1 protein-coding gene (cut by a window edge) is annotated in these 47,500 nt (G+C 0.0%); it reads left to right on the top strand.

Annotation, left to right across the window (positions count from 1 at the left end; all coding sequences use genetic code 11):
* On the top strand, positions 1-47,500 hold part of the coding region annotated (locus G6O69_RS42680) for a hypothetical protein (RefSeq protein ID WP_176397402.1) (this coding region is incomplete at its 5' end). 4,259 nt of the annotated region lie beyond the right edge of the window; 47,500 of 51,759 annotated nt are visible.

Below are 47,500 nucleotides of genomic sequence, written 5' to 3' on the forward strand. Positions count from 1 at the left end.
AAAAAAAAAAAAAAAAAAAAAAAAAAAAAAAAAAAAAAAAAAAAAAAAAAAAAAGAAAAAAAAAAAAAAAAAAAAAAAAAAAAAAAAAAAAAAAAAAAAAAAAAAAAAAAAAAAAAAAAAAAAAAAAAAAAAAAAAAAAAAAAAAAAAAAAAAAAAAAAAAAAAAAAAAAAAAAAAAAAAAAAAGAAAAAAAAAAAAAAAAAAAAAAAAAAAAAAAAAAAAAAAAAAAAAAAAAAAAAAAAAAAAAAAAAAAAAAAAAAAAAAAAAAAAAAAAAAAAAAAAAAAAAAAAAAAAAAAAAAAAAAAAAAAAAAAAAAAAAAAAAAAAAAAAAAAAAAAAAAAAAAAAAAAAAAAAAAAAAAAAAAAAAAAAAAAAAAAAAAAAAAAAAAAAAAAAAAAAAAAAAAAAAAAAAAAAAAAAAAAAAAAAAAAAAAAAAAAAAAAAAAAAAAAAAAAAAAAAAAAAAAAAAAAAAAAAAAAAAAAAAAAAAAAAAAAAAAAAAAAAAAAAAAAAAAAAAAAAAAAAAAAAAAAAAAAAAAAAAAAAAAAAAAAAAAAAAAAAAAAAAAAAAAAAAAAAAAAAAAAAAAAAAAAAAAAAAAAAAAAAAAAAAAAAAAAAAAAAAAAAAAAAAAAAAAAAAAAAAAAAAAAAAAAAAAAAAAAAAAAAAAAAAAAAAAAAAAAAAAAAAAAAAAAAAAAAAAAAAAAAAAAAAAAAAAAAAAAAAAAAAAAAAAAAAAAAAAAAAAAAAAAAAAAAAAAAAAAAAAAAAAAAAAAAAAAAAAAAAAAAAAAAAAAAAAAAAAAAAAAAAAAAAAAAAAAAAAAAAAAAAAAAAAAAAAAAAAAAAAAAAAAAAAAAAAAAAAAAAAAAAAAAAAAAAAAAAAAAAGAAAAAAAAAAAAAAAAAAAAAAAAAAAAAAAAAAAAAAAAAAAAAAAAAAAAAAAAAAAAAAAAAAAAAAAAAAAAAAAAAAAAAAAAAAAAAAAAAAAAAAAAAAAAAAAAAAAAAAAAAAAAAAAAAAAAAAAAAAAAAAAAAAAAAAAAAAAAAAAAAAAAAAAAAAAAAAAAAAAAAAAAAAAAAAAAAAAAAAAAAAAAAAAAAAAAAAAAAAAAAAAAAAAAAAAAAAAAAAAAAAAAAAAAAAAAAAAAAAAAAAAAAAAAAAAAAAAAAAAAAAAAAAAAAAAAAAAAAAAAAAAAAAAAAAAAAAAAAAAAAAAAAAAAAAAAAAAAAAAAAAAAAAAAAAAAAAAAAAAAAAAAAAAAAAAAAAAAAAAAAAAAAAAAAAAAAAAAAAAAAAAAAAAAAAAAAAAAAAAAAAAAAAAAAAAAAAAAAAAAAAAAAAAAAAAAAAAAAAAAAAAAAAAAAAAAAAAAAAAAAAAAAAAAAAAAAAAAAAAAAAAAAAAAAAAAAAAAAAAAAAAAAAAAAAAAAAAAAAAAAAAAAAAAAAAAAAAAAAAAAAAAAAAAAAAAAAAAAAAAAAAAAAAAAAAAAAAAAAAAAAAAAAAAAAAAAAAAAAAAAAAAAAAAAAAAAAAAAAAAAAAAAAAAAAAAAAAAAAAAAAAAAAAAAAAAAAAAAAAAAAAAAAAAAAAAAAAAAAAAAAAAAAAAAAAAAAAAAAAAAAAAAAAAAAAAAAAAAAAAAAAAAAAAAAAAAAAAAAAAAAAAAAAAAAAAAAAAAAAAAAAAAAAAAAAAAAAAAAAAAAAAAAAAAAAAAAAAAAAAAAAAAAAAAAAAAAAAAAAAAAAAAAAAAAAAAAAAAAAAAAAAAAAAAAAAAAAAAAAAAAAAAAAAAAAAAAAAAAAAAAAAAAAAAAAAAAAAAAAAAAAAAAAAAAAAAAAAAAAAAAAAAAAAAAAAAAAAAAAAAAAAAAAAAAAAAAAAAAAAAAAAAAAAAAAAAAAAAAAAAAAAAAAAAAAAAAAAAAAAAAAAAAAAAAAAAAAAAAAAAAAAAAAAAAAAAAAAAAAAAAAAAAAAAAGAAAAAAAAAAAAAAAAAAAAAAAAAAAAAAAAAAAAAAAAAAAAAAAAAAAAAAAAAAAAAAAAAAAAAAAAAAAAAAAAAAAAAAAAAAAAAAAAAAAAAAAAAAAAAAAAAAAAAAAAAAAAAAAAAAAAAAAAAAAAAAAAAAAAAAAAAAAAAAAAAAAAAAAAAAAAAAAAAAAAAAAAAAAAAAAAAAAAAAAAAAAAAAAAAAAAAAAAAAAAAAAAAAAAAAAAAAAAAAAAAAAAAAAAAAAAAAAAAAAAAAAAAAAAAAAAAAAAAAAAAAAAAAAAAAAAAAAAAAAAAAAAAAAAAAAAAAAAAAAAAAAAAAAAAAAAAAAAAAAAAAAAAAAAAAAAAAAAAAAAAAAAAAAAAAAAAAAAAAAAAAAAAAAAAAAAAAAAAAAAAAAAAAAAAAAAAAAAAAAAAAAAAAAAAAAAAAAAAAAAAAAAAAAAAAAAAAAAAAAAAAAAAAAAAAAAAAAAAAAAAAAAAAAAAAAAAAAAAAAAAAAAAAAAAAAAAAAAAAAAAAAAAAAAAAAAAAAAAAAAAAAAAAAAAAAAAAAAAAAAAAAAAAAAAAAGAAAAAAAAAAAAAAAAAAAAAAAAAAAAAAAAAAAAAAAAAAAAAAAAAAAAAAAAAAAAAAAAAAAAAAAAAAAAAAAAAAAAAAAAAAAAAAAAAAAAAAAAAAAAAAAAAAAAAAAAAAAAAAAAAAAAAAAAAAAAAAAAAAAAAAAAAAAAAAAAAAAAAAAAAAAAAAAAAAAAAAAAAAAAAAAAAAAAAAAAAAAAAAAAAAAAAAAAAAAAAAAAAAAAAAAAAAAAAAAAAAAAAAAAAAAAAAAAAAAAAAAAAAAAAAAAAAAAAAAAAAAAAAAAAAAAAAAAAAAAAAAAAAAAAAAAAAGAAAAAAAAAAAAAAAAAAAAAAAAAAAAAAAAAAAAAAAAAAAAAAAAAAAAAAAAAAAAAAAAAAAAAAAAAAAAAAAAAAAAAAAAAAAAAAAAAAAAAAAAAAAAAAAAAAAAAAAAAAAAAAAAAAAAAAAAAAAAAAAAAAAAAAAAAAAAAAAAAAAAAAAAAAAAAAAAAAAAAAAAAAAAAAAAAAAAAAAAAAAAAAAAAAAAAAAAAAAAAAAAAAAAAAAAAAAAAAAAAAAAAAAAAAAAAAAAAAAAAAAAAAAAAAAAAAAAAAAAAAAAAAAAAAAAAAAAAAAAAAAAAAAAAAAAAAAAAAAAAAAAAAAAAAAAAAAAAAAAAAAAAAAAAAAAAAAAAAAAAAAAAAAAAAAAAAAAAAAAAAAAAAAAAAAAAAAAAAAAAAAAAAAAAAAAAAAAAAAAAAAAAAAAAAAAAAAAAAAAAAAAAAAAAAAAAAAAAAAAAAAAAAAAAAAAAAAAAAAAAAAAAAAAAAAAAAAAAAAAAAAAAAAAAAAAAAAAAAAAAAAAAAAAAAAAAAAAAAAAAAAAAAAAAAAAAAAAAAAAAAAAAAAAAAAAAAAAAAAAAAAAAAAAAAAAAAAAAAAAAAAAAAAAAAAAAAAAAAAAAAAAAAAAAAAAAAAAAAAAAAAAAAAAAAAAAAAAAAAAAAAAAAAAAAAAAAAAAAAAAAAAAAAAAAAAAAAAAAAAAAAAAAAAAAAAAAAAAAAAAAAAAAAAAAAAAAAAAAAAAAAAAAAAAAAAAAAAAAAAAAAAAAAAAAAAAAAAAAAAAAAAAAAAAAAAAAAAAAAAAAAAAAAAAAAAAAAAAAAAAAAAAAAAAAAAAAAAAAAAAAAAAAAAAAAAAAAAAAAAAAAAAAAAAAAAAAAAAAAAAAAAAAAAAAAAAAAAAAAAAAAAAAAAAAAAAAAAAAAAAAAAAAAAAAAAAAAAAAAAAAAAAAAAAAAAAAAAAAAAAAAAAAAAAAAAAAAAAAAAAAAAAAAAAAAAAAAAAAAAAAAAAAAAAAAAAAAAAAAAAAAAAAAAAAAAAAAAAAAAAAAAAAAAAAAAAAAAAAAAAAAAAAAAAAAAAAAAAAAAAAAAAAAAAAAAAAAAAAAAAAAAAAAAAAAAAAAAAAAAAAAAAAAAAAAAAAAAAAAAAAAAAAAAAAAAAAAAAAAAAAAAAAAAAAAAAAAAAAAAAAAAAAAAAAAAAAAAAAAAAAAAAAAAAAAAAAAAAAAAAAAAAAAAAAAAAAAAAAAAAAAAAAAAAAAAAAAAAAAAAAAAAAAAAAAAAAAAAAAAAAAAAAAAAAAAAAAAAAAAAAAAAAAAAAAAAAAAAAAAAAAAAAAAAAAAAAAAAAAAAAAAAAAAAAAAAAAAAAAAAAAAAAAAAAAAAAAAAAAAAAAAAAAAAAAAAAAAAAAAAAAAAAAAAAAGAAAAAAAAAAAAAAAAAAAAAAAAAAAAAAAAAAAAAAAAAAAAAAAAAAAAAAAAAAAAAAAAAAAAAAAAAAAAAAAAAAAAAAAAAAAAAAAAAAAAAAAAAAAAAAAAAAAAAAAAAAAAAAAAAAAAAAAAAAAAAAAAAAAAAAAAAAAAAAAAAAAAAAAAAAAAAAAAAAAAAAAAAAAAAAAAAAAAAAAAAAAAAAAAAAAAAAAAAAAAAAAAAAAAAAAAAAAAAAAAAAAAAAAAAAAAAAAAAAAAAAAAAAAAAAAAAAAAAAAAAAAAAAAAAAAAAAAAAAAAAAAAAAAAAAAAAAAAAAAAAAAAAAAAAAAAAAAAAAAAAAAAAAAAAAAAAAAAAAAAAAAAAAAAAAAAAAAAAAAAAAAAAAAAAAAAAAAAAAAAAAAAAAAAAAAAAAAAAAAAAAAAAAAAAAAAAAAAAAAAAAAAAAAAAAAAAAAAAAAAAAAAAAAAAAAAAAAAAAAAAAAAAAAAAAAAAAAAAAAAAAAAAAAAAAAAAAAAAAAAAAAAAAAAAAAAAAAAAAAAAAAAAAAAAAAAAAAAAAAAAAAAAAAAAAAAAAAAAAAAAAAAAAAAAAAAAAAAAAAAAAAAAAAAAAAAAAAAAAAAAAAAAAAAAAAAAAAAAAAAAAAAAAAAAAAAAAAAAAAAAAAAAAAAAAAAAAAAAAAAAAAAAAAAAAAAAAAAAAAAAAAAAAAAAAAAAAAAAAAAAAAAAAAAAAAAAAAAAAAAAAAAAAAAAAAAAAAAAAAAAAAAAAAAAAAAAAAAAAAAAAAAAAAAAAAAAAAAAAAAAAAAAAAAAAAAAAAAAAAAAAAAAAAAAAAAAAAAAAAAAAAAAAAAAAAAAAAAAAAAAAAAAAAAAAAAAAAAAAAAAAAAAAAAAAAAAAAAAAAAAAAAAAAAAAAAAAAAAAAAAAAAAAAAAAAAAAAAAAAAAAAAAAAAAAAAAATAAAAAAAAAAAAAAAAAAAAAAAAAAAAAAAAAAAAAAAAAAAAAAAAAAAAAAAAAAAAAAAAAAAAAAAAAAAAAAAAAAAAAAAAAAAAAAAAAAAAAAAAAAAAAAAAAAAAAAAAAAAAAAAAAAAAAAAAAAAAAAAAAAAAAAAAAAAAAAAAAAAAAAAAAAAAAAAAAAAAAAAAAAAAAAAAAAAAAAGAAAAAAAAAAAAAAAAAAAAAAAAAAAAAAAAAAAAAAAAAAAAAAAAAAAAAAAAAAAAAAAAAAAAAAAAAAAAAAAAAAAAAAAAAAAAAAAAAAAAAAAAAAAAAAAAAAAAAAAAAAAAAAAAAAAAAAAAAAAAAAAAAAAAAAAAAAAAAAAAAAAAAAAAAAAAAAAAAAAAAAAAAAAAAAAAAAAAAAAAAAAAAAAAAAAAAAAAAAAAAAAAAAAAAAAAAAAAAAAAAAAAAAAAAAAAAAAAAAAAAAAAAAAAAAAAAAAAAAAAAAAAAAAAAAAAAAAAAAAAAAAAAAAAAAAAAAAAAAAAAAAAAAAAAAAAAAAAAAAAAAAAAAAAAAAAAAAAAAAAAAAAAAAAAAAAAAAAAAAAAAAAAAAAAAAAAAAAAAAAAAAAAAAAAAAAAAAAAAAAAAAAAAAAAAAAAAAAAAAAAAAAAAAAAAAAAAAAAAAAAAAAAAAAAAAAAAAAAAAAAAAAAAAAAAAAAAAAAAAAAAAAAAAAAAAAAAAAAAAAAAAAAAAAAAAAAAAAAAAAAAAAAAAAAAAAAAAAAAAAAAAAAAAAAAAAAAAAAAAAAAAAAAAAAAAAAAAAAAAAAAAAAAAAAAAAAAAAAAAAAAAAAAAAAAAAAAAAAAAAAAAAAAAAAAAAAAAAAAAAAAAAAAAAAAAAAAAAAAAAAAAAAAAAAAAAAAAAAAAAAAAAAAAAAAAAAAAAAAAAAAAAAAAAAAAAAAAAAAAAAAAAAAAAAAAAAAAAAAAAAAAAAAAAAAAAAAAAAAAAAAAAAAAAAAAAAAAAAAAAAAAAAAAAAAAAAAAAAAAAAAAAAAAAAAAAAAAAAAAAAAAAAAAAAAAAAAAAAAAAAAAAAAAAAAAAAAAAAAAAAAAAAAAAAAAAAAAAAAAAAAAAAAAAAAAAAAAAAAAAAAAAAAAAAAAAAAAAAAAAAAAAAAAAAAAAAAAAAAAAAAAAAAAAAAAAAAAAAAAAAAAAAAAAAAAAAAAAAAAAAAAAAAAAAAAAAAAAAAAAAAAAAAAAAAAAAAAAAAAAAAAAAAAAAAAAAAAAAAAAAAAAAAAAAAAAAAAAAAAAAAAAAAAAAAAAAAAAAAAAAAAAAAAAAAAAAAAAAAAAAAAAAAAAAAAAAAAAAAAAAAAAAAAAAAAAAAAAAAAAAAAAAAAAAAAAAAAAAAAAAAAAAAAAAAAAAAAAAAAAAAAAAAAAAAAAAAAAAAAAAAAAAAAAAAAAAAAAAAAAAAAAAAAAAAAAAAAAAAAAAAAAAAAAAAAAAAAAAAAAAAAAAAAAAAAAAAAAAAAAAAAAAAAAAAAAAAAAAAAAAAAAAAAAAAAAAAAAAAAAAAAAAAAAAAAAAAAAAAAAAAAAAAAAAAAAAAAAAAAAAAAAAAAAAAAAAAAAAAAAAAAAAAAAAAAAAAAAAAAAAAAAAAAAAAAAAAAAAAAAAAAAAAAAAAAAAAAAAAAAAAAAAAAAAAAAAAAAAAAAAAAAAAAAAAAAAAAAAAAAAAAAAAAAAAAAAAAAAAAAAAAAAAAAAAAAAAAAAAAAAAAAAAAAAAAAAAAAAAAAAAAAAAAAAAAAAAAAAAAAAAAAAAAAAAAAAAAAAAAAAAAAAAAAAAAAAAAAAAAAAAAAAAAAAAAAAAAAAAAAAAAAAAAAAAAAAAAAAAAAAAAAAAAAAAAAAAAAAAAAAAAAAAAAAAAAAAAAAAAAAAAAAAAAAAAAAAAAAAAAAAAAAAAAAAAAAAAAAAAAAAAAAAAAAAAAAAAAAAAAAAAAAAAAAAAAAAAAAAAAAAAAAAAAAAAAAAAAAAAAAAAAAAAAAAAAAAAAAAAAAAAAAAAAAAAAAAAAAAAAAAAAAAAAAAAAAAAAAAAAAAAAAAAAAAAAAAAAAAAAAAAAAAAAAAAAAAAAAAAAAAAAAAAAAAAAAAAAAAAAAAAAAAAAAAAAAAAAAAAAAAAAAAAAAAAAAAAAAAAAAAAAAAAAAAAAAAAAAAAAAAAAAAAAAAAAAAAAAAAAAAAAAAAAAAAAAAAAAAGAAAAAAAAAAAAAAAAAAAAAAAAAAAAAAAAAAAAAAAAAAAAAAAAAAAAAAAAAAAAAAAAAAAAAAAAAAAAAAAAAAAAAAAAAAAAAAAAAAAAAAAAAAAAAAAAAAAAAAAGAAAAAAAAAAAAAAAAAAAAAAAAAAAAAAAAAAAAAAAAAAAAAAAAAAAAAAAAAAAAAAAAAAAAAAAAAAAAAAAAAAAAAAAAAAAAAAAAAAAAAAAAAAAAAAAAAAAAAAAAAAAAAAAAAAAAAAAAAAAAAAAAAAAAAAAAAAAAAAAAAAAAAAAAAAAAAAAAAAAAAAAAAAAAAAAAAAAAAAAAAAAAAAAAAAAAAAAAAAAAAAAAAAAAAAAAAAAAAAAAAAAAAAAAAAAAAAAAAAAAAAAAAAAAAAAAAAAAAAAAAAAAAAAAAAAAAAAAAAAAAAAAAAAAAAAAAAAAAAAAAAAAAAAAAAAAAAAAAAAAAAAAAAAAAAAAAAAAAAAAAAAAAAAAAAAAAAAAAAAAAAAAAAAAAAAAAAAAAAAAAAAAAAAAAAAAAAAAAAAAAAAAAAAAAAAAAAAAAAAAAAAAAAAAAAAAAAAAAAAAAAAAAAAAAAAAAAAAAAAAAAAAAAAAAAAAAAAAAAAAAAAAAAAAAAAAAAAAAAAAAAAAAAAAAAAAAAAAAAAAAAAAAAAAAAAAAAAAAAAAAAAAAAAAAAAAAAAAAAAAAAAAAAAAAAAAAAAAAAAAAAAAAAAAAAAAAAAAAAAAAAAAAAAAAAAAAAAAAAAAAAAAAAAAAAAAAAAAAAAAAAAAAAAAAAAAAAAAAAAAAAAAAAAAAAAAAAAAAAAAAAAAAAAAAAAAAAAAAAAAAAAAAAAAAAAAAAAAAAAAAAAAAAAAAAAAAAAAAAAAAAAAAAAAAAAAAAAAAAAAAAAAAAAAAAAAAAAAAAAAAAAAAAAAAAAAAAAAAAAAAAAAAAAAAAAAAAAAAAAAAAAAAAAAAAAAAAAAAAAAAAAAAAAAAAAAAAAAAAAAAAAAAAAAAAAAAAAAAAAAAAAAAAAAAAAAAAAAAAAAAAAAAAAAAAAAAAAAAAAAAAAAAAAAAAAAAAAAAAAAAAAAAAAAAAAAAAAAAAAAAAAAAAAAAAAAAAAAAAAAAAAAAAAAAAAAAAAAAAAAAAAAAAAAAAAAAAAAAAAAAAAAAAAAAAAAAAAAAAAAAAAAAAAAAAAAAAAAAAAAAAAAAAAAAAAAAAAAAAAAAAAAAAAAAAAAAAAAAAAAAAAAAAAAAAAAAAAAAAAAAAAAAAAAAAAAAAAAAAAAAAAAAAAAAAAAAAAAAAAAAAAAAAAAAAAAAAAAAAAAAAAAAAAAAAAAAAAAAAAAAAAAAAAAAAAAAAAAAAAAAAAAAAAAAAAAAAAAAAAAAAAAAAAAAAAAAAAAAAAAAAAAAAAAAAAAAAAAAAAAAAAAAAAAAAAAAAAAAAAAAAAAAAAAAAAAAAAAAAAAAAAAAAAAAAAAAAAAAAAAAAAAAAAAAAAAAAAAAAAAAAAAAAAAAAAAAAAAAAAAAAAAAAAAAAAAAAAAAAAAAAAAAAAAAAAAAAAAAAAAAAAAAAAAAAAAAAAAAAAAAAAAAAAAAAAAAAAAAAAAAAAAAAAAAAAAAAAAAAAAAAAAAAAAAAAAAAAAAAAAAAAAAAAAAAAAAAAAAAAAAAAAAAAAAAAAAAAAAAAAAAAAAAAAAAAAAAAAAAAAAAAAAAAAAAAAAAAAAAAAAAAAAAAAAAAAAAAAAAAAAAAAAAAAAAAAAAAAAAAAAAAAAAAAAAAAAAAAAAAAAAAAAAAAAAAAAAAAAAAAAAAAAAAAAAAAAAAAAAAAAAAAAAAAAAAAAAAAAAAAAAAAAAAAAAAAAAAAAAAAAAAAAAAAAAAAAAAAAAAAAAAAAAAAAAAAAAAAAAAAAAAAAAAAAAAAAAAAAAAAAAAAAAAAAAAAAAAAAAAAAAAAAAAAAAAAAAAAAAAAAAAAAAAAAAAAAAAAAAAAAAAAAAAAAAAAAAAAAAAAAAAAAAAAAAAAAAAAAAAAAAAAAAAAAAAAAAAAAAAAAAAAAAAAAAAAAAAAAAAAAAAAAAAAAAAAAAAAAAAAAAAAAAAAAAAAAAAAAAAAAAAAAAAAAAAAAAAAAAAAAAAAAAAAAAAAAAAAAAAAAAAAAAAAAAAAAAAAAAAAAAAAAAAAAAAAAAAAAAAAAAAAAAAAAAAAAAAAAAAAAAAAAAAAAAAAAAAAAAAAAAAAAAAAAAAAAAAAAAAAAAAAAAAAAAAAAAAAAAAAAAAAAAAAAAAAAAAAAAAAAAAAAAAAAAAAAAAAAAAAAAAAAAAAAAAAAAAAAAAAAAAAAAAAAAAAAAAAAAAAAAAAAAAAAAAAAAAAAAAAAAAAAAAAAAAAAAAAAAAAAAAAAAAAAAAAAAAAAAAAAAAAAAAAAAAAAAAAAAAAAAAAAAAAAAAAAAAAAAAAAAAAAAAAAAAAAAAAAAAAAAAAAAAAAAAAAAAAAAAAAAAAAAAAAAAAAAAAAAAAAAAAAAAAAAAAAAAAAAAAAAAAAAAAAAAAAAAAAAAAAAAAAAAAAAAAAAAAAAAAAAAAAAAAAAAAAAAAAAAAAAAAAAAAAAAAAAAAAAAAAAAAAAAAAAAAAAAAAAAAAAAAAAAAAAAAAAAAAAAAAAAAAAAAAAAAAAAAAAAAAAAAAAAAAAAAAAAAAAAAAAAAAAAAAAAAAAAAAAAAAAAAAAAAAAAAAAAAAAAAAAAAAAAAAAAAAAAAAAAAAAAAAAAAAAAAAAAAAAAAAAAAAAAAAAAAAAAAAAAAAAAAAAAAAAAAAAAAAAAAAAAAAAAAAAAAAAAAAAAAAAAAAAAAAAAAAAAAAAAAAAAAAAAAAAAAAAAAAAAAAAAAAAAAAAAAAAAAAAAAAAAAAAAAAAAAAAAAAAAAAAAAAAAAAAAAAAAAAAAAAAAAAAAAAAAAAAAAAAAAAAAAAAAAAAAAAAAAAAAAAAAAAAAAAAAAAAAAAAAAAAAAAAAAAAAAAAAAAAAAAAAAAAAAAAAAAAAAAAAAAAAAAAAAAAAAAAAAAAAAAAAAAAAAAAAAAAAAAAAAAAAAAAAAAAAAAAAAAAAAAAAAAAAAAAAAAAAAAAAAAAAAAAAAAAAAAAAAAAAAAAAAAAAAAAAAAAAAAAAAAAAAAAAAAAAAAAAAAAAAAAAAAAAAAAAAAAAAAAAAAAAAAAAAAAAAAAAAAAAAAAAAAAAAAAAAAAAAAAAAAAAAAAAAAAAAAAAAAAAAAAAAAAAAAAAAAAAAAAAAAAAAAAAAAAAAAAAAAAAAAAAAAAAAAAAAAAAAAAAAAAAAAAAAAAAAAAAAAAAAAAAAAAAAAAAAAAAAAAAAAAAAAAAAAAAAAAAAAAAAAAAAAAAAAAAAAAAAAAAAAAAAAAAAAAAAAAAAAAAAAAAAAAAAAAAAAAAAAAAAAAAAAAAAAAAAAAAAAAAAAAAAAAAAAAAAAAAAAAAAAAAAAAAAAAAAAAAAAAAAAAAAAAAAAAAAAAAAAAAAAAAAAAAAAAAAAAAAAAAAAAAAAAAAAAAAAAAAAAAAAAAAAAAAAAAAAAAAAAAAAAAAAAAAAAAAAAAAAAAAAAAAAAAAAAAAAAAAAAAAAAAAAAAAAAAAAAAAAAAAAAAAAAAAAAAAAAAAAAAAAAAAAAAAAAAAAAAAAAAAAAAAAAAAAAAAAAAAAAAAAAAAAAAAAAAAAAAAAAAAAAAAAAAAAAAAAAAAAAAAAAAAAAAAAAAAAAAAAAAAAAAAAAAAAAAAAAAAAAAAAAAAAAAAAAAAAAAAAAAAAAAAAAAAAAAAAAAAAAAAAAAAAAAAAAAAAAAAAAAAAAAAAAAAAAAAAAAAAAAAAAAAAAAAAAAAAAAAAAAAAAAAAAAAAAAAAAAAAAAAAAAAAAAAAAAAAAAAAAAAAAAAAAAAAAAAAAAAAAAAAAAAAAAAAAAAAAAAAAAAAAAAAAAAAAAAAAAAAAAAAAAAAAAAAAAAAAAAAAAAAAAAAAAAAAAAAAAAAAAAAAAAAAAAAAAAAAAAAAAAAAAAAAAAAAAAAAAAAAAAAAAAAAAAAAAAAAAAAAAAAAAAAAAAAAAAAAAAAAAAAAAAAAAAAAAAAAAAAAAAAAAAAAAAAAAAAAAAAAAAAAAAAAAAAAAAAAAAAAAAAAAAAAAAAAAAAAAAAAAAAAAAAAAAAAAAAAAAAAAAAAAAAAAAAAAAAAAAAAAAAAAAAAAAAAAAAAAAAAAAAAAAAAAAAAAAAAAAAAAAAAAAAAAAAAAAAAAAAAAAAAAAAAAAAAAAAAAAAAAAAAAAAAAAAAAAAAAAAAAAAAAAAAAAAAAAAAAAAAAAAAAAAAAAAAAAAAAAAAAAAAAAAAAAAAAAAAAAAAAAAAAAAAAAAAAAAAAAAAAAAAAAAAAAAAAAAAAAAAAAAAAAAAAAAAAAAAAAAAAAAAAAAAAAAAAAAAAAAAAAAAAAAAAAAAAAAAAAAAAAAAAAAAAAAAAAAAAAAAAAAAAAAAAAAAAAAAAAAAAAAAAAAAAAAAAAAAAAAAAAAAAAAAAAAAAAAAAAAAAAAAAAAAAAAAAAAAAAAAAAAAAAAAAAAAAAAAAAAAAAAAAAAAAAAAAAAAAAAAAAAAAAAAAAAAAAAAAAAAAAAAAAAAAAAAAAAAAAAAAAAAAAAAAAAAAAAAAAAAAAAAAAAAAAAAAAAAAAAAAAAAAAAAAAAAAAAAAAAAAAAAAAAAAAAAAAAAAAAAAAAAAAAAAAAAAAAAAAAAAAAAAAAAAAAAAAAAAAAAAAAAAAAAAAAAAAAAAAAAAAAAAAAAAAAAAAAAAAAAAAAAAAAAAAAAAAAAAAAAAAAAAAAAAAAAAAAAAAAAAAAAAAAAAAAAAAAAAAAAAAAAAAAAAAAAAAAAAAAAAAAAAAAAAAAAAAAAAAAAAAAAAAAAAAAAAAAAAAAAAAAAAAAAAAAAAAAAAAAAAAAAAAAAAAAAAAAAAAAAAAAAAAAAAAAAAAAAAAAAAAAAAAAAAAAAAAAAAAAAAAAAAAAAAAAAAAAAAAAAAAAAAAAAAAAAAAAAAAAAAAAAAAAAAAAAAAAAAAAAAAAAAAAAAAAAAAAAAAAAAAAAAAAAAAAAAAAAAAAAAAAAAAAAAAAAAAAAAAAAAAAAAAAAAAAAAAAAAAAAAAAAAAAAAAAAAAAAAAAAAAAAAAAAAAAAAAAAAAAAAAAAAAAAAAAAAAAAAAAAAAAAAAAAAAAAAAAAAAAAAAAAAAAAAAAAAAAAAAAAAAAAAAAAAAAAAAAAAAAAAAAAAAAAAAAAAAAAAAAAAAAAAAAAAAAAAAAAAAAAAAAAAAAAAAAAAAAAAAAAAAAAAAAAAAAAAAAAAAAAAAAAAAAAAAAAAAAAAAAAAAAAAAAAAAAAAAAAAAAAAAAAAAAAAAAAAAAAAAAAAAAAAAAAAAAAAAAAAAAAAAAAAAAAAAAAAAAAAAAAAAAAAAAAAAAAAAAAAAAAAAAAAAAAAAAAAAAAAAAAAAAAAAAAAAAAAAAAAAAAAAAAAAAAAAAAAAAAAAAAAAAAAAAAAAAAAAAAAAAAAAGAAAAAAAAAAAAAAAAAAAAAAAAAAAAAAAAAAAAAAAAAAAAAAAAAAAAAAAAAAAAAAAAAAAAAAAAAAAAAAAAAAAAAAAAAAAAAAAAAAAAAAAAAAAAAAAAAAAAAAAAAAAAAAAAAAAAAAAAAAAAAAAAAAAAAAAAAAAAAAAAAAAAAAAAAAAAAAAAAAAAAAAAAAAAAAAAAAAAAAAAAAAAAAAAAAAAAAAAAAAAAAAAAAAAAAAAAAAAAAAAAAAAAAAAAAAAAAAAAAAAAAAAAAAAAAAAAAAAAAAAAAAAAAAAAAAAAAAAAAAAAAAAAAAAAAAAAAAAAAAAAAAAAAAAAAAAAAAAAAAAAAAAAAAAAAAAAAAAAAAAAAAAAAAAAAAAAAAAAAAAAAAAAAAAAAAAAAAAAAAAAAAAAAAAAAAAAAAAAAAAAAAAAAAAAAAAAAAAAAAAAAAAAAAAAAAAAAAAAAAAAAAAAAAAAAAAAAAAAAAAAAAAAAAAAAAAAAAAAAAAAAAAAAAAAAAAAAAAAAAAAAAAAAAAAAAAAAAAAAAAAAAAAAAAAAAAAAAAAAAAAAAAAAAAAAAAAAAAAAAAAAAAAAAAAAAAAAAAAAAAAAAAAAAAAAAAAAAAAAAAAAAAAAAAAAAAAAAAAAAAAAAAAAAAAAAAAAAAAAAAAAAAAAAAAAAAAAAAAAAAAAAAAAAAAAAAAAAAAAAAAAAAAAAAAAAAAAAAAAAAAAAAAAAAAAAAAAAAAAAAAAAAAAAAAAAAAAAAAAAAAAAAAAAAAAAAAAAAAAAAAAAAAAAAAAAAAAAAAAAAAAAAAAAAAAAAAAAAAAAAAAAAAAAAAAAAAAAAAAAAAAAAAAAAAAAAAAAAAAAAAAAAAAAAAAAAAAAAAAAAAAAAAAAAAAAAAAAAAAAAAAAAAAAAAAAAAAAAAAAAAAAAAAAAAAAAAAAAAAAAAAAAAAAAAAAAAAAAAAAAAAAAAAAAAAAAAAAAAAAAAAAAAAAAAAAAAAAAAAAAAAAAAAAAAAAAAAAAAAAAAAAAAAAAAAAAAAAAAAAAAAAAAAAAAAAAAAAAAAAAAAAAAAAAAAAAAAAAAAAAAAAAAAAAAAAAAAAAAAAAAAAAAAAAAAAAAAAAAAAAAAAAAAAAAAAAAAAAAAAAAAAAAAAAAAAAAAAAAAAAAAAAAAAAAAAAAAAAAAAAAAAAAAAAAAAAAAAAAAAAAAAAAAAAAAAAAAAAAAAAAAAAAAAAAAAAAAAAAAAAAAAAAAAAAAAAAAAAAAAAAAAAAAAAAAAAAAAAAAAAAAAAAAAAAAAAAAAAAAAAAAAAAAAAAAAAAAAAAAAAAAAAAAAAAAAAAAAAAAAAAAAAAAAAAAAAAAAAAAAAAAAAAAAAAAAAAAAAAAAAAAAAAAAAAAAAAAAAAAAAAAAAAAAAAAAAAAAAAAAAAAAAAAAAAAAAAAAAAAAAAAAAAAAAAAAAAAAAAAAAAAAAAAAAAAAAAAAAAAAAAAAAAAAAAAAAAAAAAAAAAAAAAAAAAAAAAAAAAAAAAAAAAAAAAAAAAAAAAAAAAAAAAAAAAAAAAAAAAAAAAAAAAAAAAAAAAAAAAAAAAAAAAAAAAAAAAAAAAAAAAAAAAAAAAAAAAAAAAAAAAAAAAAAAAAAAAAAAAAAAAAAAAAAAAAAAAAAAAAAAAAAAAAAAAAAAAAAAAAAAAAAAAAAAAAAAAAAAAAAAAAAAAAAAAAAAAAAAAAAAAAAAAAAAAAAAAAAAAAAAAAAAAAAAAAAAAAAAAAAAAAAAAAAAAAAAAAAAAAAAAAAAAAAAAAAAAAAAAAAAAAAAAAAAAAAAAAAAAAAAAAAAAAAAAAAAAAAAAAAAAAAAAAAAAAAAAAAAAAAAAAAAAAAAAAAAAAAAAAAAAAAAAAAAAAAAAAAAAAAAAAAAAAAAAAAAAAAAAAAAAAAAAAAAAAAAAAAAAAAAAAAAAAAAAAAAAAAAAAAAAAAAAAAAAAAAAAAAAAAAAAAAAAAAAAAAAAAAAAAAAAAAAAAAAAAAAAAAAAAAAAAAAAAAAAAAAAAAAAAAAAAAAAAAAAAAAAAAAAAAAAAAAAAAAAAAAAAAAAAAAAAAAAAAAAAAAAAAAAAAAAAAAAAAAAAAAAAAAAAAAAAAAAAAAAAAAAAAAAAAAAAAAAAAAAAAAAAAAAAAAAAAAAAAAAAAAAAAAAAAAAAAAAAAAAAAAAAAAAAAAAAAAAAAAAAAAAAAAAAAAAAAAAAAAAAAAAAAAAAAAAAAAAAAAAAAAAAAAAAAAAAAAAAAAAAAAAAAAAAAAAAAAAAAAAAAAAAAAAAAAAAAAAAAAAAAAAAAAAAAAAAAAAAAAAAAAAAAAAAAAAAAAAAAAAAAAAAAAAAAAAAAAAAAAAAAAAAAAAAAAAAAAAAAAAAAAAAAAAAAAAAAAAAAAAAAAAAAAAAAAAAAAAAAAAAAAAAAAAAAAAAAAAAAAAAAAAAAAAAAAAAAAAAAAAAAAAAAAAAAAAAAAAAAAAAAAAAAAAAAAAAAAAAAAAAAAAAAAAAAAAAAAAAAAAAAAAAAAAAAAAAAAAAAAAAAAAAAAAAAAAAAAAAAAAAAAAAAAAAAAAAAAAAAAAAAAAAAAAAAAAAAAAAAAAAAAAAAAAAAAAAAAAAAAAAAAAAAAAAAAAAAAAAAAAAAAAAAAAAAAAAAAAAAAAAAAAAAAAAAAAAAAAAAAAAAAAAAAAAAAAAAAAAAAAAAAAAAAAAAAAAAAAAAAAAAAAAAAAAAAAAAAAAAAAAAAAAAAAAAAAAAAAAAAAAAAAAAAAAAAAAAAAAAAAAAAAAAAAAAAAAAAAAAAAAAAAAAAAAAAAAAAAAAAAAAAAAAAAAAAAAAAAAAAAAAAAAAAAAAAAAAAAAAAAAAAAAAAAAAAAAAAAAAAAAAAAAAAAAAAAAAAAAAAAAAAAAAAAAAAAAAAAAAAAAAAAAAAAAAAAAAAAAAAAAAAAAAAAAAAAAAAAAAAAAAAAAAAAAAAAAAAAAAAAAAAAAAAAAAAAAAAAAAAAAAAAAAAAAAAAAAAAAAAAAAAAAAAAAAAAAAAAAAAAAAAAAAAAAAAAAAAAAAAAAAAAAAAAAAAAAAAAAAAAAAAAAAAAAAAAAAAAAAAAAAAAAAAAAAAAAAAAAAAAAAAAAAAAAAAAAAAAAAAAAAAAAAAAAAAAAAAAAAAAAAAAAAAAAAAAAAAAAAAAAAAAAAAAAAAAAAAAAAAAAAAAAAAAAAAAAAAAAAAAAAAAAAAAAAAAAAAAAAAAAAAAAAAAAAAAAAAAAAAAAAAAAAAAAAAAAAAAAAAAAAAAAAAAAAAAAAAAAAAAAAAAAAAAAAAAAAAAAAAAAAAAAAAAAAAAAAAAAAAAAAAAAAAAAAAAAAAAAAAAAAAAAAAAAAAAAAAAAAAAAAAAAAAAAAAAAAAAAAAAAAAAAAAAAAAAAAAAAAAAAAAAAAAAAAAAAAAAAAAAAAAAAAAAAAAAAAAAAAAAAAAAAAAAAAAAAAAAAAAAAAAAAAAAAAAAAAAAAAAAAAAAAAAAAAAAAAAAAAAAAAAAAAAAAAAAAAAAAAAAAAAAAAAAAAAAAAAAAAAAAAAAAAAAAAAAAAAAAAAAAAAAAAAAAAAAAAAAAAAAAAAAAAAAAAAAAAAAAAAAAAAAAAAAAAAAAAAAAAAAAAAAAAAAAAAAAAAAAAAAAAAAAAAAAAAAAAAAAAAAAAAAAAAAAAAAAAAAAAAAAAAAAAAAAAAAAAAAAAAAAAAAAAAAAAAAAAAAAAAAAAAAAAAAAAAAAAAAAAAAAAAAAAAAAAAAAAAAAAAAAAAAAAAAAAAAAAAAAAAAAAAAAAAAAAAAAAAAAAAAAAAAAAAAAAAAAAAAAAAAAAAAAAAAAAAAAAAAAAAAAAAAAAAAAAAAAAAAAAAAAAAAAAAAAAAAAAAAAAAAAAAAAAAAAAAAAAAAAAAAAAAAAAAAAAAAAAAAAAAAAAAAAAAAAAAAAAAAAAAAAAAAAAAAAAAAAAAAAAAAAAAAAAAAAAAAAAAAAAAAAAAAAAAAAAAAAAAAAAAAAAAAAAAAAAAAAAAAAAAAAAAAAAAAAAAAAAAAAAAAAAAAAAAAAAAAAAAAAAAAAAAAAAAAAAAAAAAAAAAAAAAAAAAAAAAAAAAAAAAAAAAAAAAAAAAAAAAAAAAAAAAAAAAAAAAAAAAAAAAAAAAAAAAAAAAAAAAAAAAAAAAAAAAAAAAAAAAAAAAAAAAAAAAAAAAAAAAAAAAAAAAAAAAAAAAAAAAAAAAAAAAAAAAAAAAAAAAAAAAAAAAAAAAAAAAAAAAAAAAAAAAAAAAAAAAAAAAAAAAAAAAAAAAAAAAAAAAAAAAAAAAAAAAAAAAAAAAAAAAAAAAAAAAAAAAAAAAAAAAAAAAAAAAAAAAAAAAAAAAAAAAAAAAAAAAAAAAAAAAAAAAAAAAAAAAAAAAAAAAAAAAAAAAAAAAAAAAAAAAAAAAAAAAAAAAAAAAAAAAAAAAAAAAAAAAAAAAAAAAAAAAAAAAAAAAAAAAAAAAAAAAAAAAAAAAAAAAAAAAAAAAAAAAAAAAAAAAAAAAAAAAAAAAAAAAAAAAAAAAAAAAAAAAAAAAAAAAAAAAAAAAAAAAAAAAAAAAAAAAAAAAAAAAAAAAAAAAAAAAAAAAAAAAAAAAAAAAAAAAAAAAAAAAAAAAAAAAAAAAAAAAAAAAAAAAAAAAAAAAAAAAAAAAAAAAAAAAAAAAAAAAAAAAAAAAAAAAAAAAAAAAAAAAAAAAAAAAAAAAAAAAAAAAAAAAAAAAAAAAAAAAAAAAAAAAAAAAAAAAAAAAAAAAAAAAAAAAAAAAAAAAAAAAAAAAAAAAAAAAAAAAAAAAAAAAAAAAAAAAAAAAAAAAAAAAAAAAAAAAAAAAAAAAAAAAAAAAAAAAAAAAAAAAAAAAAAAAAAAAAAAAAAAAAAAAAAAAAAAAAAAAAAAAAAAAAAAAAAAAAAAAAAAAAAAAAAAAAAAAAAAAAAAAAAAAAAAAAAAAAAAAAAAAAAAAAAAAAAAAAAAAAAAAAAAAAAAAAAAAAAAAAAAAAAAAAAAAAAAAAAAAAAAAAAAAAAAAAAAAAAAAAAAAAAAAAAAAAAAAAAAAAAAAAAAAAAAAAAAAAAAAAAAAAAAAAAAAAAAAAAAAAAAAAAAAAAAAAAAAAAAAAAAAAAAAAAAAAAAAAAAAAAAAAAAAAAAAAAAAAAAAAAAAAAAAAAAAAAAAAAAAAAAAAAAAAAAAAAAAAAAAAAAAAAAAAAAAAAAAAAAAAAAAAAAAAAAAAAAAAAAAAAAAAAAAAAAAAAAAAAAAAAAAAAAAAAAAAAAAAAAAAAAAAAAAAAAAAAAAAAAAAAAAAAAAAAAAAAAAAAAAAAAAAAAAAAAAAAAAAAAAAAAAAAAAAAAAAAAAAAAAAAAAAAAAAAAAAAAAAAAAAAAAAAAAAAAAAAAAAAAAAAAAAAAAAAAAAAAAAAAAAAAAAAAAAAAAAAAAAAAAAAAAAAAAAAAAAAAAAAAAAAAAAAAAAAAAAAAAAAAAAAAAAAAAAAAAAAAAAAAAAAAAAAAAAAAAAAAAAAAAAAAAAAAAAAAAAAAAAAAAAAAAAAAAAAAAAAAAAAAAAAAAAAAAAAAAAAAAAAAAAAAAAAAAAAAAAAAAAAAAAAAAAAAAAAAAAAAAAAAAAAAAAAAAAAAAAAAAAAAAAAAAAAAAAAAAAAAAAAAAAAAAAAAAAAAAAAAAAAAAAAAAAAAAAAAAAAAAAAAAAAAAAAAAAAAAAAAAAAAAAAAAAAAAAAAAAAAAAAAAAAAAAAAAAAAAAAAAAAAAAAAAAAAAAAAAAAAAAAAAAAAAAAAAAAAAAAAAAAAAAAAAAAAAAAAAAAAAAAAAAAAAAAAAAAAAAAAAAAAAAAAAAAAAAAAAAAAAAAAAAAAAAAAAAAAAAAAAAAAAAAAAAAAAAAAAAAAAAAAAAAAAAAAAAAAAAAAAAAAAAAAAAAAAAAAAAAAAAAAAAAAAAAAAAAAAAAAAAAAAAAAAAAAAAAAAAAAAAAAAAAAAAAAAAAAAAAAAAAAAAAAAAAAAAAAAAAAAAAAAAAAAAAAAAAAAAAAAAAAAAAAAAAAAAAAAAAAAAAAAAAAAAAAAAAAAAAAAAAAAAAAAAAAAAAAAAAAAAAAAAAAAAAAAAAAAAAAAAAAAAAAAAAAAAAAAAAAAAAAAAAAAAAAAAAAAAAAAAAAAAAAAAAAAAAAAAAAAAAAAAAAAAAAAAAAAAAAAAAAAAAAAAAAAAAAAAAAAAAAAAAAAAAAAAAAAAAAAAAAAAAAAAAAAAAAAAAAAAAAAAAAAAAAAAAAAAAAAAAAAAAAAAAAAAAAAAAAAAAAAAAAAAAAAAAAAAAAAAAAAAAAAAAAAAAAAAAAAAAAAAAAAAAAAAAAAAAAAAAAAAAAAAAAAAAAAAAAAAAAAAAAAAAAAAAAAAAAAAAAAAAAAAAAAAAAAAAAAAAAAAAAAAAAAAAAAAAAAAAAAAAAAAAAAAAAAAAAAAAAAAAAAAAAAAAAAAAAAAAAAAAAAAAAAAAAAAAAAAAAAAAAAAAAAAAAAAAAAAAAAAAAAAAAAAAAAAAAAAAAAAAAAAAAAAAAAAAAAAAAAAAAAAAAAAAAAAAAAAAAAAAAAAAAAAAAAAAAAAAAAAAAAAAAAAAAAAAAAAAAAAAAAAAAAAAAAAAAAAAAAAAAAAAAAAAAAAAAAAAAAAAAAAAAAAAAAAAAAAAAAAAAAAAAAAAAAAAAAAAAAAAAAAAAAAAAAAAAAAAAAAAAAAAAAAAAAAAAAAAAAAAAAAAAAAAAAAAAAAAAAAAAAAAAAAAAAAAAAAAAAAAAAAAAAAAAAAAAAAAAAAAAAAAAAAAAAAAAAAAAAAAAAAAAAAAAAAAAAAAAAAAAAAAAAAAAAAAAAAAAAAAAAAAAAAAAAAAAAAAAAAAAAAAAAAAAAAAAAAAAAAAAAAAAAAAAAAAAAAAAAAAAAAAAAAAAAAAAAAAAAAAAAAAAAAAAAAAAAAAAAAAAAAAAAAAAAAAAAAAAAAAAAAAAAAAAAAAAAAAAAAAAAAAAAAAAAAAAAAAAAAAAAAAAAAAAAAAAAAAAAAAAAAAAAAAAAAAAAAAAAAAAAAAAAAAAAAAAAAAAAAAAAAAAAAAAAAAAAAAAAAAAAAAAAAAAAAAAAAAAAAAAAAAAAAAAAAAAAAAAAAAAAAAAAAAAAAAAAAAAAAAAAAAAAAAAAAAAAAAAAAAAAAAAAAAAAAAAAAAAAAAAAAAAAAAAAAAAAAAAAAAAAAAAAAAAAAAAAAAAAAAAAAAAAAAAAAAAAAAAAAAAAAAAAAAAAAAAAAAAAAAAAAAAAAAAAAAAAAAAAAAAAAAAAAAAAAAAAAAAAAAAAAAAAAAAAAAAAAAAAAAAAAAAAAAAAAAAAAAAAAAAAAAAAAAAAAAAAAAAAAAAAAAAAAAAAAAAAAAAAAAAAAAAAAAAAAAAAAAAAAAAAAAAAAAAAAAAAAAAAAAAAAAAAAAAAAAAAAAAAAAAAAAAAAAAAAAAAAAAAAAAAAAAAAAAAAAAAAAAAAAAAAAAAAAAAAAAAAAAAAAAAAAAAAAAAAAAAAAAAAAAAAAAAAAAAAAAAAAAAAAAAAAAAAAAAAAAAAAAAAAAAAAAAAAAAAAAAAAAAAAAAAAAAAAAAAAAAAAAAAAAAAAAAAAAAAAAAAAAAAAAAAAAAAAAAAAAAAAAAAAAAAAAAAAAAAAAAAAAAAAAAAAAAAAAAAAAAAAAAAAAAAAAAAAAAAAAAAAAAAAAAAAAAAAAAAAAAAAAAAAAAAAAAAAAAAAAAAAAAAAAAAAAAAAAAAAAAAAAAAAAAAAAAAAAAAAAAAAAAAAAAAAAAAAAAAAAAAAAAAAAAAAAAAAAAAAAAAAAAAAAAAAAAAAAAAAAAAAAAAAAAAAAAAAAAAAAAAAAAAAAAAAAAAAAAAAAAAAAAAAAAAAAAAAAAAAAAAAAAAAAAAAAAAAAAAAAAAAAAAAAAAAAAAAAAAAAAAAAAAAAAAAAAAAAAAAAAAAAAAAAAAAAAAAAAAAAAAAAAAAAAAAAAAAAAAAAAAAAAAAAAAAAAAAAAAAAAAAAAAAAAAAAAAAAAAAAAAAAAAAAAAAAAAAAAAAAAAAAAAAAAAAAAAAAAAAAAAAAAAAAAAAAAAAAAAAAAAAAAAAAAAAAAAAAAAAAAAAAAAAAAAAAAAAAAAAAAAAAAAAAAAAAAAAAAAAAAAAAAAAAAAAAAAAAAAAAAAAAAAAAAAAAAAAAAAAAAAAAAAAAAAAAAAAAAAAAAAAAAAAAAAAAAAAAAAAAAAAAAAAAAAAAAAAAAAAAAAAAAAAAAAAAAAAAAAAAAAAAAAAAAAAAAAAAAAAAAAAAAAAAAAAAAAAAAAAAAAAAAAAAAAAAAAAAAAAAAAAAAAAAAAAAAAAAAAAAAAAAAAAAAAAAAAAAAAAAAAAAAAAAAAAAAAAAAAAAAAAAAAAAAAAAAAAAAAAAAAAAAAAAAAAAAAAAAAAAAAAAAAAAAAAAAAAAAAAAAAAAAAAAAAAAAAAAAAAAAAAAAAAAAAAAAAAAAAAAAAAAAAAAAAAAAAAAAAAAAAAAAAAAAAAAAAAAAAAAAAAAAAAAAAAAAAAAAAAAAAAAAAAAAAAAAAAAAAAAAAAAAAAAAAAAAAAAAAAAAAAAAAAAAAAAAAAAAAAAAAAAAAAAAAAAAAAAAAAAAAAAAAAAAAAAAAAAAAAAAAAAAAAAAAAAAAAAAAAAAAAAAAAAAAAAAAAAAAAAAAAAAAAAAAAAAAAAAAAAAAAAAAAAAAAAAAAAAAAAAAAAAAAAAAAAAAAAAAAAAAAAAAAAAAAAAAAAAAAAAAAAAAAAAAAAAAAAAAAAAAAAAAAAAAAAAAAAAAAAAAAAAAAAAAAAAAAAAAAAAAAAAAAAAAAAAAAAAAAAAAAAAAAAAAAAAAAAAAAAAAAAAAAAAAAAAAAAAAAAAAAAAAAAAAAAAAAAAAAAAAAAAAAAAAAAAAAAAAAAAAAAAAAAAAAAAAAAAAAAAAAAAAAAAAAAAAAAAAAAAAAAAAAAAAAAAAAAAAAAAAAAAAAAAAAAAAAAAAAAAAAAAAAAAAAAAAAAAAAAAAAAAAAAAAAAAAAAAAAAAAAAAAAAAAAAAAAAAAAAAAAAAAAAAAAAAAAAAAAAAAAAAAAAAAAAAAAAAAAAAAAAAAAAAAAAAAAAAAAAAAAAAAAAAAAAAAAAAAAAAAAAAAAAAAAAAAAAAAAAAAAAAAAAAAAAAAAAAAAAAAAAAAAAAAAAAAAAAAAAAAAAAAAAAAAAAAAAAAAAAAAAAAAAAAAAAAAAAAAAAAAAAAAAAAAAAAAAAAAAAAAAAAAAAAAAAAAAAAAAAAAAAAAAAAAAAAAAAAAAAAAAAAAAAAAAAAAAAAAAAAAAAAAAAAAAAAAAAAAAAAAAAAAAAAAAAAAAAAAAAAAAAAAAAAAAAAAAAAAAAAAAAAAAAAAAAAAAAAAAAAAAAAAAAAAAAAAAAAAAAAAAAAAAAAAAAAAAAAAAAAAAAAAAAAAAAAAAAAAAAAAAAAAAAAAAAAAAAAAAAAAAAAAAAAAAAAAAAAAAAAAAAAAAAAAAAAAAAAAAAAAAAAAAAAAAAAAAAAAAAAAAAAAAAAAAAAAAAAAAAAAAAAAAAAAAAAAAAAAAAAAAAAAAAAAAAAAAAAAAAAAAAAAAAAAAAAAAAAAAAAAAAAAAAAAAAAAAAAAAAAAAAAAAAAAAAAAAAAAAAAAAAAAAAAAAAAAAAAAAAAAAAAAAAAAAAAAAAAAAAAAAAAAAAAAAAAAAAAAAAAAAAAAAAAAAAAAAAAAAAAAAAAAAAAAAAAAAAAAAAAAAAAAAAAAAAAAAAAAAAAAAAAAAAAAAAAAAAAAAAAAAAAAAAAAAAAAAAAAAAAAAAAAAAAAAAAAAAAAAAAAAAAAAAAAAAAAAAAAAAAAAAAAAAAAAAAAAAAAAAAAAAAAAAAAAAAAAAAAAAAAAAAAAAAAAAAAAAAAAAAAAAAAAAAAAAAAAAAAAAAAAAAAAAAAAAAAAAAAAAAAAAAAAAAAAAAAAAAAAAAAAAAAAAAAAAAAAAAAAAAAAAAAAAAAAAAAAAAAAAAAAAAAAAAAAAAAAAAAAAAAAAAAAAAAAAAAAAAAAAAAAAAAAAAAAAAAAAAAAAAAAAAAAAAAAAAAAAAAAAAAAAAAAAAAAAAAAAAAAAAAAAAAAAAAAAAAAAAAAAAAAAAAAAAAAAAAAAAAAAAAAAAAAAAAAAAAAAAAAAAAAAAAAAAAAAAAAAAAAAAAAAAAAAAAAAAAAAAAAAAAAAAAAAAAAAAAAAAAAAAAAAAAAAAAAAAAAAAAAAAAAAAAAAAAAAAAAAAAAAAAAAAAAAAAAAAAAAAAAAAAAAAAAAAAAAAAAAAAAAAAAAAAAAAAAAAAAAAAAAAAAAAAAAAAAAAAAAAAAAAAAAAAAAAAAAAAAAAAAAAAAAAAAAAAAAAAAAAAAAAAAAAAAAAAAAAAAAAAAAAAAAAAAAAAAAAAAAAAAAAAAAAAAAAAAAAAAAAAAAAAAAAAAAAAAAAAAAAAAAAAAAAAAAAAAAAAAAAAAAAAAAAAAAAAAAAAAAAAAAAAAAAAAAAAAAAAAAAAAAAAAAAAAAAAAAAAAAAAAAAAAAAAAAAAAAAAAAAAAAAAAAAAAAAAAAAAAAAAAAAAAAAAAAAAAAAAAAAAAAAAAAAAAAAAAAAAAAAAAAAAAAAAAAAAAAAAAAAAAAAAAAAAAAAAAAAAAAAAAAAAAAAAAAAAAAAAAAAAAAAAAAAAAAAAAAAAAAAAAAAAAAAAAAAAAAAAAAAAAAAAAAAAAAAAAAAAAAAAAAAAAAAAAAAAAAAAAAAAAAAAAAAAAAAAAAAAAAAAAAAAAAAAAAAAAAAAAAAAAAAAAAAAAAAAAAAAAAAAAAAAAAAAAAAAAAAAAAAAAAAAAAAAAAAAAAAAAAAAAAAAAAAAAAAAAAAAAAAAAAAAAAAAAAAAAAAAAAAAAAAAAAAAAAAAAAAAAAAAAAAAAAAAAAAAAAAAAAAAAAAAAAAAAAAAAAAAAAAAAAAAAAAAAAAAAAAAAAAAAAAAAAAAAAAAAAAAAAAAAAAAAAAAAAAAAAAAAAAAAAAAAAAAAAAAAAAAAAAAAAAAAAAAAAAAAAAAAAAAAAAAAAAAAAAAAAAAAAAAAAAAAAAAAAAAAAAAAAAAAAAAAAAAAAAAAAAAAAAAAAAAAAAAAAAAAAAAAAAAAAAAAAAAAAAAAAAAAAAAAAAAAAAAAAAAAAAAAAAAAAAAAAAAAAAAAAAAAAAAAAAAAAAAAAAAAAAAAAAAAAAAAAAAAAAAAAAAAAAAAAAAAAAAAAAAAAAAAAAAAAAAAAAAAAAAAAAAAAAAAAAAAAAAAAAAAAAAAAAAAAAAAAAAAAAAAAAAAAAAAAAAAAAAAAAAAAAAAAAAAAAAAAAAAAAAAAAAAAAAAAAAAAAAAAAAAAAAAAAAAAAAAAAAAAAAAAAAAAAAAAAAAAAAAAAAAAAAAAAAAAAAAAAAAAAAAAAAAAAAAAAAAAAAAAAAAAAAAAAAAAAAAAAAAAAAAAAAAAAAAAAAAAAAAAAAAAAAAAAAAAAAAAAAAAAAAAAAAAAAAAAAAAAAAAAAAAAAAAAAAAAAAAAAAAAAAAAAAAAAAAAAAAAAAAAAAAAAAAAAAAAAAAAAAAAAAAAAAAAAAAAAAAAAAAAAAAAAAAAAAAAAAAAAAAAAAAAAAAAAAAAAAAAAAAAAAAAAAAAAAAAAAAAAAAAAAAAAAAAAAAAAAAAAAAAAAAAAAAAAAAAAAAAAAAAAAAAAAAAAAAAAAAAAAAAAAAAAAAAAAAAAAAAAAAAAAAAAAAAAAAAAAAAAAAAAAAAAAAAAAAAAAAAAAAAAAAAAAAAAAAAAAAAAAAAAAAAAAAAAAAAAAAAAAAAAAAAAAAAAAAAAAAAAAAAAAAAAAAAAAAAAAAAAAAAAAAAAAAAAAAAAAAAAAAAAAAAAAAAAAAAAAAAAAAAAAAAAAAAAAAAAAAAAAAAAAAAAAAAAAAAAAAAAAAAAAAAAAAAAAAAAAAAAAAAAAAAAAAAAAAAAAAAAAAAAAAAAAAAAAAAAAAAAAAAAAAAAAAAAAAAAAAAAAAAAAAAAAAAAAAAAAAAAAAAAAAAAAAAAAAAAAAAAAAAAAAAAAAAAAAAAAAAAAAAAAAAAAAAAAAAAAAAAAAAAAAAAAAAAAAAAAAAAAAAAAAAAAAAAAAAAAAAAAAAAAAAAAAAAAAAAAAAAAAAAAAAAAAAAAAAAAAAAAAAAAAAAAAAAAAAAAAAAAAAAAAAAAAAAAAAAAAAAAAAAAAAAAAAAAAAAAAAAAAAAAAAAAAAAAAAAAAAAAAAAAAAAAAAAAAAAAAAAAAAAAAAAAAAAAAAAAAAAAAAAAAAAAAAAAAAAAAAAAAAAAAAAAAAAAAAAAAAAAAAAAAAAAAAAAAAAAAAAAAAAAAAAAAAAAAAAAAAAAAAAAAAAAAAAAAAAAAAAAAAAAAAAAAAAAAAAAAAAAAAAAAAAAAAAAAAAAAAAAAAAAAAAAAAAAAAAAAAAAAAAAAAAAAAAAAAAAAAAAAAAAAAAAAAAAAAAAAAAAAAAAAAAAAAAAAAAAAAAAAAAAAAAAAAAAAAAAAAAAAAAAAAAAAAAAAAAAAAAAAAAAAAAAAAAAAAAAAAAAAAAAAAAAAAAAAAAAAAAAAAAAAAAAAAAAAAAAAAAAAAAAAAAAAAAAAAAAAAAAAAAAAAAAAAAAAAAAAAAAAAAAAAAAAAAAAAAAAAAAAAAAAAAAAAAAAAAAAAAAAAAAAAAAAAAAAAAAAAAAAAAAAAAAAAAAAAAAAAAAAAAAAAAAAAAAAAAAAAAAAAAAAAAAAAAAAAAAAAAAAAAAAAAAAAAAAAAAAAAAAAAAAAAAAAAAAAAAAAAAAAAAAAAAAAAAAAAAAAAAAAAAAAAAAAAAAAAAAAAAAAAAAAAAAAAAAAAAAAAAAAAAAAAAAAAAAAAAAAAAAAAAAAAAAAAAAAAAAAAAAAAAAAAAAAAAAAAAAAAAAAAAAAAAAAAAAAAAAAAAAAAAAAAAAAAAAAAAAAAAAAAAAAAAAAAAAAAAAAAAAAAAAAAAAAAAAAAAAAAAAAAAAAAAAAAAAAAAAAAAAAAAAAAAAAAAAAAAAAAAAAAAAAAAAAAAAAAAAAAAAAAAAAAAAAAAAAAAAAAAAAAAAAAAAAAAAAAAAAAAAAAAAAAAAAAAAAAAAAAAAAAAAAAAAAAAAAAAAAAAAAAAAAAAAAAAAAAAAAAAAAAAAAAAAAAAAAAAAAAAAAAAAAAAAAAAAAAAAAAAAAAAAAAAAAAAAAAAAAAAAAAAAAAAAAAAAAAAAAAAAAAAAAAAAAAAAAAAAAAAAAAAAAAAAAAAAAAAAAAAAAAAAAAAAAAAAAAAAAAAAAAAAAAAAAAAAAAAAAAAAAAAAAAAAAAAAAAAAAAAAAAAAAAAAAAAAAAAAAAAAAAAAAAAAAAAAAAAAAAAAAAAAAAAAAAAAAAAAAAAAAAAAAAAAAAAAAAAAAAAAAAAAAAAAAAAAAAAAAAAAAAAAAAAAAAAAAAAAAAAAAAAAAAAAAAAAAAAAAAAAAAAAAAAAAAAAAAAAAAAAAAAAAAAAAAAAAAAAAAAAAAAAAAAAAAAAAAAAAAAAAAAAAAAAAAAAAAAAAAAAAAAAAAAAAAAAAAAAAAAAAAAAAAAAAAAAAAAAAAAAAAAAAAAAAAAAAAAAAAAAAAAAAAAAAAAAAAAAAAAAAAAAAAAAAAAAAAAAAAAAAAAAAAAAAAAAAAAAAAAAAAAAAAAAAAAAAAAAAAAAAAAAAAAAAAAAAAAAAAAAAAAAAAAAAAAAAAAAAAAAAAAAAAAAAAAAAAAAAAAAAAAAAAAAAAAAAAAAAAAAAAAAAAAAAAAAAAAAAAAAAAAAAAAAAAAAAAAAAAAAAAAAAAAAAAAAAAAAAAAAAAAAAAAAAAAAAAAAAAAAAAAAAAAAAAAAAAAAAAAAAAAAAAAAAAAAAAAAAAAAAAAAAAAAAAAAAAAAAAAAAAAAAAAAAAAAAAAAAAAAAAAAAAAAAAAAAAAAAAAAAAAAAAAAAAAAAAAAAAAAAAAAAAAAAAAAAAAAAAAAAAAAAAAAAAAAAAAAAAAAAAAAAAAAAAAAAAAAAAAAAAAAAAAAAAAAAAAAAAAAAAAAAAAAAAAAAAAAAAAAAAAAAAAAAAAAAAAAAAAAAAAAAAAAAAAAAAAAAAAAAAAAAAAAAAAAAAAAAAAAAAAAAAAAAAAAAAAAAAAAAAAAAAAAAAAAAAAAAAAAAAAAAAAAAAAAAAAAAAAAAAAAAAAAAAAAAAAAAAAAAAAAAAAAAAAAAAAAAAAAAAAAAAAAAAAAAAAAAAAAAAAAAAAAAAAAAAAAAAAAAAAAAAAAAAAAAAAAAAAAAAAAAAAAAAAAAAAAAAAAAAAAAAAAAAAAAAAAAAAAAAAAAAAAAAAAAAAAAAAAAAAAAAAAAAAAAAAAAAAAAAAAAAAAAAAAAAAAAAAAAAAAAAAAAAAAAAAAAAAAAAAAAAAAAAAAAAAAAAAAAAAAAAAAAAAAAAAAAAAAAAAAAAAAAAAAAAAAAAAAAAAAAAAAAAAAAAAAAAAAAAAAAAAAAAAAAAAAAAAAAAAAAAAAAAAAAAAAAAAAAAAAAAAAAAAAAAAAAAAAAAAAAAAAAAAAAAAAAAAAAAAAAAAAAAAAAAAAAAAAAAAAAAAAAAAAAAAAAAAAAAAAAAAAAAAAAAAAAAAAAAAAAAAAAAAAAAAAAAAAAAAAAAAAAAAAAAAAAAAAAAAAAAAAAAAAAAAAAAAAAAAAAAAAAAAAAAAAAAAAAAAAAAAAAAAAAAAAAAAAAAAAAAAAAAAAAAAAAAAAAAAAAAAAAAAAAAAAAAAAAAAAAAAAAAAAAAAAAAAAAAAAAAAAAAAAAAAAAAAAAAAAAAAAAAAAAAAAAAAAAAAAAAAAAAAAAAAAAAAAAAAAAAAAAAAAAAAAAAAAAAAAAAAAAAAAAAAAAAAAAAAAAAAAAAAAAAAAAAAAAAAAAAAAAAAAAAAAAAAAAAAAAAAAAAAAAAAAAAAAAAAAAAAAAAAAAAAAAAAAAAAAAAAAAAAAAAAAAAAAAAAAAAAAAAAAAAAAAAAAAAAAAAAAAAAAAAAAAAAAAAAAAAAAAAAAAAAAAAAAAAAAAAAAAAAAAAAAAAAAAAAAAAAAAAAAAAAAAAAAAAAAAAAAAAAAAAAAAAAAAAAAAAAAAAAAAAAAAAAAAAAAAAAAAAAAAAAAAAAAAAAAAAAAAAAAAAAAAAAAAAAAAAAAAAAAAAAAAAAAAAAAAAAAAAAAAAAAAAAAAAAAAAAAAAAAAAAAAAAAAAAAAAAAAAAAAAAAAAAAAAAAAAAAAAAAAAAAAAAAAAAAAAAAAAAAAAAAAAAAAAAAAAAAAAAAAAAAAAAAAAAAAAAAAAAAAAAAAAAAAAAAAAAAAAAAAAAAAAAAAAAAAAAAAAAAAAAAAAAAAAAAAAAAAAAAAAAAAAAAAAAAAAAAAAAAAAAAAAAAAAAAAAAAAAAAAAAAAAAAAAAAAAAAAAAAAAAAAAAAAAAAAAAAAAAAAAAAAAAAAAAAAAAAAAAAAAAAAAAAAAAAAAAAAAAAAAAAAAAAAAAAAAAAAAAAAAAAAAAAAAAAAAAAAAAAAAAAAAAAAAAAAAAAAAAAAAAAAAAAAAAAAAAAAAAAAAAAAAAAAAAAAAAAAAAAAAAAAAAAAAAAAAAAAAAAAAAAAAAAAAAAAAAAAAAAAAAAAAAAAAAAAAAAAAAAAAAAAAAAAAAAAAAAAAAAAAAAAAAAAAAAAAAAAAAAAAAAAAAAAAAAAAAAAAAAAAAAAAAAAAAAAAAAAAAAAAAAAAAAAAAAAAAAAAAAAAAAAAAAAAAAAAAAAAAAAAAAAAAAAAAAAAAAAAAAAAAAAAAAAAAAAAAAAAAAAAAAAAAAAAAAAAAAAAAAAAAAAAAAAAAAAAAAAAAAAAAAAAAAAAAAAAAAAAAAAAAAAAAAAAAAAAAAAAAAAAAAAAAAAAAAAAAAAAAAAAAAAAAAAAAAAAAAAAAAAAAAAAAAAAAAAAAAAAAAAAAAAAAAAAAAAAAAAAAAAAAAAAAAAAAAAAAAAAAAAAAAAAAAAAAAAAAAAAAAAAAAAAAAAAAAAAAAAAAAAAAAAAAAAAAAAAAAAAAAAAAAAAAAAAAAAAAAAAAAAAAAAAAAAAAAAAAAAAAAAAAAAAAAAAAAAAAAAAAAAAAAAAAAAAAAAAAAAAAAAAAAAAAAAAAAAAAAAAAAAAAAAAAAAAAAAAAAAAAAAAAAAAAAAAAAAAAAAAAAAAAAAAAAAAAAAAAAAAAAAAAAAAAAAAAAAAAAAAAAAAAAAAAAAAAAAAAAAAAAAAAAAAAAAAAAAAAAAAAAAAAAAAAAAAAAAAAAAAAAAAAAAAAAAAAAAAAAAAAAAAAAAAAAAAAAAAAAAAAAAAAAAAAAAAAAAAAAAAAAAAAAAAAAAAAAAAAAAAAAAAAAAAAAAAAAAAAAAAAAAAAAAAAAAAAAAAAAAAAAAAAAAAAAAAAAAAAAAAAAAAAAAAAAAAAAAAAAAAAAAAAAAAAAAAAAAAAAAAAAAAAAAAAAAAAAAAAAAAAAAAAAAAAAAAAAAAAAAAAAAAAAAAAAAAAAAAAAAAAAAAAAAAAAAAAAAAAAAAAAAAAAAAAAAAAAAAAAAAAAAAAAAAAAAAAAAAAAAAAAAAAAAAAAAAAAAAAAAAAAAAAAAAAAAAAAAAAAAAAAAAAAAAAAAAAAAAAAAAAAAAAAAAAAAAAAAAAAAAAAAAAAAAAAAAAAAAAAAAAAAAAAAAAAAAAAAAAAAAAAAAAAAAAAAAAAAAAAAAAAAAAAAAAAAAAAAAAAAAAAAAAAAAAAAAAAAAAAAAAAAAAAAAAAAAAAAAAAAAAAAAAAAAAAAAAAAAAAAAAAAAAAAAAAAAAAAAAAAAAAAAAAAAAAAAAAAAAAAAAAAAAAAAAAAAAAAAAAAAAAAAAAAAAAAAAAAAAAAAAAAAAAAAAAAAAAAAAAAAAAAAAAAAAAAAAAAAAAAAAAAAAAAAAAAAAAAAAAAAAAAAAAAAAAAAAAAAAAAAAAAAAAAAAAAAAAAAAAAAAAAAAAAAAAAAAAAAAAAAAAAAAAAAAAAAAAAAAAAAAAAAAAAAAAAAAAAAAAAAAAAAAAAAAAAAAAAAAAAAAAAAAAAAAAAAAAAAAAAAAAAAAAAAAAAAAAAAAAAAAAAAAAAAAAAAAAAAAAAAAAAAAAAAAAAAAAAAAAAAAAAAAAAAAAAAAAAAAAAAAAAAAAAAAAAAAAAAAAAAAAAAAAAAAAAAAAAAAAAAAAAAAAAAAAAAAAAAAAAAAAAAAAAAAAAAAAAAAAAAAAAAAAAAAAAAAAAAAAAAAAAAAAAAAAAAAAAAAAAAAAAAAAAAAAAAAAAAAAAAAAAAAAAAAAAAAAAAAAAAAAAAAAAAAAAAAAAAAAAAAAAAAAAAAAAAAAAAAAAAAAAAAAAAAAAAAAAAAAAAAAAAAAAAAAAAAAAAAAAAAAAAAAAAAAAAAAAAAAAAAAAAAAAAAAAAAAAAAAAAAAAAAAAAAAAAAAAAAAAAAAAAAAAAAAAAAAAAAAAAAAAAAAAAAAAAAAAAAAAAAAAAAAAAAAAAAAAAAAAAAAAAAAAAAAAAAAAAAAAAAAAAAAAAAAAAAAAAAAAAAAAAAAAAAAAAAAAAAAAAAAAAAAAAAAAAAAAAAAAAAAAAAAAAAAAAAAAAAAAAAAAAAAAAAAAAAAAAAAAAAAAAAAAAAAAAAAAAAAAAAAAAAAAAAAAAAAAAAAAAAAAAAAAAAAAAAAAAAAAAAAAAAAAAAAAAAAAAAAAAAAAAAAAAAAAAAAAAAAAAAAAAAAAAAAAAAAAAAAAAAAAAAAAAAAAAAAAAAAAAAAAAAAAAAAAAAAAAAAAAAAAAAAAAAAAAAAAAAAAAAAAAAAAAAAAAAAAAAAAAAAAAAAAAAAAAAAAAAAAAAAAAAAAAAAAAAAAAAAAAAAAAAAAAAAAAAAAAAAAAAAAAAAAAAAAAAAAAAAAAAAAAAAAAAAAAAAAAAAAAAAAAAAAAAAAAAAAAAAAAAAAAAAAAAAAAAAAAAAAAAAAAAAAAAAAAAAAAAAAAAAAAAAAAAAAAAAAAAAAAAAAAAAAAAAAAAAAAAAAAAAAAAAAAAAAAAAAAAAAAAAAAAAAAAAAAAAAAAAAAAAAAAAAAAAAAAAAAAAAAAAAAAAAAAAAAAAAAAAAAAAAAAAAAAAAAAAAAAAAAAAAAAAAAAAAAAAAAAAAAAAAAAAAAAAAAAAAAAAAAAAAAAAAAAAAAAAAAAAAAAAAAAAAAAAAAAAAAAAAAAAAAAAAAAAAAAAAAAAAAAAAAAAAAAAAAAAAAAAAAAAAAAAAAAAAAAAAAAAAAAAAAAAAAAAAAAAAAAAAAAAAAAAAAAAAAAAAAAAAAAAAAAAAAAAAAAAAAAAAAAAAAAAAAAAAAAAAAAAAAAAAAAAAAAAAAAAAAAAAAAAAAAAAAAAAAAAAAAAAAAAAAAAAAAAAAAAAAAAAAAAAAAAAAAAAAAAAAAAAAAAAAAAAAAAAAAAAAAAAAAAAAAAAAAAAAAAAAAAAAAAAAAAAAAAAAAAAAAAAAAAAAAAAAAAAAAAAAAAAAAAAAAAAAAAAAAAAAAAAAAAAAAAAAAAAAAAAAAAAAAAAAAAAAAAAAAAAAAAAAAAAAAAAAAAAAAAAAAAAAAAAAAAAAAAAAAAAAAAAAAAAAAAAAAAAAAAAAAAAAAAAAAAAAAAAAAAAAAAAAAAAAAAAAAAAAAAAAAAAAAAAAAAAAAAAAAAAAAAAAAAAAAAAAAAAAAAAAAAAAAAAAAAAAAAAAAAAAAAAAAAAAAAAAAAAAAAAAAAAAAAAAAAAAAAAAAAAAAAAAAAAAAAAAAAAAAAAAAAAAAAAAAAAAAAAAAAAAAAAAAAAAAAAAAAAAAAAAAAAAAAAAAAAAAAAAAAAAAAAAAAAAAAAAAAAAAAAAAAAAAAAAAAAAAAAAAAAAAAAAAAAAAAAAAAAAAAAAAAAAAAAAAAAAAAAAAAAAAAAAAAAAAAAAAAAAAAAAAAAAAAAAAAAAAAAAAAAAAAAAAAAAAAAAAAAAAAAAAAAAAAAAAAAAAAAAAAAAAAAAAAAAAAAAAAAAAAAAAAAAAAAAAAAAAAAAAAAAAAAAAAAAAAAAAAAAAAAAAAAAAAAAAAAAAAAAAAAAAAAAAAAAAAAAAAAAAAAAAAAAAAAAAAAAAAAAAAAAAAAAAAAAAAAAAAAAAAAAAAAAAAAAAAAAAAAAAAAAAAAAAAAAAAAAAAAAAAAAAAAAAAAAAAAAAAAAAAAAAAAAAAAAAAAAAAAAAAAAAAAAAAAAAAAAAAAAAAAAAAAAAAAAAAAAAAAAAAAAAAAAAAAAAAAAAAAAAAAAAAAAAAAAAAAAAAAAAAAAAAAAAAAAAAAAAAAAAAAAAAAAAAAAAAAAAAAAAAAAAAAAAAAAAAAAAAAAAAAAAAAAAAAAAAAAAAAAAAAAAAAAAAAAAAAAAAAAAAAAAAAAAAAAAAAAAAAAAAAAAAAAAAAAAAAAAAAAAAAAAAAAAAAAAAAAAAAAAAAAAAAAAAAAAAAAAAAAAAAAAAAAAAAAAAAAAAAAAAAAAAAAAAAAAAAAAAAAAAAAAAAAAAAAAAAAAAAAAAAAAAAAAAAAAAAAAAAAAAAAAAAAAAAAAAAAAAAAAAAAAAAAAAAAAAAAAAAAAAAAAAAAAAAAAAAAAAAAAAAAAAAAAAAAAAAAAAAAAAAAAAAAAAAAAAAAAAAAAAAAAAAAAAAAAAAAAAAAAAAAAAAAAAAAAAAAAAAAAAAAAAAAAAAAAAAAAAAAAAAAAAAAAAAAAAAAAAAAAAAAAAAAAAAAAAAAAAAAAAAAAAAAAAAAAAAAAAAAAAAAAAAAAAAAAAAAAAAAAAAAAAAAAAAAAAAAAAAAAAAAAAAAAAAAAAAAAAAAAAAAAAAAAAAAAAAAAAAAAAAAAAAAAAAAAAAAAAAAAAAAAAAAAAAAAAAAAAAAAAAAAAAAAAAAAAAAAAAAAAAAAAAAAAAAAAAAAAAAAAAAAAAAAAAAAAAAAAAAAAAAAAAAAAAAAAAAAAAAAAAAAAAAAAAAAAAAAAAAAAAAAAAAAAAAAAAAAAAAAAAAAAAAAAAAAAAAAAAAAAAAAAAAAAAAAAAAAAAAAAAAAAAAAAAAAAAAAAAAAAAAAAAAAAAAAAAAAAAAAAAAAAAAAAAAAAAAAAAAAAAAAAAAAAAAAAAAAAAAAAAAAAAAAAAAAAAAAAAAAAAAAAAAAAAAAAAAAAAAAAAAAAAAAAAAAAAAAAAAAAAAAAAAAAAAAAAAAAAAAAAAAAAAAAAAAAAAAAAAAAAAAAAAAAAAAAAAAAAAAAAAAAAAAAAAAAAAAAAAAAAAAAAAAAAAAAAAAAAAAAAAAAAAAAAAAAAAAAAAAAAAAAAAAAAAAAAAAAAAAAAAAAAAAAAAAAAAAAAAAAAAAAAAAAAAAAAAAAAAAAAAAAAAAAAAAAAAAAAAAAAAAAAAAAAAAAAAAAAAAAAAAAAAAAAAAAAAAAAAAAAAAAAAAAAAAAAAAAAAAAAAAAAAAAAAAAAAAAAAAAAAAAAAAAAAAAAAAAAAAAAAAAAAAAAAAAAAAAAAAAAAAAAAAAAAAAAAAAAAAAAAAAAAAAAAAAAAAAAAAAAAAAAAAAAAAAAAAAAAAAAAAAAAAAAAAAAAAAAAAAAAAAAAAAAAAAAAAAAAAAAAAAAAAAAAAAAAAAAAAAAAAAAAAAAAAAAAAAAAAAAAAAAAAAAAAAAAAAAAAAAAAAAAAAAAAAAAAAAAAAAAAAAAAAAAAAAAAAAAAAAAAAAAAAAAAAAAAAAAAAAAAAAAAAAAAAAAAAAAAAAAAAAAAAAAAAAAAAAAAAAAAAAAAAAAAAAAAAAAAAAAAAAAAAAAAAAAAAAAAAAAAAAAAAAAAAAAAAAAAAAAAAAAAAAAAAAAAAAAAAAAAAAAAAAAAAAAAAAAAAAAAAAAAAAAAAAAAAAAAAAAAAAAAAAAAAAAAAAAAAAAAAAAAAAAAAAAAAAAAAAAAAAAAAAAAAAAAAAAAAAAAAAAAAAAAAAAAAAAAAAAAAAAAAAAAAAAAAAAAAAAAAAAAAAAAAAAAAAAAAAAAAAAAAAAAAAAAAAAAAAAAAAAAAAAAAAAAAAAAAAAAAAAAAAAAAAAAAAAAAAAAAAAAAAAAAAAAAAAAAAAAAAAAAAAAAAAAAAAAAAAAAAAAAAAAAAAAAAAAAAAAAAAAAAAAAAAAAAAAAAAAAAAAAAAAAAAAAAAAAAAAAAAAAAAAAAAAAAAAAAAAAAAAAAAAAAAAAAAAAAAAAAAAAAAAAAAAAAAAAAAAAAAAAAAAAAAAAAAAAAAAAAAAAAAAAAAAAAAAAAAAAAAAAAAAAAAAAAAAAAAAAAAAAAAAAAAAAAAAAAAAAAAAAAAAAAAAAAAAAAAAAAAAAAAAAAAAAAAAAAAAAAAAAAAAAAAAAAAAAAAAAAAAAAAAAAAAAAAAAAAAAAAAAAAAAAAAAAAAAAAAAAAAAAAAAAAAAAAAAAAAAAAAAAAAAAAAAAAAAAAAAAAAAAAAAAAAAAAAAAAAAAAAAAAAAAAAAAAAAAAAAAAAAAAAAAAAAAAAAAAAAAAAAAAAAAAAAAAAAAAAAAAAAAAAAAAAAAAAAAAAAAAAAAAAAAAAAAAAAAAAAAAAAAAAAAAAAAAAAAAAAAAAAAAAAAAAAAAAAAAAAAAAAAAAAAAAAAAAAAAAAAAAAAAAAAAAAAAAAAAAAAAAAAAAAAAAAAAAAAAAAAAAAAAAAAAAAAAAAAAAAAAAAAAAAAAAAAAAAAAAAAAAAAAAAAAAAAAAAAAAAAAAAAAAAAAAAAAAAAAAAAAAAAAAAAAAAAAAAAAAAAAAAAAAAAAAAAAAAAAAAAAAAAAAAAAAAAAAAAAAAAAAAAAAAAAAAAAAAAAAAAAAAAAAAAAAAAAAAAAAAAAAAAAAAAAAAAAAAAAAAAAAAAAAAAAAAAAAAAAAAAAAAAAAAAAAAAAAAAAAAAAAAAAAAAAAAAAAAAAAAAAAAAAAAAAAAAAAAAAAAAAAAAAAAAAAAAAAAAAAAAAAAAAAAAAAAAAAAAAAAAAAAAAAAAAAAAAAAAAAAAAAAAAAAAAAAAAAAAAAAAAAAAAAAAAAAAAAAAAAAAAAAAAAAAAAAAAAAAAAAAAAAAAAAAAAAAAAAAAAAAAAAAAAAAAAAAAAAAAAAAAAAAAAAAAAAAAAAAAAAAAAAAAAAAAAAAAAAAAAAAAAAAAAAAAAAAAAAAAAAAAAAAAAAAAAAAAAAAAAAAAAAAAAAAAAAAAAAAAAAAAAAAAAAAAAAAAAAAAAAAAAAAAAAAAAAAAAAAAAAAAAAAAAAAAAAAAAAAAAAAAAAAAAAAAAAAAAAAAAAAAAAAAAAAAAAAAAAAAAAAAAAAAAAAAAAAAAAAAAAAAAAAAAAAAAAAAAAAAAAAAAAAAAAAAAAAAAAAAAAAAAAAAAAAAAAAAAAAAAAAAAAAAAAAAAAAAAAAAAAAAAAAAAAAAAAAAAAAAAAAAAAAAAAAAAAAAAAAAAAAAAAAAAAAAAAAAAAAAAAAAAAAAAAAAAAAAAAAAAAAAAAAAAAAAAAAAAAAAAAAAAAAAAAAAAAAAAAAAAAAAAAAAAAAAAAAAAAAAAAAAAAAAAAAAAAAAAAAAAAAAAAAAAAAAAAAAAAAAAAAAAAAAAAAAAAAAAAAAAAAAAAAAAAAAAAAAAAAAAAAAAAAAAAAAAAAAAAAAAAAAAAAAAAAAAAAAAAAAAAAAAAAAAAAAAAAAAAAAAAAAAAAAAAAAAAAAAAAAAAAAAAAAAAAAAAAAAAAAAAAAAAAAAAAAAAAAAAAAAAAAAAAAAAAAAAAAAAAAAAAAAAAAAAAAAAAAAAAAAAAAAAAAAAAAAAAAAAAAAAAAAAAAAAAAAAAAAAAAAAAAAAAAAAAAAAAAAAAAAAAAAAAAAAAAAAAAAAAAAAAAAAAAAAAAAAAAAAAAAAAAAAAAAAAAAAAAAAAAAAAAAAAAAAAAAAAAAAAAAAAAAAAAAAAAAAAAAAAAAAAAAAAAAAAAAAAAAAAAAAAAAAAAAAAAAAAAAAAAAAAAAAAAAAAAAAAAAAAAAAAAAAAAAAAAAAAAAAAAAAAAAAAAAAAAAAAAAAAAAAAAAAAAAAAAAAAAAAAAAAAAAAAAAAAAAAAAAAAAAAAAAAAAAAAAAAAAAAAAAAAAAAAAAAAAAAAAAAAAAAAAAAAAAAAAAAAAAAAAAAAAAAAAAAAAAAAAAAAAAAAAAAAAAAAAAAAAAAAAAAAAAAAAAAAAAAAAAAAAAAAAAAAAAAAAAAAAAAAAAAAAAAAAAAAAAAAAAAAAAAAAAAAAAAAAAAAAAAAAAAAAAAAAAAAAAAAAAAAAAAAAAAAAAAAAAAAAAAAAAAAAAAAAAAAAAAAAAAAAAAAAAAAAAAAAAAAAAAAAAAAAAAAAAAAAAAAAAAAAAAAAAAAAAAAAAAAAAAAAAAAAAAAAAAAAAAAAAAAAAAAAAAAAAAAAAAAAAAAAAAAAAAAAAAAAAAAAAAAAAAAAAAAAAAAAAAAAAAAAAAAAAAAAAAAAAAAAAAAAAAAAAAAAAAAAAAAAAAAAAAAAAAAAAAAAAAAAAAAAAAAAAAAAAAAAAAAAAAAAAAAAAAAAAAAAAAAAAAAAAAAAAAAAAAAAAAAAAAAAAAAAAAAAAAAAAAAAAAAAAAAAAAAAAAAAAAAAAAAAAAAAAAAAAAAAAAAAAAAAAAAAAAAAAAAAAAAAAAAAAAAAAAAAAAAAAAAAAAAAAAAAAAAAAAAAAAAAAAAAAAAAAAAAAAAAAAAAAAAAAAAAAAAAAAAAAAAAAAAAAAAAAAAAAAAAAAAAAAAAAAAAAAAAAAAAAAAAAAAAAAAAAAAAAAAAAAAAAAAAAAAAAAAAAAAAAAAAAAAAAAAAAAAAAAAAAAAAAAAAAAAAAAAAAAAAAAAAAAAAAAAAAAAAAAAAAAAAAAAAAAAAAAAAAAAAAAAAAAAAAAAAAAAAAAAAAAAAAAAAAAAAAAAAAAAAAAAAAAAAAAAAAAAAAAAAAAAAAAAAAAAAAAAAAAAAAAAAAAAAAAAAAAAAAAAAAAAAAAAAAAAAAAAAAAAAAAAAAAAAAAAAAAAAAAAAAAAAAAAAAAAAAAAAAAAAAAAAAAAAAAAAAAAAAAAAAAAAAAAAAAAAAAAAAAAAAAAAAAAAAAAAAAAAAAAAAAAAAAAAAAAAAAAAAAAAAAAAAAAAAAAAAAAAAAAAAAAAAAAAAAAAAAAAAAAAAAAAAAAAAAAAAAAAAAAAAAAAAAAAAAAAAAAAAAAAAAAAAAAAAAAAAAAAAAAAAAAAAAAAAAAAAAAAAAAAAAAAAAAAAAAAAAAAAAAAAAAAAAAAAAAAAAAAAAAAAAAAAAAAAAAAAAAAAAAAAAAAAAAAAAAAAAAAAAAAAAAAAAAAAAAAAAAAAAAAAAAAAAAAAAAAAAAAAAAAAAAAAAAAAAAAAAAAAAAAAAAAAAAAAAAAAAAAAAAAAAAAAAAAAAAAAAAAAAAAAAAAAAAAAAAAAAAAAAAAAAAAAAAAAAAAAAAAAAAAAAAAAAAAAAAAAAAAAAAAAAAAAAAAAAAAAAAAAAAAAAAAAAAAAAAAAAAAAAAAAAAAAAAAAAAAAAAAAAAAAAAAAAAAAAAAAAAAAAAAAAAAAAAAAAAAAAAAAAAAAAAAAAAAAAAAAAAAAAAAAAAAAAAAAAAAAAAAAAAAAAAAAAAAAAAAAAAAAAAAAAAAAAAAAAAAAAAAAAAAAAAAAAAAAAAAAAAAAAAAAAAAAAAAAAAAAAAAAAAAAAAAAAAAAAAAAAAAAAAAAAAAAAAAAAAAAAAAAAAAAAAAAAAAAAAAAAAAAAAAAAAAAAAAAAAAAAAAAAAAAAAAAAAAAAAAAAAAAAAAAAAAAAAAAAAAAAAAAAAAAAAAAAAAAAAAAAAAAAAAAAAAAAAAAAAAAAAAAAAAAAAAAAAAAAAAAAAAAAAAAAAAAAAAAAAAAAAAAAAAAAAAAAAAAAAAAAAAAAAAAAAAAAAAAAAAAAAAAAAAAAAAAAAAAAAAAAAAAAAAAAAAAAAAAAAAAAAAAAAAAAAAAAAAAAAAAAAAAAAAAAAAAAAAAAAAAAAAAAAAAAAAAAAAAAAAAAAAAAAAAAAAAAAAAAAAAAAAAAAAAAAAAAAAAAAAAAAAAAAAAAAAAAAAAAAAAAAAAAAAAAAAAAAAAAAAAAAAAAAAAAAAAAAAAAAAAAAAAAAAAAAAAAAAAAAAAAAAAAAAAAAAAAAAAAAAAAAAAAAAAAAAAAAAAAAAAAAAAAAAAAAAAAAAAAAAAAAAAAAAAAAAAAAAAAAAAAAAAAAAAAAAAAAAAAAAAAAAAAAAAAAAAAAAAAAAAAAAAAAAAAAAAAAAAAAAAAAAAAAAAAAAAAAAAAAAAAAAAAAAAAAAAAAAAAAAAAAAAAAAAAAAAAAAAAAAAAAAAAAAAAAAAAAAAAAAAAAAAAAAAAAAAAAAAAAAAAAAAAAAAAAAAAAAAAAAAAAAAAAAAAAAAAAAAAAAAAAAAAAAAAAAAAAAAAAAAAAAAAAAAAAAAAAAAAAAAAAAAAAAAAAAAAAAAAAAAAAAAAAAAAAAAAAAAAAAAAAAAAAAAAAAAAAAAAAAAAAAAAAAAAAAAAAAAAAAAAAAAAAAAAAAAAAAAAAAAAAAAAAAAAAAAAAAAAAAAAAAAAAAAAAAAAAAAAAAAAAAAAAAAAAAAAAAAAAAAAAAAAAAAAAAAAAAAAAAAAAAAAAAAAAAAAAAAAAAAAAAAAAAAAAAAAAAAAAAAAAAAAAAAAAAAAAAAAAAAAAAAAAAAAAAAAAAAAAAAAAAAAAAAAAAAAAAAAAAAAAAAAAAAAAAAAAAAAAAAAAAAAAAAAAAAAAAAAAAAAAAAAAAAAAAAAAAAAAAAAAAAAAAAAAAAAAAAAAAAAAAAAAAAAAAAAAAAAAAAAAAAAAAAAAAAAAAAAAAAAAAAAAAAAAAAAAAAAAAAAAAAAAAAAAAAAAAAAAAAAAAAAAAAAAAAAAAAAAAAAAAAAAAAAAAAAAAAAAAAAAAAAAAAAAAAAAAAAAAAAAAAAAAAAAAAAAAAAAAAAAAAAAAAAAAAAAAAAAAAAAAAAAAAAAAAAAAAAAAAAAAAAAAAAAAAAAAAAAAAAAAAAAAAAAAAAAAAAAAAAAAAAAAAAAAAAAAAAAAAAAAAAAAAAAAAAAAAAAAAAAAAAAAAAAAAAAAAAAAAAAAAAAAAAAAAAAAAAAAAAAAAAAAAAAAAAAAAAAAAAAAAAAAAAAAAAAAAAAAAAAAAAAAAAAAAAAAAAAAAAAAAAAAAAAAAAAAAAAAAAAAAAAAAAAAAAAAAAAAAAAAAAAAAAAAAAAAAAAAAAAAAAAAAAAAAAAAAAAAAAAAAAAAAAAAAAAAAAAAAAAAAAAAAAAAAAAAAAAAAAAAAAAAAAAAAAAAAAAAAAAAAAAAAAAAAAAAAAAAAAAAAAAAAAAAAAAAAAAAAAAAAAAAAAAAAAAAAAAAAAAAAAAAAAAAAAAAAAAAAAAAAAAAAAAAAAAAAAAAAAAAAAAAAAAAAAAAAAAAAAAAAAAAAAAAAAAAAAAAAAAAAAAAAAAAAAAAAAAAAAAAAAAAAAAAAAAAAAAAAAAAAAAAAAAAAAAAAAAAAAAAAAAAAAAAAAAAAAAAAAAAAAAAAAAAAAAAAAAAAAAAAAAAAAAAAAAAAAAAAAAAAAAAAAAAAAAAAAAAAAAAAAAAAAAAAAAAAAAAAAAAAAAAAAAAAAAAAAAAAAAAAAAAAAAAAAAAAAAAAAAAAAAAAAAAAAAAAAAAAAAAAAAAAAAAAAAAAAAAAAAAAAAAAAAAAAAAAAAAAAAAAAAAAAAAAAAAAAAAAAAAAAAAAAAAAAAAAAAAAAAAAAAAAAAAAAAAAAAAAAAAAAAAAAAAAAAAAAAAAAAAAAAAAAAAAAAAAAAAAAAAAAAAAAAAAAAAAAAAAAAAAAAAAAAAAAAAAAAAAAAAAAAAAAAAAAAAAAAAAAAAAAAAAAAAAAAAAAAAAAAAAAAAAAAAAAAAAAAAAAAAAAAAAAAAAAAAAAAAAAAAAAAAAAAAAAAAAAAAAAAAAAAAAAAAAAAAAAAAAAAAAAAAAAAAAAAAAAAAAAAAAAAAAAAAAAAAAAAAAAAAAAAAAAAAAACAAAAAAAAAAAAAAAAAAAAAAAAAAAAAAAAAAAAAAAAAAAAAAAAAAAAAAAAAAAAAAAAAAAAAAAAAAAAAAAAAAAAAAAAAAAAAAAAAAAAAAAAAAAAAAAAAAAAAAAAAAAAAAAAAAAAAAAAAAAAAAAAAAAAAAAAAAAAAAAAAAAAAAAAAAAAAAAAAAAAAAAAAAAAAAAAAAAAAAAAAAAAAAAAAAAAAAAAAAAAAAAAAAAAAAAAAAAAAAAAAAAAAAAAAAAAAAAAAAAAAAAAAAAAAAAAAAAAAAAAAAAAAAAAAAAAAAAAAAAAAAAAAAAAAAAAAAAAAAAAAAAAAAAAAAAAAAAAAAAAAAAAAAAAAAAAAAAAAAAAAAAAAAAAAAAAAAAAAAAAAAAAAAAAAAAAAAAAAAAAAAAAAAAAAAAAAAAAAAAAAAAAAAAAAAAAAAAAAAAAAAAAAAAAAAAAAAAAAAAAAAAAAAAAAAAAAAAAAAAAAAAAAAAAAAAAAAAAAAAAAAAAAAAAAAAAAAAAAAAAAAAAAAAAAAAAAAAAAAAAAAAAAAAAAAAAAAAAAAAAAAAAAAAAAAAAAAAAAAAAAAAAAAAAAAAAAAAAAAAAAAAAAAAAAAAAAAAAAAAAAAAAAAAAAAAAAAAAAAAAAAAAAAAAAAAAAAAAAAAAAAAAAAAAAAAAAAAAAAAAAAAAAAAAAAAAAAAAAAAAAAAAAAAAAAAAAAAAAAAAAAAAAAAAAAAAAAAAAAAAAAAAAAAAAAAAAAAAAAAAAAAAAAAAAAAAAAAAAAAAAAAAAAAAAAAAAAAAAAAAAAAAAAAAAAAAAAAAAAAAAAAAAAAAAAAAAAAAAAAAAAAAAAAAAAAAAAAAAAAAAAAAAAAAAAAAAAAAAAAAAAAAAAAAAAAAAAAAAAAAAAAAAAAAAAAAAAAAAAAAAAAAAAAAAAAAAAAAAAAAAAAAAAAAAAAAAAAAAAAAAAAAAAAAAAAAAAAAAAAAAAAAAAAAAAAAAAAAAAAAAAAAAAAAAAAAAAAAAAAAAAAAAAAAAAAAAAAAAAAAAAAAAAAAAAAAAAAAAAAAAAAAAAAAAAAAAAAAAAAAAAAAAAAAAAAAAAAAAAAAAAAAAAAAAAAAAAAAAAAAAAAAAAAAAAAAAAAAAAAAAAAAAAAAAAAAAAAAAAAAAAAAAAAAAAAAAAAAAAAAAAAAAAAAAAAAAAAAAAAAAAAAAAAAAAAAAAAAAAAAAAAAAAAAAAAAAAAAAAAAAAAAAAAAAAAAAAAAAAAAAAAAAAAAAAAAAAAAAAAAAAAAAAAAAAAAAAAAAAAAAAAAAAAAAAAAAAAAAAAAAAAAAAAAAAAAAAAAAAAAAAAAAAAAAAAAAAAAAAAAAAAAAAAAAAAAAAAAAAAAAAAAAAAAAAAAAAAAAAAAAAAAAAAAAAAAAAAAAAAAAAAAAAAAAAAAAAAAAAAAAAAAAAAAAAAAAAAAAAAAAAAAAAAAAAAAAAAAAAAAAAAAAAAAAAAAAAAAAAAAAAAAAAAAAAAAAAAAAAAAAAAAAAAAAAAAAAAAAAAAAAAAAAAAAAAAAAAAAAAAAAAAAAAAAAAAAAAAAAAAAAAAAAAAAAAAAAAAAAAAAAAAAAAAAAAAAAAAAAAAAAAAAAAAAAAAAAAAAAAAAAAAAAAAAAAAAAAAAAAAAAAAAAAAAAAAAAAAAAAAAAAAAAAAAAAAAAAAAAAAAAAAAAAAAAAAAAAAAAAAAAAAAAAAAAAAAAAAAAAAAAAAAAAAAAAAAAAAAAAAAAAAAAAAAAAAAAAAAAAAAAAAAAAAAAAAAAAAAAAAAAAAAAAAAAAAAAAAAAAAAAAAAAAAAAAAAAAAAAAAAAAAAAAAAAAAAAAAAAAAAAAAAAAAAAAAAAAAAAAAAAAAAAAAAAAAAAAAAAAAAAAAAAAAAAAAAAAAAAAAAAAAAAAAAAAAAAAAAAAAAAAAAAAAAAAAAAAAAAAAAAAAAAAAAAAAAAAAAAAAAAAAAAAAAAAAAAAAAAAAAAAAAAAAAAAAAAAAAAAAAAAAAAAAAAAAAAAAAAAAAAAAAAAAAAAAAAAAAAAAAAAAAAAAAAAAAAAAAAAAAAAAAAAAAAAAAAAAAAAAAAAAAAAAAAAAAAAAAAAAAAAAAAAAAAAAAAAAAAAAAAAAAAAAAAAAAAAAAAAAAAAAAAAAAAAAAAAAAAAAAAAAAAAAAAAAAAAAAAAAAAAAAAAAAAAAAAAAAAAAAAAAAAAAAAAAAAAAAAAAAAAAAAAAAAAAAAAAAAAAAAAAAAAAAAAAAAAAAAAAAAAAAAAAAAAAAAAAAAAAAAAAAAAAAAAAAAAAAAAAAAAAAAAAAAAAAAAAAAAAAAAAAAAAAAAAAAAAAAAAAAAAAAAAAAAAAAAAAAAAAAAAAAAAAAAAAAAAAAAAAAAAAAAAAAAAAAAAAAAAAAAAAAAAAAAAAAAAAAAAAAAAAAAAAAAAAAAAAAAAAAAAAAAAAAAAAAAAAAAAAAAAAAAAAAAAAAAAAAAAAAAAAAAAAAAAAAAAAAAAAAAAAAAAAAAAAAAAAAAAAAAAAAAAAAAAAAAAAAAAAAAAAAAAAAAAAAAAAAAAAAAAAAAAAAAAAAAAAAAAAAAAAAAAAAAAAAAAAAAAAAAAAAAAAAAAAAAAAAAAAAAAAAAAAAAAAAAAAAAAAAAAAAAAAAAAAAAAAAAAAAAAAAAAAAAAAAAAAAAAAAAAAAAAAAAAAAAAAAAAAAAAAAAAAAAAAAAAAAAAAAAAAAAAAAAAAAAAAAAAAAAAAAAAAAAAAAAAAAAAAAAAAAAAAAAAAAAAAAAAAAAAAAAAAAAAAAAAAAAAAAAAAAAAAAAAAAAAAAAAAAAAAAAAAAAAAAAAAAAAAAAAAAAAAAAAAAAAAAAAAAAAAAAAAAAAAAAAAAAAAAAAAAAAAAAAAAAAAAAAAAAAAAAAAAAAAAAAAAAAAAAAAAAAAAAAAAAAAAAAAAAAAAAAAAAAAAAAAAAAAAAAAAAAAAAAAAAAAAAAAAAAAAAAAAAAAAAAAAAAAAAAAAAAAAAAAAAAAAAAAAAAAAAAAAAAAAAAAAAAAAAAAAAAAAAAAAAAAAAAAAAAAAAAAAAAAAAAAAAAAAAAAAAAAAAAAAAAAAAAAAAAAAAAAAAAAAAAAAAAAAAAAAAAAAAAAAAAAAAAAAAAAAAAAAAAAAAAAAAAAAAAAAAAAAAAAAAAAAAAAAAAAAAAAAAAAAAAAAAAAAAAAAAAAAAAAAAAAAAAAAAAAAAAAAAAAAAAAAAAAAAAAAAAAAAAAAAAAAAAAAAAAAAAAAAAAAAAAAAAAAAAAAAAAAAAAAAAAAAAAAAAAAAAAAAAAAAAAAAAAAAAAAAAAAAAAAAAAAAAAAAAAAAAAAAAAAAAAAAAAAAAAAAAAAAAAAAAAAAAAAAAAAAAAAAAAAAAAAAAAAAAAAAAAAAAAAAAAAAAAAAAAAAAAAAAAAAAAAAAAAAAAAAAAAAAAAAAAAAAAAAAAAAAAAAAAAAAAAAAAAAAAAAAAAAAAAAAAAAAAAAAAAAAAAAAAAAAAAAAAAAAAAAAAAAAAAAAAAAAAAAAAAAAAAAAAAAAAAAAAAAAAAAAAAAAAAAAAAAAAAAAAAAAAAAAAAAAAAAAAAAAAAAAAAAAAAAAAAAAAAAAAAAAAAAAAAAAAAAAAAAAAAAAAAAAAAAAAAAAAAAAAAAAAAAAAAAAAAAAAAAAAAAAAAAAAAAAAAAAAAAAAAAAAAAAAAAAAAAAAAAAAAAAAAAAAAAAAAAAAAAAAAAAAAAAAAAAAAAAAAAAAAAAAAAAAAAAAAAAAAAAAAAAAAAAAAAAAAAAAAAAAAAAAAAAAAAAAAAAAAAAAAAAAAAAAAAAAAAAAAAAAAAAAAAAAAAAAAAAAAAAAAAAAAAAAAAAAAAAAAAAAAAAAAAAAAAAAAAAAAAAAAAAAAAAAAAAAAAAAAAAAAAAAAAAAAAAAAAAAAAAAAAAAAAAAAAAAAAAAAAAAAAAAAAAAAAAAAAAAAAAAAAAAAAAAAAAAAAAAAAAAAAAAAAAAAAAAAAAAAAAAAAAAAAAAAAAAAAAAAAAAAAAAAAAAAAAAAAAAAAAAAAAAAAAAAAAAAAAAAAAAAAAAAAAAAAAAAAAAAAAAAAAAAAAAAAAAAAAAAAAAAAAAAAAAAAAAAAAAAAAAAAAAAAAAAAAAAAAAAAAAAAAAAAAAAAAAAAAAAAAAAAAAAAAAAAAAAAAAAAAAAAAAAAAAAAAAAAAAAAAAAAAAAAAAAAAAAAAAAAAAAAAAAAAAAAAAAAAAAAAAAAAAAAAAAAAAAAAAAAAAAAAAAAAAAAAAAAAAAAAAAAAAAAAAAAAAAAAAAAAAAAAAAAAAAAAAAAAAAAAAAAAAAAAAAAAAAAAAAAAAAAAAAAAAAAAAAAAAAAAAAAAAAAAAAAAAAAAAAAAAAAAAAAAAAAAAAAAAAAAAAAAAAAAAAAAAAAAAAAAAAAAAAAAAAAAAAAAAAAAAAAAAAAAAAAAAAAAAAAAAAAAAAAAAAAAAAAAAAAAAAAAAAAAAAAAAAAAAAAAAAAAAAAAAAAAAAAAAAAAAAAAAAAAAAAAAAAAAAAAAAAAAAAAAAAAAAAAAAAAAAAAAAAAAAAAAAAAAAAAAAAAAAAAAAAAAAAAAAAAAAAAAAAAAAAAAAAAAAAAAAAAAAAAAAAAAAAAAAAAAAAAAAAAAAAAAAAAAAAAAAAAAAAAAAAAAAAAAAAAAAAAAAAAAAAAAAAAAAAAAAAAAAAAAAAAAAAAAAAAAAAAAAAAAAAAAAAAAAAAAAAAAAAAAAAAAAAAAAAAAAAAAAAAAAAAAAAAAAAAAAAAAAAAAAAAAAAAAAAAAAAAAAAAAAAAAAAAAAAAAAAAAAAAAAAAAAAAAAAAAAAAAAAAAAAAAAAAAAAAAAAAAAAAAAAAAAAAAAAAAAAAAAAAAAAAAAAAAAAAAAAAAAAAAAAAAAAAAAAAAAAAAAAAAAAAAAAAAAAAAAAAAAAAAAAAAAAAAAAAAAAAAAAAAAAAAAAAAAAAAAAAAAAAAAAAAAAAAAAAAAAAAAAAAAAAAAAAAAAAAAAAAAAAAAAAAAAAAAAAAAAAAAAAAAAAAAAAAAAAAAAAAAAAAAAAAAAAAAAAAAAAAAAAAAAAAAAAAAAAAAAAAAAAAAAAAAAAAAAAAAAAAAAAAAAAAAAAAAAAAAAAAAAAAAAAAAAAAAAAAAAAAAAAAAAAAAAAAAAAAAAAAAAAAAAAAAAAAAAAAAAAAAAAAAAAAAAAAAAAAAAAAAAAAAAAAAAAAAAAAAAAAAAAAAAAAAAAAAAAAAAAAAAAAAAAAAAAAAAAAAAAAAAAAAAAAAAAAAAAAAAAAAAAAAAAAAAAAAAAAAAAAAAAAAAAAAAAAAAAAAAAAAAAAAAAAAAAAAAAAAAAAAAAAAAAAAAAAAAAAAAAAAAAAAAAAAAAAAAAAAAAAAAAAAAAAAAAAAAAAAAAAAAAAAAAAAAAAAAAAAAAAAAAAAAAAAAAAAAAAAAAAAAAAAAAAAAAAAAAAAAAAAAAAAAAAAAAAAAAAAAAAAAAAAAAAAAAAAAAAAAAAAAAAAAAAAAAAAAAAAAAAAAAAAAAAAAAAAAAAAAAAAAAAAAAAAAAAAAAAAAAAAAAAAAAAAAAAAAAAAAAAAAAAAAAAAAAAAAAAAAAAAAAAAAAAAAAAAAAAAAAAAAAAAAAAAAAAAAAAAAAAAAAAAAAAAAAAAAAAAAAAAAAAAAAAAAAAAAAAAAAAAAAAAAAAAAAAAAAAAAAAAAAAAAAAAAAAAAAAAAAAAAAAAAAAAAAAAAAAAAAAAAAAAAAAAAAAAAAAAAAAAAAAAAAAAAAAAAAAAAAAAAAAAAAAAAAAAAAAAAAAAAAAAAAAAAAAAAAAAAAAAAAAAAAAAAAAACAAAAAAAAAAAAAAAAAAAAAAAAAAAAAAAAAAAAAAAAAAAAAAAAAAAAAAAAAAAAAAAAAAAAAAAAAAAAAAAAAAAAAAAAAAAAAAAAAAAAAAAAAAAAAAAAAAAAAAAAAAAAAAAAAAAAAAAAAAAAAAAAAAAAAAAAAAAAAAAAAAAAAAAAAAAAAAAAAAAAAAAAAAAAAAAAAAAAAAAAAAAAAAAAAAAAAAAAAAAAAAAAAAAAAAAAAAAAAAAAAAAAAAAAAAAAAAAAAAAAAAAAAAAAAAAAAAAAAAAAAAAAAAAAAAAAAAAAAAAAAAAAAAAAAAAAAAAAAAAAAAAAAAAAAAAAAAAAAAAAAAAAAAAAAAAAAAAAAAAAAAAAAAAAAAAAAAAAAAAAAAAAAAAAAAAAAAAAAAAAAAAAAAAAAAAAAAAAAAAAAAAAAAAAAAAAAAAAAAAAAAAAAAAAAAAAAAAAAAAAAAAAAAAAAAAAAAAAAAAAAAAAAAAAAAAAAAAAAAAAAAAAAAAAAAAAAAAAAAAAAAAAAAAAAAAAAAAAAAAAAAAAAAAAAAAAAAAAAAAAAAAAAAAAAAAAAAAAAAAAAAAAAAAAAAAAAAAAAAAAAAAAAAAAAAAAAAAAAAAAAAAAAAAAAAAAAAAAAAAAAAAAAAAAAAAAAAAAAAAAAAAAAAAAAAAAAAAAAAAAAAAAAAAAAAAAAAAAAAACAAAAAAAAAAAAAAAAAAAAAAAAAAAAAAAAAAAAAAAAAAAAAAAAAAAAAAAAAAAAAAAAAAAAAAAAAAAAAAAAAAAAAAAAAAAAAAAAAAAAAAAAAAAAAAAAAAAAAAAAAAAAAAAAAAAAAAAAAAAAAAAAAAAAAAAAAAAAAAAAAAAAAAAAAAAAAAAAAAAAAAAAAAAAAAAAAAAAAAAAAAAAAAAAAAAAAAAAAAAAAAAAAAAAAAAAAAAAAAAAAAAAAAAAAAAAAAAAAAAAAAAAAAAAAAAAAAAAAAAAAAAAAAAAAAAAAAAAAAAAAAAAAAAAAAAAAAAAAAAAAAAAAAAAAAAAAAAAAACAAAAAAAAAAAAAAAAAAAAAAAAAAAAAAAAAAAAAAAAAAAAAAAAAAAAAAAAAAAAAAAAAAAAAAAAAAAAAAAAAAAAAAAAAAAAAAAAAAAAAAAAAAAAAAAAAAAAAAAAAAAAAAAAAAAAAAAAAAAAAAAAAAAAAAAAAAAAAAAAAAAAAAAAAAAAAAAAAAAAAAAAAAAAAAAAAAAAAAAAAAAAAAAAAAAAAAAAAAAAAAAAAAAAAAAAAAAAAAAAAAAAAAAAAAAAAAAAAAAAAAAAAAAAAAAAAAAAAAAAAAAAAAAAAAAAAAAAAAAAAAAAAAAAAAAAAAAAAAAAAAAAAAAAAAAAA

This window comes from Pseudenhygromyxa sp. WMMC2535 (genome assembly GCF_011083025.2).